Below are 57,671 nucleotides of genomic sequence, written 5' to 3'. Positions count from 1 at the left end.
GCTGGCGAGCAACCGCTGATTGCTTTGCACGCCCAGCAACACACTGTCCTGAACTGCGCACAGCAATTTGCGCCGGGCCTCTTCACGGGTTGCGCCATGAGCGATCAGTTTGCCGAGCATCGGGTCGTAGAACGGTGAGACCAACTGCCCTTCGATCAGCCCGTGATCAATCCGTGAACCGCGATCCAGTGCCGGCGCCCAGGCTTCGACACGCCCGGTCTGCGGAAGAAATCCCTGGGCCGGATCTTCGGCATAGAGGCGCACTTCCATGGCGTGGCCATTGAGTTTCACCTGCGCCTGGGTCAGCGGCAGCGGCTGACCTTCGGCGACCGACAGCTGCCACGCCACCAGATCCAGCCCGGTAATCAGTTCAGTCACCGGGTGTTCGACCTGCAACCGGGTGTTCATCTCCAGAAAGTAGAACCGGCCATCGGCATCGAGCAGAAACTCCACGGTGCCGGCACCGACATAATTCACCGCACGCCCGGCCTTGAGTGCCGCTTCACCCATCGCCTGACGCAGTTCTTCGGTCATCACCGGGCACGGTGCCTCTTCGATGACTTTCTGGTGACGGCGCTGAATCGAGCAGTCGCGCTCACCGAGGTAGATCAGGTTGCCGTGATGATCGCCGAACAGCTGCACTTCGACATGGCGCGGCTCGATCAGCGCCTGTTCGAGGATCAGTTCATCGCTGCCGAAACCGTTCAAGGCTTCGGAGCGCGCCGTGCGCAATTGCGCCGGCAATTCTTCGGCGCTGTGCACCAGCCGCATGCCGCGCCCGCCACCGCCGGCGCTGGCCTTGATCATCAATGGATAACCGATGCGTTCAGCTTCGCGTGTCAAGGTGGCGTCGTCCTGCTCGGCACCTTGATAGCCGGCGATACATGGCACACCGGCGGCGAGCATGGCGATTTTCGATTGGCGTTTGCTGCCCATCAGTTCGATGGCTTCGACGCTGGGGCCGATGAAGGTCAGGCCGGCCTGTTCGCAAGCCCGTGCGAATTCGGCATTTTCCGAAAGAAAACCATAGCCGGGATGGATCGCGTCGGCGCCGCTGCGGCGGGCTGCATCGAGGATGGCCGGGATGTTCAGGTAGGACTGCTGCACCGGCGCCGGGCCGATGTTCACCGCTTGATCGGCCATCTGCACGTGCAGTGCATCGGCGTCCGCGTCGCTGAAAACCGCGACCGTGCGATAACCGAGGGACTGGGCGGTGCGCTGGATGCGGCAGGCGATTTCACCGCGGTTGGCGATCAGGATTTTATGGATGACGGGCATGGTGATTTTTCCTGAATGTTGGCGGTGGATTGAAGGGCCTCATCGCGGGCAAGCCCGCTCCCACAGAGTCAGGTGCTCCATCCGGGTTTGCGCTTCTGCACAAACGCCATCGTGCCTTCGATGCCTTCGGCGCCGGTCACCGCTTCGCTGAACCACCGCGCGGCTTCGTCCAGCAGTTCACTCGACGGCTGGCCGGCACTGGCCAGCAGCAGTTTTTTCGTCACGGCATTCGCTTCGGGGGCGCAGCACAGGACATGGTCGAGCACTTCATCCAGTCGCTCGGCGAGCGCCTGTGGATCCTGCTCGACAAAATGCACCAGTCCCAGGCGCCGGGCCTGATGGCCGTCGAAACGGGCGGCGGTCAGGGCCAGGCGTCGGGTCTCGGTCAGGCCGATGCGCTGCACCACAAACGGCGCGATCTGCGCCGGCAGCAGGCCGAGGCTGGTTTCCGGCAAACCGAATTGCGCCTGATGATCGGCGATGGCGATATCGCTGACACACGCCAGCCCGAAGCCGCCCCCGAGCACCGCGCCCTGCAACACCGTGATCAGCACTTGCGGCGCGTGCTGCGCTTCCTCCAGCAACGACCCGAAGGCTCGGTTCAATTCGCGATAGGCATCGCTGCCCTGGGCGCGGGCGTTGGCCATGTCCTTGATGTCGCCGCCGGCACAGAAATGCCCGCCGGCACCGCTGAGCACCAGTGCGCGAACGCTGCGGTCATCACGCACGCTGGCCAGCACGGCGCGCAACTCGGCGACCATTTGCAGGCTCATGGCGTTGCGGCTTTCCGGGCGATTGAGGGTGATGTGCAACACGCCGTTGTGCCGTTCCAGCAGCAGCGTCTGGCAATCGGGCAGGGCGCTCATTTCTTTTTCCCCGGCAGGATGCCCATCAGTTTGCAGATGATCCCCAGCATGATTTCATCGGCGCCGCCGCCAATCGATACCAGCCGCACGTCGCGGTAGGCGCGGGCCACCGGGTTGTCCCACATGAAGCCCATGCCGCCCCAGTATTGCAGGCAACTGTCGCTGACTTCGCGGCCAAGGCGCCCGGCCTTGAGCTTGGCCATCGACGCCAGTCGGGTCACGTCCTGGCCTTTCACGTATTGCTCGGTGGCCTGATAGACCAACGCCCGCAGGCATTCGATTTCGGTCTGCAATTCGGCGAGGCGGAAGTGGATCACCTGGTTGTCGATCAGCGCATTGCCGAAGGTCTTGCGTTCCTTGCAGTACTCGATGGTGCTGTCGACGCAGTATTCCAGGCCTTTGATCATGTTGGCCGCGCCGAACAGGCGTTCCTCCTGGAACTGCAGCATCTGCATCATGAACCCGGCGCCTTCGTGGCCGATGCGATTGCGCTGGGGCACGCGCACGTTGTCGAAAAACACCTGGGCGGTTTCCGAACTGCGCATGCCGAGCTTGTCCAGGTGCGAACTGAGGCTGATCCCCGGCGTGTTCATCGGCACCATGATCAGCGATTTGTTGATGTGCGGCTTGTCGTCCGAGGTGTTGGCCAGCAGGCAGATGAAGTCGGCGCTCGGCGAGTTGGTGATCCACATCTTGCTGCCGTTGATCACATAGTCGTCGCCATCCTTGCGCGCGGTGGTCTTGAGCCCGGCGACATCGGAACCGGCGCCGACTTCCGAGACACCGATGCAGCCGACCTGCTCGCCAGTGATGGCTGGACGCAGAAACTCTTCGCGCAACTCATCGGAACCGAAGCGGGCGAGGGCCGGGGTGCACATGTCGGTCTGCACGCCAATCGACATCGGGATGCCGCCGCAATGGATGGTGCCGAACTCTTCGGCCGCGACAATCGAATAGCTGTAATCCAGGCCCATGCCGCCGAATTTTTCCGGTTTGGAAATCCCCAGCAGACCGAGGTCGCCGGCCTTGCAGAAAATCTCGTGGATCGGAAAGCGCCCGGCCTTTTCCCATTCATCGACGTGGGGGTTGATCTCGTGCTCGACGAACTGGCGGACGGTGCGGCGCAGAGCTTCGTGTTCCGGGGTGAAGATCATTGTTGTTGTTCTCCTTTGATCCGAGGCGATCAGAACCGGCTGACGCCGAAGCTGTTGGGTTGCAGCCTGCGGATGTCGGCTTCGTGGCAGATGTCCAGCAGGTAGCCGAGCAGGGTGCGGGTGTCGCGCGGATCGATCAGCCCGTCGTCCCACAGGTTGGCGCTGCCGTAGAGGGCAGTGGACTGGCTGTCGAGTTTCTGCGCGGTGACCTGCTCCAGCATGTCGAGCATTTTCGGGTCCGGCACCAGGCCGTCCTTGAGCTGTTTGGCTTCGGTGACGATGCGCAACACCTTGCCGGCCTGGGCGCCACCCATCACGGCGGTGCGGCTGTTGGGCCAGGCGAAGATGAAGCGCGGATCAAGCCCGCGTCCGCACATCGCGTAGTTGCCCGCGCCGTAGGAGCCGCCGACCACAATCGTCAGTTTCGGCACCCGCGCATTGGCCACGGCCTGGATCAGTTTCGAGCCATGCTTGATCACGCCGTGCTGTTCCGATTCGGTGCCGACCATGAACCCGGTGGTGTTGTGGAAAAACAGCAGCGGCGTCTGGCTCTGGTCGCACAGCTGAATGAACTGTGCCGCCTTGCTCGCACCATTGGGTGTGATCGGGCCGTTGTTGCCGATGAAACCGCAGGCGCTGCCCTGAATTTTCAGGTGGCCACAAACGGTCTGCTGATCGAACTCACCCTTGAACTCCAGGAAGCGCGACTCATCGGCGATTCGCGCAATGATTTCGCGCACGTCGTAGGGTTTTTTCGGGTCGTCCGGGATCAGCCCGAGCAGTTCGTCGATGGGGTACAGCGGCTCCTTGAATGGCGGTTCGGGCAGCCACGGCAATTGCTCGTTCCAGTTCAGCAGGCTGACGATTTCTCGTACCTGGCGTATGCCATCGGCATCGTTTTCGGCCAGGTATTCCGCGGTGCCGGCGACTTGCGCGTGCATCTCGGCGCCGCCCAGTTCTTCGTCGGTGGCGACTTCACCGGTCGCCGCTTTAAGCAACGGCGGGCCGGCAAGAAACAGCTTGGCCTTGCCGCGCACCACTACCACGTAATCCGACAACCCCGGCTGATAAGCGCCACCAGCCGTAGCCGAACCGTGCACCACGGTGATCTGCGGCAAACCCATGGCCGACATCCGCGCCTGATTGGCAAAGCTGCGTGCGCCTTCGACGAAAATTTCCGCCGCGTAATTGAGGTTGGCGCCGCCACTTTCGGCGAGGGTGATGACCGGCAGTTTGTTTTCCTGGGCGATCTGTTGCAGACGCAGGGATTTTTTCAGGCCCGACGGGGAAATCGTCCCGCCCTTGATTGCGCTGTTGTTCGCCACGATCAAGGCGCGCACGCCGGACACGTAACCGATGCCGGCGATCAAGCCGCCACCGGCCGAGCTGCCGTCCTTGTCGTCGTGCAGTTTGTAGCCGGCCAGGCTCGCCAGTTCGAGGAACGGCGCGCCGGGGTCGAGCAACAGATTCAGACGTTCACGGGGTAACAGTTGTCCGCGTTTGTCGAATTTCGGTTTGGCTTCGGCAGCCTTGTGCAGCAGGTTCTGTTCGAGTTGCTGGACTTGCTCGATAGCCGCGAGCATCGCTGCGCGGTTGCGAGCGAAGGCTTCGCTGTGCGGGTCAAGCTGGGACTGAATCTGCGGCATGGCTTACTCCTTGTCCTTCAAAACGTCCGGCATATAGGCCCGGTGAAAACCGTTGAACGATTCGCTGTGGGTCGCCTTGTGCAACGGCCAGGCGCGACTGCCCAGGCTGGCTGCGCCGTCGATGCGCAAGGTGCTGCCGCTGATGAACGCGGCAGCCGGGCTGAGCAGAAACACGATCGCCGCGCTGACCTCCGATTCGGTGCCGATGCGCTTGAGCGGCACGTGTTCGCGCAGGGTCGGGATCACGGCTTTGAACGCACCTTCATAGGTGTCCATGCCGCTGGAAGCGATCCAGCCCGGCGCCACCGCATTCACCCGAACGCCGGCATAACCCCATTCGAACGCCGCCGTTTTGGTGAAGTTGTCCATGCCCGACCGTGCGGCGCCGGAGTGGCCCATGCCGGGCATGCCGCCCCACATGTCGGCGAGCATGTTGACGATGTTGCCGCCGTGTTTGCTCATCGACTGGTTGAACACTTCCCGGGCCATGAGGAAACCGCCGACCAGATTGGTCCGCAGTACGGTTTCGAAGCCTTTCTGATTGATCGAGGCCAGGGGGGACGGGTATTGCCCGCCGGCATTGTTGACCAGCCCGTGGATCGGCCCGTGTTCACGGATCAGTTCGCTGACCAGCGCCTTCACGGCTTCTTCGTCACGGATGTCGCAAGCCTTCCAGTACGCCCGGCCACCGTCCTCGGCAATTTCGGCAGCGACGGTTTGCAGCTTTTCCGGCTTGCGTCCGACCAGCACCACTGTTGCCCCGAGCGCCGCCAGTTCATGGGCGGTGCAACGCCCGATGCCACTGCCGCCCCCGGTGACGATGACGGTCTGACCGCTGAACAGATCAGCCCTGAAAATCGATTCGAACGCCATGCTGCCAATCCTCTAGTCGAACTGTTCGGCGATGCTCTGCGGCACCGGGATCTGAATTTCCAGTAGTTGTTGGGCGAAGGCCTTGCCTTGCGGGTCGATGCGCAGGCTCGCCACGCCGCCGCCGCCGAGGGCGTTTTCCAGCAGGAAATTCAGGCTGTGGGTACCCGGCAGATACCAGCGTTCGACCCGGCCGTGAATCGGGTCGAGGACATGGCTCATCCAGTCCACGACCACCGCCGGGGTCAGCGCCTCGGCGATCCATGGCAGGTATTCCGGCCGGCGTGGCATGACGCCAATGTTGCTGTGATTGCCCTTGTCGCCGGAGCGCGCCACGGCCAGTTTCACCAGCGGCACACTGGCGTCGGCGCGGCCCTGGGGTTTGGGTGTTTCGTGAGGCAGGGGCAGATCCTGGCTGTCGAGGGTGGCGGGGGCGGGCAGGGTGAACAGGTGAGTTTCGCCGGCGATGTCGATCTGCAAGGTGCAGGCGCTTTTGTCGATCAGGAACGAGAACAGCCGGATCAGCGGATACACCGTCGGCCGTCCGCCGACGATGCCGGTCAGGCCCGGCGCCATGCCGGTGGCGGCCTGGGCTATTTCCCGGGAGAACAGGATCAGCGCCTGTTTGTTCGGGTGGCGCACGGCGAGTTTGATCACCACTTCGCGGCTGTCCCGGCGCTGGCCGTGAGGGCCGTAGGTGGCTTCGCTGCCGAGCAGTTCGACGTGGGTTTCGGTGTACGGCCCCAGGCCTTTCTGGTCGAGCATTTCCGAAGTCTTGTCGAGGATCGCCTGGCTGACGCGTCGGGCTTTTTCCACGGCATCAATGCCGGCGATCAGGCAACTGGCGGTGCAGCGGAAACCGTCCGGATACGTGGCGCTGACCTTGTATTGGTCGCTGGGCGGCAGGCCTTTGGCGCCGTGGACCCGGACGGCGTTTTTGCCTTGTTGCTGAAGTTTGACCTGGCTGAAATCGCAGACCACATCGGGCAACAGATAGGCCTGCGGATCACCGATTTCGTAGAGCATCTGCTCGCCGACAGTCAGTGGCGTGACCAGCCCGCCGGAGCCTTCCGGTTTGCTGACGATGAACTGGCCGTCGGCGCTGACTTCGACGATCGGAAAGCCGATGTGCTCGTAGTCCGGCACGTCGCGCCAGTCGGTGAAATTACCGCCGGTGCATTGCGCGCCACATTCGATGATGTGCCCGGCCAGGGCGGCTTGCGCGAGTTTGTCGTAGTCATGCCACGACCAGCCGAATTCATGCACCAGCGCGGCGCTGACCACCGCGCTGTCGACCACCCGGCCGGTGATCACGATGTCGGCACCCAGGCGCAGGGCTTCGACGATGCCCGGCGCGCCGAGGTAGGCGTTGGTCGACACGCACATCGGCGGCAGCGGGGCGCCGCTGAACATTTCGGTAATGCCTTGGGAGGCGAGGTGTTTGAACTGGGGTTGCAGGTCATCGCCCGACAGCACGGCGATTTTCAGCGATACGCCGGCCTTGTCGCAGGCCTTGTCGCAGGCCGCTTGCAGGGCGGCCGCACAGGCCTTGGGATTGACCCCGCCGGCATTGCTGATGACGCGAATGTTCTGTTCGGCCAATTGCGGCAGCAGGGGCGTGAGGACTTCGATGAAGTCGGCGGCAAATCCGGCTTGCGGATCCTTCATGCGCGCGCCTGCCATGATCGACATGGTTATTTCGGCCAGGTAGTCGAAGACCAGATAATCCAGCTGTCCTGCGGCCACAAGCTGCGCGGCGGCGGTCGAGGTGTCTCCCCAGAATGCGCTGGCGCATCCGATGCGAACCGTGGTGGGCATTTTGATCTCCGACTCAGGAACCTGTGACAGAAGTGCATCGAGGCTACCAAGCAAGCGCTTGGTTTGTAAACACCTGGAATTTTCTTCTGCCCAAGCGCTTGCTTGGTCGCGGGTGGCGGCTTAAATTGCCCGCGCAACCCCGCCGTTTCTGCGGCGTGCGGCACACTTGAATGATCGACTGTAGGAGACAATGGGTGGACGAGCAAAAAGCCCTGAGGGTCATGCGTGAACTGGTCGATGCCGGCCAGCTGACCGATCCGGACAGCGCTCGCGGCAAACTGCTGCAAGTGGCGGCCCACCTGTTCCGCAACAAGGGCTACGAGCGCACCACGGTGCGCGATCTGGCCGGTGCCGTGGGGATCCAGTCCGGCAGCATCTTTCATCACTTCAAGAGCAAGGATGAAATCCTGCGCGCAGTGATGGAGGAAACCATCCGCTACAACACCGCGCTGATGCGCGCAGCCCTTGCCGATGCCGCCGATGTGCGTGAGCGGGTGCTGGCGCTGATCCGCTGTGAATTGCAGTCGATCATGGGCGGCAGCGGCGAGGCGATGGCGGTGCTGGTGTATGAATGGCGCTCGCTGTCCGCAGACGGCCAGGCCAAGGTGCTGGCGCTGCGAGACATCTACGAAGACCTCTGGCTGCAAGTGCTGGGCGAGGCCAAGGAGGCGGGGTTCATCCGTGGCGACGTGTTCATTACCCGACGTTTTCTCACGGGCGCATTGTCCTGGACCACCACCTGGTTCCGTGCCGGCGGCAGTCTGAGCCTGGATCAACTGGCCGAAGAGGCGCTGATTCTGGTGCTCGAAGAGCGCTAGGCGCTTTCTATCGGGCCGGGAAACTGGCTAACTTGGCGAAACCGCCTAGCTTGAATGCATGATCGGTACTTTTTCGGGGAGTGGGGTGTTTTGAAGTCTTCGCCAATTCGGACGGCCGCCGGGCTTATGCTCGCAGCGCTGGCTGCTTTATGGGTATTGCCTGCTCCGGCGGCGCAGGTGGTTCGGGTGGGCGCAGCGCATTTTCCGCCCTACACCATTCGCCCGGAAAACGGCGCCGACACCGGCCTGTTGCCGGAACTGGTCGCCGCGTTGAACAGCGCCCAGAGCGACTATCGTTTTGAACTGGTGCCCACCTCGATTCCGCGCCGGTTCGGTGATTTCAAGGATGGCCGCACCGACATGGCAATCTTCGAAAATCCGGAGTGGGGCTGGAAGGACATCCCCCACACCACCGTCGACATGGGTCTTGAGGACGCCGAGATTTTCGTCGCGCAGAACAAGCCCGGACGCCAGCAGAATTACTTCGCCGATCTCAAGGGCAAACGGCTGGCGCTGTACAGCGGTTATCACTACGAATTCGCCAATTTCAACGCCGATCCCAAATACCTCGCAGAAACCTACAGCGCCACGCTGACCTATTCCCACGACAGCAACCTGCTGATGGTCTTGCGCGGGCGCGCGGACATTGCCTTGGTGACCCGCTCGTATCTGTTCGATTACCTGCTGCGCAACGAAAAGGTGCGTGACGAATTGCTGGTGTCCCAGCGTATCGATCAGATCTACCACCACTACGCGATTCTCAGTCCGAAGGCACCGATCACCGGCGAAGCGTTCGGCAAACTGCTGCAAGGCCTGCGCGACAACGGGCAGATGTTGAAGATCTTCGATCCGTACAAGATCGCGGTGGTGCCGGTAGCGCATCAATGACCGGCGGTTTTTGCCGAGCGGCCTAAATTTCCCGCCCCGGCTCACGTCCCATCGTTGAACTGTCGACGATTATCGTGAGCCCGACCCATGTCCAATCTGAATGACCTGACTGCCCTGGCCCTGCCTTCGGGCAGCCAACTGGTAGCCGATGCCACCGAAAGCCGTCTGAGCCTGAGCCTGGACGGGCAACCGCTGATTCGCCTGCGCCTTGATCGTGAAGGTCAGGGGCTGATCCAGATTGATGAACGCTACGCACTGCCGCCGGGCCAGGCGCTGTGGGCAGCCTGTTATTGGCTGTTTGCCCGGGATCCGGCGTGTCAGCGATTGATCTGGCAACTGGATCAGGCGCCGACCGAAGCCTTGCTCAGCGGTTTGCTGGTGGGCACTGAAGTGGCGGGTGAATATCGCTGTGAGCGCACGCTGTTCTGGCAACTGCCGCAGCCGTGGCTCGGCACCTCGCTGACCGGCAGTTATCCGCAGCAGATGGTTATCAGCAACGGCAAGCGCCATCCGTTGCGACCGGTGAAACCGCGCGGTGAGGTTTATCGGCGCTTCGATGCGCGCCTCGGTGCCTGGATTTCTCTGCGAACGGTGGAGATCGAGCAGGATCTGGCGCGTTTCAATCGCTGGCAGAACAGCCCGCGAGTGGCCAGCTTCTGGCAGGAAGAGGGCAACCTCGAACAGCATCGCGAATACCTGAGCAAACTCGACGCCGATCCGCATACGCTGACCCTGATCGGTTGTTTCGATGATCAGCCGTTTGCCTATTTCGAAGCTTACTGGGCCAAGGAGGATCGCATCGCGCCGTTCTACGATGCCGACAATTACGATCGCGGCATTCACATGCTGGTCGGCGAAGAAGATCATCGTGGCCCGCACAAGGTGGCGAGTTGGCTGTCGGCACTGGTGCATTACCTGTTTCTGGATGATCCGCGCACGCAGCGGGTGGTCGCCGAACCGCGTGCCGACAACGCGAAAATGATTGGCCACATGCACAACCAGTGCTTCCACTGCGAGAAGGAATTCGACTTCCCGCACAAGCGTGCGGCGCTGATGATTCTCGGGCGCGAACGGTTCTTCGACCGGTGCACGCTGGTGTGACATTTCGCTGACAACAAAAAAGATCGCAGCCCTTCGACGAAGGCTGCGATCTTTTTTTGCGGCCGATTTTTATCAGCGGCGGTTTGCGGTCACGGCATCAGCGCGACTGCTCGACACCTTGCGGCAATGCACCAGCGCGTCGCGAATCATGAAGTTGACCAGGGTCGGCGAAACGCCGAGTTCCTTGGCGATGTCCTTCTGCGGCACGCCGTGCAGACGGTACATCTCGAACGCATAGCGGGTGCGGACCGGCAGCTCGGTCAGCGCATCGGCGATGTGTTCCAGGGTCGAGAAGTTGATGTGCGAGGTTTCCGGCGAAGCGCCCTGAATGACCACGTTCAACCCTTCCTCCTCGGGGCCGGCGTACTTTTGCTCCAGCGCCTGTTTGCGGTAGTGATCGATCGCCAGGTTGCGCACGATCTGGAACAGATAACTCAGCTGGGCCTTGATCGACGACGTGATCGGCGGTGCCGATTGCAGTCGGAAGAACGCATCCTGCACCACGTCTTCGGCGCGTGACCGGCAGCCGGTGATGCGGGCTGCAATCTTGACCAGAATCAGTCGATTGTCGACGAATGCCTGAAGTAGCGGTGAATCGCACCTGCTTGTGGATACTTGTTCCGTCATGGAAATCACCTTGCTGCCAATAGGTTAGTGGGACGCCTGGGGGCGGGGTCGTCCTACACATCGAGCGACAAATTATGTTGAATGATAATGATTGTCAATTGAGAAAGAGAACTAATGATCCATAACAGTGCGAACTGAGAACTGCGACACGCCGCCGCACTCGCCCAAGCGCCCAGCCCCGTTGGCGATCCAGCCTGCCGACTAATTATTTCAAGACGTCATCCGTTCTCATTGGTGAATGGATCCGGGTACGCAGCCCCGGACCTACCGCATTCCAATGCCTTGCACGGTCGGCGAAGACCGTGTCCCGCATGCCTTGCATGGGCATGCCGCAGCCAACCCGATTCCACCAGCAAGCCGAATTCAGGCAGGAAACCTCATGACCGACGCGTTCGAACTCCCCAGCACCCTGGTCCAAGCCCTCCAGCGCCGCGCGGCCCTGACGCCGGATCGGCTGGCCTTGCGCTTTCTCGCCGAAACCGAGGAGCAGGCTGTGGTGCTCAGTTATCGCGAACTCGATCAACGCGCACGCGCCATTGCCGCCGCGTTGCAGGCCGAGGCCGGGTTCGGTGATCGCGCGGTGTTGCTGTTTCCGAGCGGTCCGGATTACGTAGCGGCGTTCTTCGGTTGCCTGTACGCGGGTGTGATCGCGGTGCCGGCCTATCCGCCGGAATCGGCCAAGCGTCACCATCAGGAACGCCTGCTGTCGATCATTGCCGACGCCGAACCGCGTCTGCTGCTGACCAGCGCCGACCTGCGCGACGCCTTGCAGCAAATCGATGGCGCGCCGCCGCTGTTGTGCGTCGACACTCTCGACGCTGAGCTAGCCGAGCGCTGGGTCGAACTGACCTTGCCACAAGACCACATCGCCTTCCTGCAATACACCTCCGGCTCCACCGCGCTGCCCAAGGGCGTGCAGGTCAGCCACGGCAACCTGGTGGCCAACGAATTGCTGATCCGTCACGGTTTCGGCATCGACGTAAACCCGGACGACGTGATCGTCAGCTGGCTGCCGCTGTACCACGACATGGGCCTGATCGGCGGTCTGCTGCAACCGATCTTCAGCGGCGTGCCGTGCATCCTGATGTCGCCGGCGTACTTCCTTGGCCGGCCGTTACGCTGGCTCGAAGCGATCAGCCAATACGGCGGCACCATCAGCGGCGGGCCAGACTTTGCTTATCGTCTGTGCAGCGAGCGGGTCAGCGAATCGGCGCTGGAACGCCTGGACCTGAGCCGTTGGCGCGTGGCCTATTCCGGCTCTGAGCCGATCCGTCTCGACACCCTCGAACGCTTCGCCGAGAAGTTCACCGCGTGCGGTTTCAGCGAAGACAGCTTCATGGCGTCCTACGGTCTGGCGGAAGCGACCCTGTTCGTCGCCGGCACACCGCGCGGCACCGGGATTCCTGCACTGCGCGTCGATGATCAAGCCCTCGCACAGAACCGCGCCGAAGCGGGCGAGGGCAGTCCGATCATGAGCTGCGGCATCAGCCAGCCGGAACATGCGGTGCTGATCGTCGAGCCGAACACCCTTGAAGAACTGGCCGACAACGCTGTCGGTGAAGTCTGGGCTGCCGGCCCGAGCATCGCCCTCGGCTACTGGCGCAACCCCGAGGCGACTGCCAAGACCTTCGTCCAGCACGCCAGCCAGACCTGGCTGCGCACCGGTGACCTGGGCTTCATTCGCGACGGTGAACTGTTCATCACCGGTCGCTTGAAAGACATGCTGATCGTGCGCGGTCACAACCTCTATCCGCAGGACATCGAAAAGACGGTCGAGAACGAAGTGGAGGTGGTGCGCAAGGGCCGTGTCGCCGCGTTCGCGGTCAATCAGAATGGCGAAGAAGGCATCGGCATCGCCGCGGAAATCAGCCGCAGCGTGCAGAAAATCCTCCCGCCCGAAGCGCTGATCAAAGCCATTCGCCAAGCGGTGGCCGAGGCGTATCAGGAAGCGCCGAGCGTGGTGGTGTTGCTCAATCCGGGTGCGCTGCCGAAGACCTCCAGCGGCAAGTTGCAGCGTTCGGCCTGCCGCAATCGTCTGGCCGACGGCAGCCTCGACAGCTACGCGGTGTTCCCGTCGGCCACTGCTCAAACCGCTCAGGATTCGACCGCATCCGCATCTGAGCTGGAAGGTCTGATCGGCAACATCTGGGCTGAGCACCTCAACGTCAAACAGGTCAACGCCGACGATCATTTCTTCCTGCTCGGCGGCAACTCGATCGCCGCCGCTCAGGTGATCGCCAAGGTCCGCGAAGAGCTGAGCCTGGAGCTGAATCTGCGCCTTCTGTTCGAAGCCCCGACCCTGTCCGCGTTCGCCGCCGCCGTGGCGCAGCAGCAACAGGACGGCGGCAGCGCCCAAGGCGAAATCACCGCGTTGTCGCGCAACGAAGCACTGCCGCAATCGCTGGCGCAAAACCGTTTGTGGATCACATGGCAGCTCGATCCGCAGAGCAGCGCCTACAATATTCCCGGTGCCTTGCGTCTGCGTGGCGAACTGGACGAGGACGCCCTGCGCGCCAGTTTCCAGCAACTGATCGAGCGCCACGAATCCCTGCGCACGCGCTTCTTCGAACGCGACGGTGTGGCCCTGCAACAGGTCGAAGCGGCGGGCGAGTTCAACCTGCAACTGATCGACATCAGCGACCTGCCGGCCAGCGAGCGTGAAGCCCGCGCACAACAGATCCGCGAGGACGAAGCCCGCACCCGGTTCGACCTGGAGAAAGGCCCGCTGCTGCGGGTGACGCTGGTTCGCCTCGACGATGAAGATCACCAGTTGCTGGTGACGATGCACCACATCATCGCCGACGGCTGGTCGCTGAACGTTTTCATCGACGAGTTTTCGCGCCTTTACGCCGCCGCTTCCCAAGGCCAGCGTGCCGAACTGGCGCCGCTGCCGACCCAATACGCGGACTACGGCAGCTGGCAGCGCCAATGGCTGGCGCAAGGCGAGGGTGAGCGACAACTGGCGTACTGGAAAGCACAGTTGGGGGAGGAGCATCCGACCCTGGAACTGGCGACCGACCATCCGCGCTCGGCCAAGAAAAAGCACAGCGCCGCACGCCACAGCGTTCGTCTGGGAATCAGCCTCAGCGACGCCATTCGCCAGACGGCACAGGCCTATCAATCCACACCGTTCATGCTGCTGCTCTCGGCGTTCCAGAGCCTGTTGCATCGCTACAGCGGCCAACGCGACATCCGCATCGGCGTACCCAACGCCAACCGTCCGCGCCTGGAAACTCATGGCCTGATCGGCTTCTTCATCAACACTCAGGTGCTGCGCGCCGACGTCGATTCGCGTCTGCCGTTCACCGAACTGCTGGCGCAAACCCGTCAGGCTGCGCTCGGTGCTCAGGCGAATCAGGATCTACCATTCGAACAACTGCTCGAAGCCTTCCCGCAGGCCCGCGAACAAGGTCTGTTTCAGGTCATGTTCAACCACCAGCAACGTGACCTGAGTGCGCTCAAGCGCCTGCCGGGCCTGCTCGCCGAAGAGCTGCCGTGGCACAGCCGCGAGGCCAAGTTCGATCTGCAACTGCACAGTGAAGAAGACCGCAACGGTCGCCTGACGCTGTCCTTCGACTACGCCGATGAGCTGTTCGACGCCGCGACCATCGAACGCCTCGCCGAGCATTTCAGCAACCTGCTGCGTGCAGTCTGCGAACATCCGGAACAAGCCATCGCCGATCTGCAACTGCTGACCGCCGCCGAACACTCTCAGCAAACTGCGTGGAGCGTCGCCCCGTGCACCTCGGCGCAACAATGGCTGCCGGAACTGCTCAATGAACAGGCCCGTCAGACCCCTGATCGCACCGCGCTGGTGTGGGACGGTGGTAGCCTCGACTTCGCCGAACTGCACGCCCAGGCCAACCGTCTCGCCCATTACCTGCGCGACAAGGGCGTCGGCCCGGACGTCTGCGTGGCCATCGCTGCCGAGCGTTCACCGCAACTGTTGATCGGTCTGCTGGCGATCATCAAGGCCGGTGGCGCCTACGTGCCGCTGGACCCGGATTACCCGGCCGATCGCCTGGCCTACATGCTCAGCGACAGCGGCGTCGAACTGCTGCTGACCCAGACGGCATTGCTCGACCGCTTGCCGGCCAGCGAAGGCGTCAGTGTGATCGCCATGGACACCCTGCACCTGGAAAACTGGCCGAGCCAGGCACCGGGCCTGCACCTGCACGGCGACAACCTCGCCTACGTGATTTACACCTCGGGCTCCACCGGCCAGCCGAAAGGCGTGGGCAACACTCACGCGGCGCTGGCCGAACGTCTGCAATGGATGCAGAACACCTATCGCCTGAACGACACCGATGTGCTGATGCAAAAGGCGCCGATCAGTTTCGACGTGTCGGTGTGGGAGTGCTTCTGGCCGCTGATTACCGGTGCGCGCCTGCTGATCGCCGGCCCCGGCGAACACCGCGATCCGCATCGCATCGCGCAGCTGGTTCAACAGTACGGCGTGACCACGTTGCACTTCGTGCCGCCGCTGCTTTCGCTGTTCATCGACGAACCGTTGAGTGCCGAATGCACCAGCCTGCGCCGCGTGTTCTCCGGCGGTGAAGCGCTGCCGGCGGAACTGCGCAACCGCGTGCTGGCGCAACTGCCAGCGGTGCAACTGCACAACCGTTACGGCCCAACCGAAACCGCGATCAACGTCACTCACTGGCATTGCACCGTGGCCGATGGCGAGCGTTCGCCGATTGGCCGTCCGCTGGGCAACGTGGTCTGCCGCGTGCTCGACAGCGATCTCAATCCAGTGCCGGCCGGTGTGCCGGGTGAACTGTGCATCAGCGGCATCGGCCTGGCCCGGGGTTATCTCGGCCGCCCGGCATTGACCGCCGAACGTTTCGTGGTCGATCCGCTGGGCGAGCAGGGTGCGCGTCTGTACCGCACCGGTGACCGCGCGCGCTGGACCAACGATGGTGTGATCGAATACCTCGGCCGTCTCGATCAGCAGGTCAAACTGCGCGGCTTCCGCGTCGAGCCGGAAGAGATCGAAGCGCGTCTGCTGGCTCAGGACGGTGTGGCCCAAGCCGCCGTGCTGGTGCGTGAAACCGTCGCCGGCCCGCAACTGATTGGTTACTTCACCACCACCGACGCCAATGAAGATCAGGACGGGCAAATCGCTCGCCTGAAATCCGCACTGGCCGCCGAACTGCCGGAATACATGGTCCCGGCGCAGTTGATGCGTCTGGACGCCATGCCCCTGAGCCCGAGCGGCAAACTCGACCGCCGCGCCTTGCCCGAGCCGCAATGGCAAGTGCGCGAACACGTCGAACCGGTCACCGAGCTGGAACAGCAGATCGCTGCGATCTGGCGTGAAGTGCTGGGCCTGAAGCAAGTCGGTCTGCGCGATGACTTCTTCGCCCTCGGCGGTCACTCGCTGCTGGCCACGCAAATCATCTCCCGCACCCGCCAAGCCTGCGACGTCGAGCTGCCGCTGCGCGCCTTGTTCGAGCACAGCGAACTCGGTGATTTCGCCGAGCAGATCGGCCAGATCCAGGCCAGCGGTCGCACCAACAAACAGCCGCCGATCGACAAGGTTGATCGCAGCAAACCGGTACCGCTGTCCTACTCACAACAGCGCATGTGGTTCCTCTGGCAGATGGAGCCGGACAGCCCGGCGTACAACGTCGGCGGCATGGCGCGCCTGCGTGGCGTCTTGCATGTCGAGCGTTTCGAAGCGGCGCTGCAAGCGTTGATCCTGCGCCACGAAACCCTGCGCACCACGTTCCCGAGTATCGACGGCGTGGCCCGTCAGCAGGTGCATGCCGAGACCAGCGTGCGCATGGACTGGAAGGATTTTTCGAAATTCGCCGCCGATGTGCGCGAGCAGAAAGTCCAGCAACTGGCCGACGACGAAGCGCACCTGCCGTTCGATCTGGAAACCGGTCCGCTGCTGCGCGCCTGCCTGGTCAAGACCGCCGAGCAGGAGCATTACTTCGTCCTGACCCTGCACCACATCGTCACCGAAGGCTGGGCAATGGACATCTTTGCCCGTGAGCTCAGCGCGCTGTACGAAGCGTTCGTCGATGACCGCGATTCGCCGCTGGAGCCGCTGCCGGTGCAGTACCTCGACTACAGCGTGTGGCAGCGCAACTGGCTGGAGTCCGGCGAGCGTCAGCGTCAGCTCGACTACTGGACTGCACAACTGGGCCGCGAACATCCACTGCTGGAATTGCCGGGCGACCGTCCGCGTCCGCCAGTGCAAAGCCACCAGGGTGAGTTGTTCCGTTTCGACCTCAGCGATGACCTTGCTGCTCGCGTCCGGGCGTTCAATGCGCAGAACGGTCTGACCCTGTTCATGACCATGACCGCCGCACTTGCAACGTTGCTCTATCGCTATAGCGGCCAGACCGATCTGCGCATCGGTGCGCCGGTGGCCAACCGTATCCGTCCGGAAAGCGAAGGGCTGATCGGTGCGTTCCTCAACACCCAGGTGCTGCGTTGCCAGCTCGACGGTCAGATGTCGGTCGGCGAATTGTTCGAGCAGGTGCGCCATACCGTGATCGAAGGGCAGTCCCATCAGGATCTGCCGTTCGATCATCTGGTTGAAGCCCTGCAACCACCGCGCAGCGCGGCGTACAACCCGCTGTTCCAGGTGATGTGCAATGTGCAGCGCTGGGAATTCCAGCAGAGCCGCACGCTCGCCGGCATGACCGTCGAGTACCTGGCCAACGATGCGCGGGCGACCAAGTTTGACCTCAACCTGGAAGTCACCGACCTCGACCATCGCCTCGGTTGCTGCCTGACGTACAGCACCGATCTGTTCGACGAGCCGACCATTGCGCGCATGGCCAGGCACTGGCGCAACCTGCTGGAAGCGCTGATCGCCGACCCGCAACAGCGCCTCAGCGAACTGCCGCTGCTCGATGCGCCTGAACAACAGCAATTGCTCGACAGCCTTGGCGTCGAGCCGGGCGAGCGTCGTCTCGATCAGTGCATTCATCATCTGTTTGCCGAGCAGGCGCTGGTGCGTAAAGATGCACCGGCCCTGACCTTCGCCGGGCAGACCCTGAGCTACGCCGAACTTGACGCCCGCGCCAATCGCCTGGCCTGGGCCCTGCGTGAACGCGGTGTCGGCCCGCAAGTGCGGGTCGGCCTGGCGCTGGAGCGTTCGCTGGAAATGGTCGTCGGCCTGTTGGCCATCCTCAAGGCCGGTGGCGCCTACGTGCCGCTGGACCCGGAATACCCGCTCGACCGCCTGCATTACATGATCGAAGACAGCGGCGTCGGCCTGCTGCTCAGCGACCGGGCGATGTTCAAGGCCCTCGGCGAACTGCCGTCGAACGTGGCGCGCTGGTGCCTGGAAGACGACAGCGCCGCACTGGCCGATTACCCGGCTACCGAGCTGCCATTTATCAGCCTGCCGCAGCATCAGGCGTACCTGATTTACACCTCGGGTTCCACTGGCAAGCCGAAAGGCGTGGTGGTGTCCCACGGTGAAATCGCCATGCATTGCCAGGCGGTGATCGAACGCTTCGGCATGCGTCCGGACGACTGCGAGCTGCATTTCTATTCGATCAACTTCGACGCCGCCACCGAGCGTCTGCTGGTGCCGCTGCTCAGCGGCGCGCAGGTGGTGCTGCGTGCGCAGGGTCAGTGGGACGCGGAACAAATCTGCGGGCTGATCCGCGAACACCGGATCAATATTCTCGGTTTCACCCCGAGCTACGGCAGCCAGTTGGCGCAGTTTCTCGCGACGCAAAACGAGGTTTTGCCGGTGCGGATGATCATCACCGGCGGCGAAGCGCTGACCGGCGAACACCTGCAACGAATTCGCGCGGCGTTCAAACCGAGCCTGTTCTTCAACGCCTACGGCCCGACCGAAACCGTGGTCATGCCGTTGGCCAGTCTTGCGCCGGAAGTATTGGAGGAGGGCGCCGGCAGTGTGCCGATCGGCAGCGTGATCGGTGATCGCGTGGCCTACATTCTCGACGCCGATCTGGCGCTGGTGCCGCAAGGCGCGACCGGTGAATTGTTTGTCGGCGGCACCGGTCTGTCCCAGGGGTATCACGAGCGTGCGAGCATCACTGCCGAACGTTTCGTCGCCGACCCGTTTGCCGCCGATGGCGGGCGCATGTACCGCACCGGCGACCTGGTGCGCCAGCGCGCCGATGGCTTGGTGGAGTATCTGGGGCGGATCGACCATCAGGTGAAGATCCGCGGTTTCCGGATCGAACTGGGCGAGATCGAAACCCGCCTGCTCGATCACGACTCGATCCGCGAAGCGGTGGTGCTGGCGCTGGATGCGCCGAGCGGCAAGCAACTGGTCGGCTATCTGGTGACCGAGATCGCTTCGCGAAGCGAAGCCGAGCAGGCCGAACTGCGCGAAGCACTGAAGGCGCACCTGAAGACGCAACTGCCGGACTACATGGTGCCGACCCATCTGATTCTGCTGGCCAGCATGCCGCTGACCGCCAACGGCAAGCTCGACCGCCGCGCGTTGCCGGCACCGGATCCGGAGCTCAATCGTCAGGATTACGTAGCGCCGAGCAACGAGCTGGAGCAGACCCTGGCGCAGATCTGGTGCGAGGTGCTCAACGTCGAGCAGGTCGGTCTGAACGACAATTTCTTCGAACTGGGCGGCGACTCGATCCTGTCGATTCAAGTGGTCAGCCGGGCACGGCAGCAGGGCATTCACTTCAGCCCGCGCGATCTGTTCCAGCACCAGACCGTGCAGACCCTGGCCGCTGTCGCCAGCCGCAGTGAAACCGTCACCGCCGAGCAAGGTCTGGTGACTGGCGAATCGCGTCTGACGCCGATCCAGCACTGGTTCTTCGACACCGATATCCCCGAGCGTCAACACTGGAACCAGGCGTTGCTGCTGGAGCCGACGGTTGCGCTGGAACCTCATCGTCTGGAGCAAGCGCTGTTGGCGGTAATCGAGCAACATGACGCCCTGCGTCTGCGCTTCAGCGAGGTCAACGGCGCATGGCAGACAACCCATCAACCGGTGACCGATGCCACCGTGCTGTGGCAAGTCCGCGTGCCGTCGATGGACAAGTGCGCCGCGCTGTTCGCCGATGCTCAGCGCAGTCTCGATCTTGCCCAGGGCCCGTTGCTGCGTGCCGTGCTGGTCGATGGGCCGGACGCTCAGCAACGGCTGTTCATCGCGATCCATCACCTGGTGGTCGACGGTGTGTCGTGGCGGGTTCTGCTCGACGATCTGCAAACCGTGTATCGCCAGCTCGACGCCGATCAGTCGGTGAAACTGCCGGCGAAAACCAGCGCCTTCAAGGACTGGGCGGCACGCTTGCAGGCTTACGCCGGCAGCGAATCCCTGCGTGAAGAATTGAGCTGGTGGCAGGGGCACCTGGCCGGCCCGAATGCCGACTTGCCGTGCGAACACCCTGAGGGCGGTCGCGAGAATCGCCATGCGCAAACCGTCAGCGTGCGTCTGGATGCCGAGCGCACGAAGCAGCTATTGCAACAGGCACCGAGCGCCTACCGCACGCAGGTCAACGACCTGTTGCTGACCGCGCTGGCCCGCGTGCTTTGCCGCTGGAGCGGTCAGCCGTCGGCGCTGATTCAACTGGAAGGCCACGGCCGCGAAACCCTGTTCGACGAGATCGACCTGACCCGCACCGTCGGATGGTTCACCAGCGCCTATCCGCTGCGCCTGACCCCACACAACATCGAAGAGGCCGCCGGGCAGGGCGCTTCGATCAAGGCGATCAAGGAACAGCTGCGCGCCGTTCCGCACAAGGGCCTCGGTTATGGTGTGCTGCGTTATCTGGCCGATGACGACAGCCGCCATAGCATGGCGGCGTTGCCGAATGCGCCGATCACGTTTAACTACCTCGGCCAGTTCGACCAGAGCTTCGGCAACGATGCGCTGTTCCGTCCGCTCGACGAGCCGGTCGGCGGGGCCCACGATCCGCACGCACCGTTGCCGAACGAGTTGAGCGTCGACAGTCAGGTGTACGGCGGTGAGTTGCTGCTGCGCTGGACCTTCAGCGCCGAACGCTACGCCGCGCAGACCATCAGCGAGCTGGCCGATGCCTACATCGGCGAGTTGCAGAGCCTGATTGAACATTGCCTGCAAGACGAGGCCGGTGGCCTGACGCCGTCGGACTTCCCGCTGGCGAAACTGACCCAGGCGCAACTTGATGCATTGCCGGTGCCGGCGGCGCACATCGAAGACGTGTACCCGCTGACCCCGATGCAGGAAGGCATGCTGCTGCACACCTTGCTCGAACCGGGCACCGGTCTGTACTACATGCAGGATCGCTACCGCATCAACAGCGAACTCGACCCCGAGCGTTTCGCCCAGGCGTGGCAAGCAGTGGTCGCCCGTCATGAAGCGCTGCGTGCGTCGTTCTGCTGGAACGTTGGCGAAGACATGCTGCAAGTGATCCACACCCCGGGTAGCACGCCAATCGAGTATCTGGACTGGAGCGCCATCGCCGACGCCGAGCAGGAGCCGAAACTGCAAGCGCTGCTCAAGGCCGAACGCGAAGCCGGGTTCGATCTGCTCAATCAGGCACCGTTCCACCTGCGTCTGATCAAGGTCGGCGCGGCGCGTTACTGGTTCATGATGAGCAACCACCACATCCTGATCGATGCCTGGTGCCGCTCGCTGCTGATGAACGATTTCTTCGAAATCTACACCGCCCTTGGCGAAGGTCGCGAAGCACAATTGGCGGTGCCGCCGCGCTACCGCGATTACATCGGCTGGCTGCAACGCCAGAGCCTGGCCGAAGCGCGCCAGTGGTGGCAGCAGAACCTGCAAGGCTTCGAGCGCACCACGCCGATTCCGAGCGACCGTCCGTTCCTGCGTGAACACGCCGGCGAAAGCGGCGGCATGATCGTCGGTGACCGCTACACCCGACTGAATGTCGAGGACGGCGCCCGTCTGCGTGAACTGGCCCAGGCCCATCAACTGACCATCAACACCTTCGCCCAGGCGGCGTGGGCACTGGTGCTGCGCCGCATGAGTGGTGATCGCGACGTGCTGTTCGGCGTGACTGTGGCCGGACGCCCGGTGGAGATGCCGGAGATGCAACGCACCGTCGGCCTGTTCATCAACAGCATTGCGCTGCGGGTGCAGATCCCGGCGGACGACCAGCGAGCCAGCGTGCGTCAGTGGCTGAGCGGTCTGCTCGACAGCAACATGCAACTGCGCGAGTACGAATACCTGCCGCTGGTGAACATCCAGGAACAAAGCGAACTGCCGAAAGGCCAGCCGCTGTTCGACAGTCTGTTCGTGTTCGAAAACGCCCCGGTAGAAGTCTCGGTGCTGAACCGCGCGCAGAGCCTCAATGCGACCTCGGATTCGGGCCGTACCCACACCAACTTCCCGCTGACCGCCGTTTGCTATCCGGGCGATGACCTCGGTCTGCATCTGTCTTACGACCAGCGTTACTTCGACGAGTCGACCATCGAGCGCATGCTCGGCGAGTTCAAGCGGCTGTTGCTGGCGCTGGTCGATGGCTTCCATGGCGACATGGCCGACCTGCCGCTGCTGGGCGATGAGGAACAGGACTTCCTGCTCCACGGCTGCAACCAGAGCGAGCACGACTATCCGCTGGAGCAGAGTTACGTCGAGCTGTTCGAAGCACAGGTCGCGCAACATCCGCAACGCATTGCCGCCAGTTGCCTTGATCAGCAGTTGAGCTACGAGCAATTGAACCAGAACGCCAACCGTCTCGGCCATGCACTGGTCGCGGCCGGGGTGCAGAGGGATCAACCGGTGGCGCTGCTGGGCGAGCGTAATCTGGATCTGCTGGGCATGATCATCGGCAGCTTCAAGGCCGGTGCCGGTTACCTGCCGCTGGATCCGGGACTGCCGAGCCAGCGTCTGCAACGCATCATCGAGCTCAGTCGTACGCCGGTGCTGGTGTGCACCGAAGCTTGCCGTGAACAGGCGACGACCTTGCTGGATGAGTTCAGCTGCGCCAACCGCCCAAGCTTGCTGGTGTGGGAAGAGGTTCAGGCGGGTGCGGTGTCGTCGGCGAATCCGGGGATCTTCAGCGGGCCGGACAACCTGGCCTACGTGATCTACACCTCGGGCTCCACCGGGTTGCCGAAAGGCGTGATGGTCGAGCAGCGCGGCATGCTCAACAACCAGTTGAGCAAGGTGCCGTACCTGAACCTGAGCGACGCCGATGTGATTGCCCAGACTGCTTCGCAAAGCTTCGACATTTCGGTCTGGCAGTTCCTCGCCGCGCCGCTGTTCGGTGCGCGGGTGGACATCGTGCCGAACACCATCGCCCACGATCCGCAAGGCTTGCTGGTGCATGTGCAGCAGCAGGGCATCACCGTGCTGGAAAGTGTGCCGTCGCTGATTCAGGGCATGCTCGCTTCGGATCGCCTGAGCCTCGACGGGCTGCGCTGGATGCTGCCGACCGGTGAAGCCATGCCGCCGGAACTGGCGCACCAGTGGCTGCTGCGTTACCCGGAGATCGGTCTGGTCAACGCCTATGGCCCGGCGGAATGCTCGGACGACGTGGCGTTCTTCCGCGTCGACCTGGCCTCGACTCGCGGCAGCTACCTGCCGATCGGTACGCCGACCGACAACAATTTGCTGTACCTGCTCGATGGCGCGCTGGATCTGGTGCCGCTGGGTGCGGTGGGTGAGTTGTGTGTGGCGGGCACCGGGGTCGGTCGCGGTTATGTCAGCGATCCGCTGCGCACCGCGCCGGTGTTCGTGCCGAATCCATTCGGTGCGCCGGGGGAGCGTCTGTACCGCACCGGAGACCTGGCGCGCCGCCGCAGTGACGGGGTGCTGGAGTACGTCGGCCGGGTCGACCATCAGGTGAAGATTCGCGGTTACCGGATCGAGCTGGGTGAAATCGAAGCGCGTCTGCACGAACAACCTGAAGTCCGCGATGGTGCGGTCGGTGTGCAGGAGGGCGTCAACGGCAAGCATCTGGTTGGCTACCTGGTGGCCGCAGATTCTGCACTGAACCAAAGCGAACGTCTGGAGCGAATCAAGCAGCGCCTGCGCGCCGAACTGCCGGAATACATGGTGCCGCTGCACTGGTTGTGGCTCGACCGGTTGCCGCTCAACGCCAACGGCAAACTCGACCGCAAGGCCCTGCCGGCGCTGGAAATCGGCCAGTTGCAGAGCCAGGATTACCTGGCACCGCGCAGCGATCTGGAGCAGACCCTGGCCGATATCTGGGCCGAGGTGCTGAAGGTCGAGAAGGTCGGGGTACGCGACAACTTCTTCGAACTCGGCGGCCATTCGTTGCTGGCCACGCAGATTGCTTCGCGGGTGCAAAAAGCCTTGCAACGGGACGTGCCGCTGCGCGCCATGTTCGAGTGCAGCACGGTGGAGGAACTGGCCGCATACATCGAAGGGCTGGCGGCCAGTGACATTACCGAGGAGAAGGTTGATCGACTGAATGACCTGATGGCGGAGTTGGAGGGGCTTTAATCTCTGGCGCCTGTACCGGCCTCTTCGCTGGCAAGTCGGTGCGTTCAACGCAATTGCGTCGGTACATGGATGTACGTTTGTATAGTTGACGATCCTGAACCGGCAGCCCAGTCTGCCGGTTCTCTTTTTTTGTCGCGGGGGTGATCGATGGCTTTCTTCGAAGTTGACGGACAGGCGCTTCACTACATTGATCAAGGCACGGGCCCGGCGGTATTGCTGGCCGGCAGCTACCTGTGGGACCAGGCCATGTGGGCGCCTCAGATCGCAGCGCTGTCGCCTCACTATCGGGTGATTGCGCTGGACCTCTGGGGCCATGGTGAATCGGGGCGCTTGCCTGAAGGCACCACATCACTGGATGACATCGCACGCCAGGCGCTGGCCTTGCTCGATCATCTGGACATCGACCGGGTGACGCTGGTCGGGCTGTCGGTCGGCGGCATGTGGGGCGTGCGCCTGGCGTTGTCGGCGCCGCAACGGCTCAACGGTCTGGTGCTGATGGACACCTACGTCGGCGTCGAGCCGGAGCCGACTCGCCAGTACTACTTCTCGCTGTTCAAACAGATCGAGGAAAGCGGCGGGATCTCCGAGCCACTGCTGGATATCGTGGTGCCGATTTTCTTCCGCCCGGGCATCGATAAAGAGTCGGCGCTGTATCAGGATTTCCGCGCAAAACTCGCCGGCTATTCAGCTGAACGCCTGCGCGAGAGCATCGTGCCGATGGGGCGCATCACCTTTGGCCGTGATGACCTGTTGCCGCGTCTGGGCGAGCTGAATGCGGCGACCACACTGGTGGTCTGCGGCGACCAGGACAAGCCACGCCCGCCGTCGGAAGCACGGGAAATGGCTGAGTTGATTGGCTGTTCGTGTGTGCTGGTGCCGGAGGCGGGGCATATCTCCAATCTGGAGAATCCAACCTTCGTGACCGACACGCTGCTGAAGTTTCTGGCTGGGCTGAAGTAACGAAAACGCCCACGCATTGCGTGGGCGTTTTTTATTTCGGACCGAGAATCTTCGCCAGTTTGTCCGGCGTCGGCGCGCCTTGCTGTTGTTGCAATTCGCCCTTGTCGTCCATGTAGAAGATCGCCGGGGTGGCCTGCAAGTCCAGGTCTTCCATCAACTGCATGTTCGCCGCGAGTCTGGTCTGCACGGCCACCGGAATGTCCTTCAAGGCCTTGAGCGTGCTGGCCTTGCCGGCTTTCTCGTGATCTTCCAGGGCTTTGCTCGGGTCTTTGGCGGCGAGCAGGGCGGCGGCTTTGGCCGGGCTGTCTTCGCGGATGATGCCGACCATGATGTGCCGCAACTGCACCTTGCCGGCCTTGACCCATGGGCGGGCCTGTTCCCAGAACATGTTGCAGTACGGGCAGTTTGGATCACTGAACAGGTACACCGTGCGTGGTGCGTCCTTGTTGCCGTCCTGAATCCAGTTGCTGGCCTCGAACTTGGCCCAGACTTCCTTGGCCATCGGCGCGTAGACCAGTTTTTGCAGCGGCGCGCTGCTCAGGTCGTTGCCGTCGGCGTCGTACAGGTTGCCCAGCAGCACGTGCTTGCCGTCCGGCGTCAGGTACAGCGCCATGCCGCGGTTCTGGTATTGCGCGGCGTAACCGCGCAAGCCGTCCGGTGCGTCGAACTGGCCGACGATTTTTGCGCCCTTGGCTTCAATCTTCTTGATCGCTTCAGGCAATTCTTCGGCGGCCTGGACCGACGGCAAGTGCAGCAGGGCTGCGCTCATGGTCAGCGTCAGCAGGTGGCGGAGGCGGGGCATGGCAGTTTCCTTGAAGAAGAGGTGGCCGGATTCGGGCTGGAAGCCGGGGTGTCGAAGTTTTCCAGGGCGCGGGCCAGGCTGGCGTTCGACAGCTCGCCCAGATGGCTGCTCAGCAGACGACCGTCCGGGCTATAGAACAGGGTAGTCGGCAGGGCCATGGAACCCACGGCCTGACCGAGGCGTCCGCTGCGGTCGAACAGCACGTTGTTCAGGCTCAGGCCCTGGGTTTCGAGAAAAGTCGCAACGCTTTGCATGCTTTCGGCCTGGTTGACGAACAGGAACGTCAGGTCCGGGCGTTGTTGCTGGGCGTTTTCCAGCACCGGCATTTCCCGTCGGCACGGCGGGCACCAGGTGGCCCACAGGTTGATCACCAGCGGCCCGCCCTGATAGTCGCTGAGTTTCACGGTTTCCCCGGCGGCGTTGCGCAAGGTGATGTCCGGCAGGCGCGTGCCTTGCTCATAGATGTTCAGCGACAGGGTCGCCAGCACCCAGAACGCCACACCGCTGACCACACCGAAACCCAGCGGTCGACGCAAACCCGGCCGGCGCCAGCCGCGATACAGCGCCGCGAGCAACAGCACGATCACCCCCGGCCAGGCGAGGAAGCCGCCGTCGCGCAAGTCGATGATCTGCCAGAGATCGTTGCGATAGTGCCCCCAGTACATGGCGACAAATGCCATGCGCGCCGCCAGCATGCCGAGCAGAAACAGGCTGAACAGCGCCGACTCGGGGTTGTCACCGCCGCGCTTGGCCACCCGCCAGCCGACGAAGGTCGCCAGCGCCAGCGCGCTGATCAGCAGCAGGTGGTTGAGGGCGATGGCAAAGGTGCCGAGGGTGAAGGTCAGCATTAACGGGCGTCTCGGGTGGTGGTCCAGCGTTGCAGGAAAGTATCGGCATCGACCTCGCCGGTGATGCGCTGGCTGCGGCGCTCTTCGCCGTCGTCGCCGATCCACACGAAACTCGGTGGCCCCGGCACTTTATAACGGCCGAGCAGTTCGCGGCTGGCGGCATTGTCGGCGGTGACGTCGAGTCGGAGCAAGCGCACATCGCTCAGGGCCTGCATCACCCGCGCCTGGCCGAACACCTGTTTCTCCATCACTTTGCACGACACGCACCAGTCGGCGTAGTAGTCGAGCAGCACCCACTGGCCCTGAGCTTTGGCGGCGTCAAGCTCACGTTGCAGGGCGGCGGGATCCTTGATCGTCGTGAAGGCTTCGTGGCCGTTCGGGGCCGCCGTGCCGACGCGGCCGGCGCTGTACACCTGCAACGGCTGATACGGGTCGTCACTGCCGCCCGCCGCACCGACCACCAACAGACTGCCCCACAAGCCCAGCAACAGCGAACCGGCACCGAACAACTGCGCCACGCGACCAAAACCCTCGGATTGTTTCCAGGCGCTGTAAGCGGCGATCAACAGCAGCGCGCCGCACAGACCCAGCCACAGCGACGGATCCAGCACCGGTCGCAGCATCAGCAGCGCGGTGGCGAGGAACAGGAAACCAAACACGCCTTTGAGCAGATTCATCCACGCGCCGGGCTTGGGCAGGAAGCGATTGCCGACCGTCACCAGCAACAGCAGCGGCACGCCGATGCCGATGCCCAGGGCAAACAGGATCAGGCCGCCGTGCAGTGCGTTGCCGCTTTGCGCGATGTAGAGCAGGGCGCCGGCCAGTGGTGCGGTCATGCACGGGCCGACCAGCAGACCGGACAGTGCGCCCAATACGCCGGCGCCGATCAGGCTGCCACCGCGCTGACTGCGCGAGGCGTGTTCCAGTCGATCCCGCAGGGCCACCGGCAATTGCAGCTCGAAGAAGCCGAACATCGGCAGCGCCAGAACAACAAACACGGCCGCGAACGTTCCGAGCAACCATGGGTTCTGCAACCACGCCTGCAAGTTGGCCCCCAGCAGCGCGGCGATGACGCCCATCGCTGCGTACACCAGCGCCATGCAAACTACATAACTGCCGGCCAGCGCGAAACCGCGACGCGGCGTGGCACCGCTGCCCACCACCATGCCCGCCAGAATCGGCAGCATCGGCAACGAGCACGGCGCAAACGCCAGCAGTAGACCGAGACCGAAGAACACCAGCAGGCTCCAGCCCAGTGAGTGCTGCTGAAGACCGCTGGCCAGTGCCTGATCCGGTGCTTCATCTGTCGTTGCTGCGGCTTTGCCGCCGAGGTCGATCACTCGCGTTTGCGGGGGATAGCAAAGACCGGCATCGGCACAGCCCTGATAAGTGACCTTGATCTGGCCTTGGGCGGATGACGGGATTTTCAGCTCGAGGCCCTGGCGATAAACCGGTTGCTCGCCGAAATACTCGTCGCTGTGGGACTCGCCTTCGGGCAGGGCCGGGACGTTCTCCGTCGCCAGCCCGTCGAACTTCAGGCGCTTCTGATACAGGTAATAACCGTCGGCAATTTGCCAGAACAGCTGGGTCTCACCGGAATCCAGACGTTCCGAGGTCAACACGAATGCCTTGTCGACCGGCAGAAACTCCGGTTTTGAAGCAAAGGGATCGTTCCCCGCCTGGGCCAGACTTGAAATCAACAGTGCAAAAAACAGAAAAAAATGACGCATGGAGAAGCCTTGTCCCTGTGCAATTGAGGGGCACAATGGCGGGCAGTGATTAACCGATGATTAACCGGGAACATCCATGCGCCAAAACCGCGAAGCACTGAAGCTTCCAGCTAAACGGGACGTCAGAGACCCCGGGTTAATCCGGCGAATCTGCCATTGATATTGTGCGCATCTCCTTCGACTCGGCCTTTTTGCATGTTGTAAATCACGAATTGCTCATTAGTCAGGAAGATGTACCACAGGTTATCGCTGAAAGTGGGGTCGATTTGCGCAGCGGTAATAAGACGATGTTTATACGGTTCAAGTCCAGGTAGTACTGAATTGGGTTGGTGGTTTATTTTTTGCGTTACAGTATCGAATGTCAGATGAGTGCCATCCTTTAACAGGAAGCGAAACAGGTACTTGTGCCCGATTGCTTCCAGCCAGGTGCCGGCAACAATTCTGTCGAAGTACGGCAGGATAGGGGTCCAGAGAGAATTGGCGAGATTGTAAAAGGCATCAGCCTTGTCAGTGTCCTGGTTATAGGCGCAAACCCATGGACGATTGCCGTTGTAAAAGAACAACCAGCTAATGTCCTTGTCGCCCGCTTGTGTTTGTGTAAATCCGAAGCGCAGGTGCTTGGCATGGGCATCGAACCCTTCCCAGTTGCCCTTGATCGGTTTTGGATAATCATTCAGTACTTTTTCGTCGCCATTGTCATAGCGGGAGAAGATATCAGCATCTTTGAAGAAAAAATAAATCCGGTCAGCACCGGAGCGCCAGTCGATAGCGACAAAGTTATTGAGTTTGGACATTGGGTTTTCCTTTGATAAGTAGTGGTTATGATTCGGTTGTATCGGCTTTGTATCTTTTGCACTTTGAGATTACCGTGGCGAATAACTTTTTCGCACTGGGTTTGTGATTGCTGTTTGTGTCAGTTGGAACTTGTTGAGTTGTTGTTTGTTAAGTTTTTAGTTGCCGTTGCGGCAGTCGGGTTTGATAAAAAACTCGCCCATGGGCGTAGCCATCGGGATCGTGCTTTTCCTTGGCGCGGGCAGTGTCCATAATTGCCGCTTAATCCTCTGCTGCTTGAATCGCGTTTTTTCTCATGGAGCTCCCATGCACGTACTGGTTTGCGAAGACGACGAGTTGATCGCCAGCGGGATTGTTGCCGGGCTGACAGCGCAAGGCCTGACCGTCGAGCACGTCAACACGGCCTCCAAGGCGCGGGCGATTCTCAAGGTCGCCGAATTTGACGTGATGGTGCTCGATCTCGGCCTGCCGGACGAAGATGGCCTCAAGTTGCTGCAACAACTGCGTCAGCAAGGGCTGGAAATTCCGGTGCTGATCCTGACTGCGCGGGATTCGGTCACGGATCGGGTCGACGGCTTGCAGTCCGGCGCCGACGACTACCTGCTCAAACCGTTCGACCTGCGCGAACTGTTCGCCCGTCTGCAAACCCTGTTGCGCCGGGTGGCCGGGCGCAGCGTCAATCTGATCGAACATGGCGCACTGACCTACGACCCGAGCAGTCGCGAAACCACGCTGGCGGGGCGCCCGGTGGATCTGTCCCGTCGCGAACAATCCCTGTTGCAAGCCTTGCTGCACAACCGTGGCCGGGTGCTGTCCACCGAGCAGTTGAAGGACAGCGTCTACGGTTTCAACGATGAACTGGAGAGCAATGCGCTCAACGTGCACATCCATCACCTGCGCAGCAAACTGGGCAAGGGCATCGTCGAAACCGTGCGCGGTTTGGGTTATCGCCTGGGCCCGGCCGATGGCGGAGAAACCGACAAGTGATGAGTCTGCGCCTGCGCCTGAGCCTGACTCTCGGCGCTGCGTTCGCGCTGATCTGGGCCCTGGCGGCCGCCTGGATGCTCAGCGACCTGCGCAACCAGATGATGTTTTCCCTCGACCAGCGCCTGGTGGCGTCGGCGCGGATGGTCGCCGGCTTGCTGGAACAATTGCCGGCCATTCCGAGCAAAGGCGAGGGTACGCATTTCAGCGCCGAGCAACTGAACATTCCCGGCGGCATGGCCTGTCAGGTCAGCTCGCTGCGCGGAGAAATCCTCGCTCGCAGCCACAATAATCCGGAACAGGCACTGGAAGCGCAGAAAATGGGCTTCCACGATCAGATGATCGATGGCGCGCCGTGGCGCAGCTTCACCCTGGCTCGGGGCGATGTGCGAATTACCACTGCCGACCGGGTGATCGAGCGCGAAGCCCTGAACATGTCGATCCTGCTGGCGGCCTCGGTGCCGGTGGGCGTGGCGTTGCTCGGCTGCCTGTGCCTGTTGTGGCTGGGGATCGGCCAGGGCCTGGCACCGCTCAACCGCTTGCGTGAAGCCTTGATGCGCCGCAACGCCGACTCGCTTGAGCCGTTGCAGTTACAGTCATTTCCCAGCGAACTGAAACCGCTGCTCGAAACCCAGAATCAGCTGTTCCAGCGCATCGGCAGGACCATCGAGCGCGAACGTCGCCTGACCGGCGATGCCGCCCATGAACTGCGTAGCCCGCTGACCGCGATCAAGACCCACCTGCAAGTGGCGCGCATGACCGATGGCAGCGCTCGCGATCAGTCCCTGGCCCGGGCCGAGGAGGGCGCCGACCGTCTGCACCGGACCCTTGAGCAATTGCTGTTGCTGGCCCGGGTCGAAGGCAGTCTGTCGTTCGACGACGGCGTGCAGTGCAGCGCCGAGCAGGTGGCGAAACTGGCGATTCAGGACTCGGCCAGCGACCAGCGCCAGCGGATCAGGCTGCACCTGCCGGAACACTTGTCCGCTGCGCCCCTGCAAATGCCGGCGGTGCTGTCGATCGCGGCGCTGCGCAACCTGCTGGATAACGCTTTGCGTCACACGCCGACGGACGGCGCGGTGGACCTGAGCCTGGAGACCACCGCCAATCGCGTGCGTTTCGTGGTACGTGATCACGGCCCGGGCATTGCCCCGGACGATCTGCAGCATCTGACCCAACGGTTCTGGCGCAACGGCCAGAGCACTGGGTGTGGATTGGGGCTGGCGATTGTCCAGGCCATCGTTCAGCGCTGCGCCTGCACCTTGCATTTCGACAGCCGCCCGGATGGTTTGCGGGTCGAGCTGACCATGCCGCTGCAACCGGTCTGACTTGATGCCGGGCACATCAAATGTAACCTCTCTCCATTAGTCATCCGTCGGCCGCGACGTTATTGTCGGCCAGCCTTTGACTCAATGGATTGAGGGAAACAGCGCCATGGAAGCACCCATCCACATCTGTCCCGCCACAGTCGCCGACGCCGGCATCATCAGCCGGATTCTCGAGCGTTCGATCCGAGTCGGTTGTGCGCTCGATCATCGCAACGACCCACAACTGGTCGACCGTTGGGTCCGCCGACAATCGGCTGAACACATCAGCGCCTGGCTCGCCGATCCGCATCTCTATCTGAATATCGCGCTTCTTTACGATAAGCCGGTCGGTGTCGGCATGGCCGCAGCCAATGGCGAGGTCACGTTCTGTCATGTGCAGCCGGAGTGGTTTCGTCGCGGTGCGGGGCGCGCACTGATGGGCGATCTCGAGGGTTGGCTGCGGATTCGTGGCCAGCCTTGCGTCACGCTCGCCAGCACGCGAACCGGCGAGGCGTTCTACCGGCGTCTGGGGTATCGCGAAGCAGCATCTGCTTTCACGCATCACGGCGTTTTGAGCCTGCCGATGCACAAGCCGCTGGGGTTGTCGGCCTGACATTCGATCAAGGGTGTAAATCCTCGACACGCTGGTGCGTTTCCAGAACAGGAAAACCAGCATGTGCGCTCCGCGACCGGAACGCGCACCTGCCCGGTGTGCAGTTTTGGTCACTATCCATAGCGTATTGAGGGGTCGAGAGATGTCAGTCGCCACCAGCCTTATCGAAGAGTCGTCGGCCCGGATCGCCTCCGCGCCGGCAGAAACGCTGTATCAGTTCAATGAATCGCCGCTGCTGGCCCGCCAGAGCCAACAGGAATCCAATGCCCGCAGCTACCCGCGCCGGATTCCCCTGGCGCTGAAGCGCGCCAAAGGCCTGTACGTCGAAGACGTCGAGGGTCGCACCTTCATCGATTGTCTGGCGGGTGCCGGCACCTTGGCGTTGGGGCATAACCACCCGGTGGTGATCGAGGCGATCCAGCAGGTGCTGGCCGATGAACTGCCGCTGCACACCCTGGACCTGACCACGCCGGTGAAAGACCAGTTCGTGCAGGACCTGTTCGGCCTGCTGCCACCTGCAATGGCCAAGGAAGCGAAAATCCAGTTCTGCGGCCCGACCGGCACCGACGCGGTGGAAGCCGCGCTGAAACTGGTGCGCACCGCCACCGGGCGCAGCACCGTGCTGTCGTTCTCCGGCGGTTACCACGGCATGAGCCAGGGCGCCTTGAGCCTGATGGGCAGCCTGGGCCCGAAAAAGCCGCTGGGTGCGCTGCTCAGCAACGGCGTGCAATTCATGCCGTTCCCGTACGACTACCGTTGCCCGTTCGGCCTCGGTGGCGCGGCGGGTGTGAAGGCTAATCTGAGCTACCTGGAAAACCTGCTCAATGATCCCGAGGCTGGTGTGCAATTGCCGGCGGCGGTGATCGTCGAAGCGGTACAGGGCGAGGGCGGTGTGATCCCGGCGGACATCGAGTGGCTGCGCGGTCTGCGCCGCATCACCGAAAAGGCCGGTGTGGCGCTGATCATCGATGAGATCCAGAGCGGCTTCGCCCGCACCGGCAAGATGTTTGCCTTCGAACACGCCGGCATTACCCCGGACGTGGTGGTGCTGTCCAAAGCCATCGGCGGCAGCCTGCCGCTGGCGGTGGTGGTTTATCGCGACTGGCTCGATACCTGGCAGCCGGGCGCTCACGCCGGGACGTTCCGTGGCAACCAGATGGCGATGGCCGCTGGCTCTGCCGTGATGCGTTACCTGGTCGAGCACAAGGTTTGCGAACACGCTGCTGCCATGGGTGAACGTCTGAGCGAGCACCTGCACATCCTGCAGCGTGACTTCCCGCAACTGGGCGACATTCGCGGTCGTGGCCTGATGCTCGGTGTCGAGTTGGTTGATCCGAACGGCACGCCGGATGCACTGGGCCATCCGCCGGCGTTTGCGCGCCTGGCGCCGCTGGTTCAGCGCGAATGCCTCAAGCGCGGGCTGATTCTGGAGCTGGGCGGGCGCCATGGTGCGGTGGTGCGGTTCCTGCCGCCGCTGGTGATCACCGCCGCCGAAATCGACCGCGTCGCCGAGATCTTCGGCCGTGCACTCAGCGCGGCGACCGCAGCCCTGTAAATTTTTCGCCGCGTCGAACGTTCTTTCTACATACCCGGCTGCACCGTCGTGCAGCCCACCCTTACAGCGATGGAGACACAGCATGACGTCAGTATTCGACCGCGAGGACATCCTCTTTCAAGTCGTGGTCAACCACGAAGAGCAGTACTCGATCTGGCCGGACTACAAGGCTATCCCGGAAGGCTGGCGCACCGTGGGCAAGAGCGGCCTGAAGAAGGAATGCCTGGCCTACATCGAAGAAGTCTGGACCGACATGCGCCCGCTGAGCCTGCGTCAGAAGATGGAAGCGCAAGCGGCTGCCCAGTAAGTCGCCGGACAAAAAGAAACCCGCTGGACTGGAAACAGTCAGCGGGTTTTTTCACGTCCGGGATTTTTGTTGACTGTGAAGGCCTCATCGCTGGCAAGCCAGCTCCCACAGGTTTCTGTTGCGTTGCGCATTACTCGCGAACACCTCAAATCACTGTGGGAGCTGGCTTGCCAGCGATGAACGATGACGTGGTCCTAATGGCCTCAGGCGCCGGCCAGACCCTTGAGCAACGCATCCACATTCCCTTCCAGCTCCGCCACCGGATCCGCCGCATCGGTGCTCAGCACCAGCAGATGACTGCCCGATTCGGCAATCGCCGCTTTCACCGCGTCCGATGGCTGCCGATGGTGCAGCACCACCGCTACGTCATTGTCTTTCAGGGTGGCGGTCAGTTTTTTCAGATCCTCCGGCGTCCATTCGGAATCCGCGCGGGCATCCTGTCCGATCAGCTCCAGGTTCAGGCTGCCGATCAGGTAACCGAAGTGATCGCTCAGGCTCATCACGCTCAGGTTGTCGGCACTGGCCAGACGCGCCTCGCTGTCGGCACTGAGTTTCAGCAGGCGCTGCTTCAGTGCTGCCAGATTGGCCTCGATTTTCGGTTTGTCCTTCGGTGCCAGGCGCACCAGATCTGCCGCCATCACGTCGGCCATACGGCCCATGTTGTTGCTGGCCAGCCACGGCTGGCTGTTCAGGCCATCGACTTTCAGCCCCGGTTGCACAGCAATGCCGGGCAGGGCGCCGTCCACCGGGCGAGCCGCGTCGACTTCGATGATGCGGATGTTGCTGCGGCGGGCAATCGGGTACAGCGGATCATCGGCCCACAGCGAGCGCACGCCGATCACCGCATCGGCGCCAGTGGCCAGTTTGCTCAGCGCCGGGGCGCCGCGACCGGTGAAGTAGGCGGTCTGACGGCTGCCCGGCAGATTCGCCGGCGCAGCGCGTTCGAGGCTGATGTCGGTGCCCTTGAGCAGGACTTCGCCCAGACCATAAGTGATCGGCAGCGAGGCCAGCACCCGCAACGGTTTCTCGGCAGCCAGCAGAGGGCTCGAAACCGCGCCGCTGAGGGCGATGGCCAGGGTCAGTTGTCGCAATGTAAAAGCCATTTATCCAAGGTTCCCTTTCAGACTGGGGACGACGCCCCGGGCAATCGCGGCGAGGGCGAAGGCGATACCGGCGACCAGAATGATCGCGGCGCCGGACGGAATCGGCAGATCGAACACGATCGGCGCAAGAATCCCGCACAGGGTGCTGACCGTGGCGATCAGCACCGAGCACCAGAAAAAGCCCTTGAGCGACTGGCTGAGCAGACGCGCAGCCGCCGCCGGAATCACCAGCAGCGCACCGACCAGAATCGCGCCGATGACTTTCACGGCGGCGACGGTGATCAGCGTCACCAGAATCACGAACAGGTAATCCAGGGTTTTCACCGCGACGCCACGCACCGCCGCCAGCTGCGGGTTGAAGCTGGCCAGCATGATCCGGTTGTACAACGGCAGGGCCAGCGCCATGACCAGTGAGCCGACAATCGCCAGCACCAGCAGGTCATTGCCGTTGACCGTCAGCACCGAGCCGAACAGCACGTTTTCCAGAATGTGCACGTTGATCTTGCCCGCCAGAATCAGCAGCAGGCTGGCGCCCAGGGCGAGGGACACCGACAGGAACACGCCGATCAGCGTGTCCGGGGCCAGGCCGGTACGGTTGCGCAAGTAGTTGAGCAGAATGCCGAACAGCAGGCAGTAGCCGAACAGGCTGCCGTACGGCCCGGTGTAGGGCTCGCCGAGCAGAATGCCGATGGCCACGCCGGTCAGTGCCGCGTGGCCGACCGCCTCGGAGAAAAACGCGAAGCGCTTGACCACCACCAGCGTGCCGAGGCCGCCGAGCACCGGGCCGATCAGCAGGCCGGCAAGCAGCGCATTGACCACAAACCCGTAGGCCAGGGCTTCCGGCAGGTAGCCGGAGGAGGCCCAGCCTTGCACCATCAAACGAAAGGCTTCGTAACTCATCAGGCAGCGCTCCGTGGATGGGTCGAGAACAGGGTCAGCAGGCGTTCCGGGGTCAGGGCCTGTTGCGGCGTGGCGTCGAACAGTACCCGGCGGTTGAGACCGGTGACGCGATTGGCCAGACGCCCGACTGCTTCCAGATCGTGCTCGATCCACAGCACCGTGATGCCCGCCGCGCGCCAGTCGCCCAGCAAACGCTCGAACACCTGGATCCCGGCTTCGTCGAGGGCGGACATCGGTTCATCCAGCACCAGCAATTGCGGCGCCGGAATCAGGCCCTGGGCGAGAAGCACCCGCTGGCGTTCACCACCGGACAGTGCGCCCATCCGCCGCTTGCGCTTGTCCTGCATGCCGACCCGCTCCAGCGCATCACCGATAGCGCCGGCGTAGCGTTTGCTCAGACCGAGAAAGGCCGGGCGGCGCTGGCACATGGCGGCCATGAAATCATCGACGGTCATCGGCAGGCCCCGATCAAACTCCAGCGCCTGCGGCACGTAGCCGATGGTGCCGGGCTCGCCTGGCCATTGCAGGCTGAGCCGGCCCTGATGGGGCATCTGCCCGAGCAGGGTCTTGATCAGCGAACTCTTGCCGCCGCCATTGGGGCCGACCAGCGCATGCACGCTGCCGGGTTGCACCTGGAAGGTGACCTTGTCCAGAATCGTCGTGCGGCCGAGGGTCAGGCTGACGTCGGCGAAATCCAGGGTCGGGCCGCTGCTGGCAATCGACAGGTTTTCCTGAGCTGTCATGCGCCGGACTCCTGAATCGCCCGAACCACGGTGTTGAGGTTGCCGGTCATTTCCTTTTCGTACTTGTCGGCGGTGTATTCACCGTAGGAAATGTGCGACAGCGGGTACAACTTCACACCGGATTCGCGCTGAATGGTGTCGACGTAGGTGGACGGGAAATCCATCTCGGAGAAGATCACTTTCACGTCCAGTTCCCGCAGTTGATCGATGGTTTTCTTCAACTGGCTCGGGCTTGGCTCGATGCCGTGGGCCGGCTCGACCACGGCGGTGACTTCCAGACCGAACTCGCGCAGCAGGTAGTCGTAAGCGGCGTGCACCGTGGCCACCCGCAGTTCGGCATTTGGCGCCTGGGTCAGCTTGGCCAGGGCATCGGCGCGCATCTGCCGCAGGCGTTTGCCGTAGGCGCGGGCATTCTGGGTATAGGTCTTGGCGTTGTCCGGGTCGAGCTTGCCCAGTTCCCGGGCGATGTTGTTGACCTGGGCAATCGAGGCGCTGATCGACAGGAACGTGTGCGGGTTCACCACTTTGCCGGCACCGCGCGCGGCAACCCCGGTGGCGGCCAGCAACGGCACGTTTTCGTTGGCTTCGATGGTCTTGATGTCTGGCGTTTCGCTGGCGGCGATCATGCGGTCGGCGAAGTCGTCATGGCCGACCCCGTTGAGCACGATCACATCCAGCCCGCTGATGCGCTTGATGTCTTCGGCGCGCGGCTCGTAGGCGTGCGGGTTGAAGCCGGCGGGAATCAGCGGCACGACTTCGGCCTTGTCGCCGACGATGTTCGCCACATAGCTGTAATACGGGTGCAGGGTGATGCCGATGCGCAGGCGCTTGGCCTGATCGGCGCTGGCCAGCGGGCTCAGCAGGCAGGCGCACAGACCGATCAGCAGCAGGCGCAGGAAAGGACGGCGTTGAGATGAACTAGGCATGGGCAAGCGGTCTTCTCTCGGATGAAGGCGAGGGTTCAATGGCGATGCTCGCGGGTTACCCCGGCATCGAATTGCGCGACGATCTGTTTCCATCCGGCAGCAGTCAGTGCCGTGTCGGACAGGTCTTGCGGCGCTTCGAGATCTGCGGCGCGGTTGAGCCAGATATCCGGCGCGGCGTCGTTCAGGCGCATCAGAAACGAACCGGCCACAGCCGGGGCCTGGCTGTGGCCGAAGTAGGCGCGGTCTGCCAGCAAGTGCCAGGCGTGACCGCCACGACTGATCGAACTGGCGTCCTGGGCAAACGGAGCGAAGCCTTCATCGGCCAGGTTCTGCGGGGTCGGCAGCGCTTGCTGTTCTTCGCGCATCAGGTGGATTTCGTCGAGGGTCACGCGCAGATCGGCGTAGATACCTTGCTCGCTGGCGCCCAGGTCACGGCGGGCATCCAGTTGGTGGCTGGAGACTGGCTCCGGTTCGTGGGAGACACCGCGCCATGCGACTACCGATCCGGCGACCGCGAGGATCAACAGGCACATCAGCAGCACATTGAGGGTTTCGTGCCCGGCACCGGCCGGGCGTACAACCTGGGTGGTCGGTGTGATCATGGGGCTTCGATATCCGCTTGGTCGATTTCGACCACATGACCGGGGCCGGCGTCGAACAGCACGTAGAACTCGGCGCCGGGCTTCTTGAAGGTCAGGGTCGAGTCGGCACCGAGCTTGCCCGGCACCAGAATGGTTTCGTCATAGCCGATCACATCGAGGGTCACCCCCGGTGCGCCGCTGCCGTCGGAGAAGCCGCCGGTGCATTTGATTTGCTCGGCGTCGATGGCCTTGCACTCGCACATCGGGTTATGGGCCAGGGCGCTGGCGCTGAAACCGGCACACAGCGCCAGCATCAGGCTGTTAAGGCGCAGGCGGGAAAAGCGTCGGGCGAGAGTCATGGTTTGGCTCCTTGTTTGTTCAGCCAGGCGATGGTGGCGGGGGAGGCCTGGCTCAGGGGGATCGAGGCCTGATGCATGCTGCCGTCCCAGCCTTCCATGGTGATCCACAGATCGGCGTCGGTTTTGGTCTTTTCCGGAATCGGCAACTGGGTGCCCATGCGATACGGCGTGCCGAAGAAGATCACCCCGGCGGCTCGCAGGCTGCGGGGTTTACCGATACGCAGGTAGGTGGCCTTGACCTGATCGATACAGGCATCGCAGAGCGCGACATTGAAGCTTTTCATGTACCCGGCCGGCCCGGCGGGGCGGGGCGCCTCGTCACGGAATTCGGCCATTCTCAGGCTCCAGGGGCCGACCTGGATTTCGCCGACTTCGCGTTCGCCCAGGCCGGTGTCGCCGCGAAACAGCGCCTGATCAGCGAAGTAGCGGGGCATGAAGCCCAACGGGATCAACAACAGCAGCACGTTGATGTGGAAGCGCCACTTGTGCCAGAACAGGCTCAGGCGTGAAGGGCGTGTCGCAACATTGGACTGGCTCACAGGTTGACCTCCGACGGTTCACGGCTCAGGGCCGGTTGCGCCTTGACGCGTTGCTTCTTGTGCTCGCGCTTGAGGGCGTTGGCAGTGGCCAGTGCGGTGCGTTTGGTCCAGATCAGCAGCCCGCTGAGCACCATCATGCTCAGCAACAGCCCGAAGAAGAACCAGATCAGCTTGATCCACAGCCCGCCGAAGTCGCCGGTGTGCAACGGCCGCATGGACTCTGTGACGAACTCCAGGGACGTGCGGTCGGACAACAGGCGCGATGCCGCGATTTCACCGTTGTACGGGTTGATCGTCGCGCGCTGATACATCAGCGGATACCAGCCGCGCCCGCCGATATCGAGGTGGCTGTAGGCATTGCCCGGCAGGCTGACGTAGCTGGTTTCCAGCCCGGGGATTTTCTGCTGGGCGATCTCGATCGCGCGATCAAGGCTGATTTGCGGCGCTGGCGAGCCGTCTGCCGAGAGGGGCACGCTCTCACGGGACATGGCCGGGATCACCGGTTCGCTCGAGATGGAAATGTGATTGTCGGCCAGCAGCGCCTGAATCAGGAACCAGGTGCCGGTGATGGAAATCACCGCGATGAACCAGATGGACCAGATGCCGCTGAGGCGGTGAAAGTCGCCCCAGAAAATCCGCGCGCCGTGGCGGAAACGCAAGGTCGGACTGAAAAATCCTTTCCAGAAACGCTTGTACACCACCAGCCCGGTGACCAGCGAGGCGAGCATGGGCAGGCCGAGGATCGATACCAGGTACCAGCCCCAGCTGTAGCCATTGGTGAAGGGCACCAGCCACCAGCCGTGCAGAGCGCGGGTGAAACCCTTGAAGTTGAACGCCGGGGCCTCACCCTGAATGACGCCCGTGTACGGATTGACGTAGACCGTCAGCGAGCGCCCGTCGGGATAGCTGACGCGGACATCGAGGGCGAAGTGCGATTCATCGGGGCGGTCGATCTCTTGCACGACCGTTTGCGGTTCGGCTTTCTTGATGGCCTCGATGATCTGGTCGTAGCTGAGCAGCGCTGAATCGTCCGACGGCGCGCTGGCGCGCATTTGCGGGTTGGCCAGCCAGACGATTTCCTGGCTGACCACCGCCAGGGTGCCGGTGACGCAGACGATCAGAACAAAAAACCAGATCGGCAACGCCAGCCAGCTGTGTACCAGGAACCACAGTTTCGAGCGGGATTTCTTCGACATGATGACGGATCTTGATTCAGTGAGAGGGCGCGGTACTACGGGCTTCGCAGCACGGGGGCCCTGAAAGGCCGGTCGTGGCTTTTGCCTACGCGAACGGCCGCATCTCTATAAGACGGATGACCGAAGCAAATCCCGATAAACGATATGAAAGTAAATGTTTCGCGATTGCAGGTGGCTGCCGCTCGGGCGGATTTCTGTGGGGGGAGGCGAAGCAATCCGACGGCGCGTGCCGCCGGATTGAAGGAGGAGATCAGCGGAGAAAGTCGAGCGCTTCGGTCAGCAACAGTTCAGGGACTTCTTCGGCGAGGTAATGCCCCGCAGGCAGGGCCTTGCCCCTTACATCGGTGGCAACCCGTCGCCATTCGCCGAGCGGATCGAAGCAGCGACCGACAGTGCCCTCGGCGCCCCACAGCACCAGCAATGGCAGACTCAGGTGACGACCGGCCATGATGTCGGCGCGATCATGTTCCAGGTCGATGCCGGCACTGGCGCGGTAATCCTCGCAGATCCCTCGGGCGCTACCGGGACGTTCCAGGCAACGCCGATATTCGCTGAACGCCTCGTCGGTGAAGGGTGCAAGCCCGGCGCTGCGGCTGCCCATGACACTGCGCAGGTAACCTTCGGGATCGGCTTCGATCAGGGTTTCCGGCAACGGCGCCGGACGAATCAGGAAAAACCAGTGCCAATAGGCCCGTGCAAAAGCTTCGTTGGTCTGGCTGTACATCGCCAGCGTCGGCGCGATGTCGAGCAGAACCATGCGCTGCACGACGGCGGGATGATCGAGCGCCAGACGATGGGCGACCCGCGCGCCACGGTCGTGGGCAAGGATCGAGAACTGCTCGAAACCCAACGCCTTCATCAATTCCACGCCGTCGCGGGCCATCTCGCGCTTGGAATAGTTGAGGTGAGCTTCATCCGCCGGCGGACGACTGCTGTCGCCGTAACCACGCAGGTCGGCAGCGACCACCGTGAAGTGTTCGGCCAGTTGCTCGGCGATCTTGTGCCAGATCACGTGGGTCTGCGGGTGCCCGTGCAACAGCAGCAGGCCCGGGCCGCTGCCTTTGATGCGGTGGGTGATGTCCACACCGTTGACGTGGCGCTGGTCTTTGACGAATCCGGCAAACATCGGGTGATCCTTTATTCAGGCGCGTGGCCTGCATCCTGAAATCACCGGGGATTAATGACAAGACGTGAAGCGTGGTTTGGCGGTTCATGAATCGTGTTCGCCCATCCCCGCGCGTTGCGCGGGAATGGATATTCGGCGTGGCTAACCTTGCTGAAACATATCTTTTGCCCGTTGCTCGATCTGCTCTTGGGTCAGGTCCTCCTTGCGCGTGGCGAGGAACCACAGATGCCCGTACGGATCCTTCAACGTCCCGCTGCGGTCGCCGTAGAACTGATCCTTGACCTCGGACACCGAGGTCGCGCCGGCCTCCAGCGCACGCTGAAAGGATTTGTCGACATCGGTCACGTACAGATGCAAACCGACCGACACTGTTTTGTCCGGATTGCTCAACGGCCCTTGATCGCATGGCGAGCCGAGCATGATCGCACTGTCTCCGATGCGCAGTTCGGCGTGGCCGATGCCGCCGTCGGGCATGCTCAGGCGCATGACTTCGGTGGCACCGAACGCCTTTTTATAAAAGTCGATGGCTTCGGCAGCTTTGTGAATGCCGAGGTACGGGGTAATGCTGTGATACCCCTCGGGAATGGGTTTGACGCTCATGGCGGTGCTCCCTGTTATTTGTTGCCTGGTTTTTATTAGAGGTTGAAGGTGTGCCTTCGCCGGGGTTGCCGGTCGCTCAACTATAGATCCGTGCCGCCGCCATGGCCGAGCAGCCGACGAGCAGCCCTCGCGATGCCGGAGCGGAGCGAGTCCTCAGTCGGGAACGTCGAGAAAGTGCGCCCCCGGCCCTTGCTCGCCCAGCACGTCGCCCTGATTGCGCAGCGGGCAGGCCTCCATCGACAGACACCCACAACCGATGCAACCGGTCAGTCGATCCCGCAGCAGCATCAACTGATTGATTCGTTCGTCCAGCTCACGCCGCCACTGTTCCGACAACATTTTCCAGTCCGCTGCCGTTGGTGCGCGGTTGTCCGGTAGCTGTTTCAACGCCTCGCCGATTTCCGCCAGTGGAATGCCCAGGCGTTGCGCCACTTTGATCAGCGCCACGCGCCGCAGAACTTCCCGTGGATAGCGCCGCTGGTTGCCGGCGTTGCGCTGGCTCCTGATCAACCCTTTGGATTCATAAAAGTGCAGGGCGGTGACCGCCACGCCGCTGCGGGCCGCGACTTCGCCGACGGTCAGTTGCTTGTGCAGATTTTGCGCAGTGATCATTTGAACATTGCCCCTTGACCTCTAGTTAACTCGAGGTTTTACCCTGCAGGCCTTCGAATCGCAAGATTCGCCTGACCGAGTGGGGATCTCATGCAAGCACCAGCGAAAAACCGCAGCTTTACCCAATTGATCGAATTTGAAATCGAACCCGGCCAGCAACCGGCGCTGGTGTCGGCGCTGGCGGTGCAGACCGAACGTCTGGCACAGCGTTACGCCGGTTTCGTCAGCGCCAGCGTCCAGGCCAGCGACGATGGCCGGCGAGTGTTGAGCTTTCTGCAATGGCAGTCCCGCGAGGCGGGGGAGGCGGCGTTCCAGAGTTTCGAAACCGGCGAGCAGGATTTCTGGCAACTGATCCGCACCCATCAGGCGCGCACCGTGACCTTCGGTTCATTCCAGGTGCTGAGCAGCATCGCCCGCAGTCACGACGACGGCTTGCACTGCCAACTGGTCGGCTAGATCGACAGCTGGATCAAGCGCTCGCCTTGCAGGTTTTCCGTGGGCCGCCGCTTGTTCACTGCCAGCTCGCCGATCTTGATCAGCCGCGTGCGGGTCACGTTGCGGCTCAGGCCGAGCAGGGACGCGGTGTGCACCTGGTTGTAATGGCAGAAGCGATAGGCCGCGCGCAGCAATGCGTCTTCGACTTTTTCATGCAGGGCGCCGGCCTGTTGTTCGAAGAGTTTCTGGAAGGCGCGTTCCAGCAGCGCTTCCGGTGAGTCGTCGGCGGTTGCGTGCTGATCGTCGGGACGGTCGATGCGCAGGCTCGACAGGCGCAGATCGTCGCGTTCGATCACGCCGTTACGGCAGATCAGCAGCGTATGATGGATAACGTTTTCCAGTTCGCGGATATTGCCCGGCCAACTGTAGCCGCGCAGCTTGTGTTCGGCGCCGGGACTGATGGTGACGCGTCCGTAACCCAGGCGCTGACTGTAGGCTTCGATGAAATGCCGGGTCAGTGGCAGGATGTCGCCGGGTCGCTCGCGCAACGGGCTCAGCTCCAGATTCACTACGTTCAGCCGGTAATACAGATCTTCGCGGAAATGCCCGGCGTTGATGGCTTTCTCCAGTTGCACATTGGTTGCCGCCAGCACCCGCACATCGATGGGAATACTCTTGCGCGATCCGAGGCGCACCACTTCGCGTTCCTGCAACACCCGCAGCAATTTGACCTGAATCGCCATCGGCAGATCGCCGATTTCATCGAGGAACAAGGTGCCGCCATCCGCCTCTTCAAACCATCCGGCCTTGGCGCTGAGGGCGCCGGTGAAGGCGCCTTTTTCGTGGCCGAACAGTTCGGCTTCCACCAGCGATTCGGAAAACGCCCCGCAGTTGACCGCGATGAACGGCCGGTTACGCCGGTTGCTCAGGTTATGGATATGCCGCGCCACCAATTCCTTGCCGGTGCCGGTTTCGCCGATGATCAGTACACTGGCTTCGCTCGGTGCGACCTGTTGCAGATGCGCGAGCAGGGCCTGGGATTTCGGATCTTCGAAGACCTGGGCGGTGGCGCGAATCGACGTGGCCAGGGCGGGTGAGGGCGGCAGGGTCAGCAGTTGCATGGGTCTCGCTCCACGAAAGGAAATCAGGAATAGAACGTCGGCACCGGCAGGGACTGGTTCAGCGCCCAGTCGCCCAGCTCGTGGAGTTTGTAATCCAGCGGGTCGTGCAGGGTTTGCGTGCGCAGGTTGCGCCAGTGCCGGTCGAGGCGCAGCGACGCGTGGGTCGAACGGGCGCCGGTCACTTCGAACAGTCGGCTACAAATCTCCAGGCCCTGTCGACTGGCGGCGACCTTGGCCGTGGCAATCGCCGTGGCCAGATGCCCGCGTTCTTCGGCACTGAGGTTCGGGCCTTTGGCCCAGGCCTCGTCGAGCAGTGCAGCGGCGCGTTCCACCAGCAGACGGGTGCCTTCGAGAGCGACCCAGAACTCGCCGTAATGGGCCAGCACATAAGGATCTTCACGCACCTCGCGCACCGATGATTTGTGCCAGACACGGGTTTCGCTCAGGGTGTATTGCCGCGCCTCTTCAAAGGCACCTTCGGCGATGCCGAGAAACATATGCGTGAACGTCAGTTGCGCGATCAGAGGGCGCAGGCAGGCGAACGGGGTACTCAGCGGGCCCGGATCCAGCAGCAGTTCCGATTCCTCGACCCGCACCCGTTCGAACGTGGCGCTGCCGCTGTCGGTCTGGCGCTGGCCGATGTTGTTCCAGTCGTTGTGCAGGGTGATGCCGCTGCGCCCACTAGGGATCGCCGCGATCAGCAGTTTGCCGCCGTTGCTTTCGTCCACCGCCGAGGCGATCAGCATCTGCGAATCGCTGGCGCCTGAGCAGAAACTTTTCTTGCCGGAAAACTCGCGCCAGCCGCCCAGGTCCTTGACCACGGTGCGGGTGTCCAGCGGATTGAGCGCGTTGCCCCAGAACCAGTTCTGCCGCGCGGTCTGTTCGAACCACGGTTGCCATTGTTCCGGGCGTGAAAACAGCCGCACGGTGGCGAGCATCAAATGATGAAAACCGAAGACGTGGGCGATCGAGCTGTCGACCTTGGCGAACTCGCGCACGACTTCCAGGGTTTCGCTCCAGCGCGCGCCGAGGCCGCCGTAACGGGTGGGAATGCTCAGGGCCAGCAGACCGCTGTCGCGCAGGGCGTCGCGTTCGGCTTTCGGTGTGCCGCCGCGCTCGTCGCGCTCGACGGCGGTCAGGGCGAATTCGGCGGCCAGTTGGCGGGCGGTCTGCAACGGGGAGAGCAGGGTGCTTTGCGGTTTGGCAGTCACTCGGTCTTCCTCAGGCGTTGGCTTTGGCGGGCAGTACATCGTTGGCGATCATTTCGCCGAACGGCCCGGTGAGGTTGGTGACACCGCGTCCGGCCAGGCTCGCGTACGGCTCGGGCAACAGCGGGAAGACCAGTTCGGCAAAGCGGTAGGCTTCTTCGAGATGCGGATAACCGGAGAAGATGAAGCTCTCGATGCCCAGATCCGCGTACTCCTTGATCCGCGCCGCCACTTGCTGCGGATCGCCGACCAGAGCGGTGCCAGCGCCACCGCGCACCAGACCGACGCCGGCCCACAGGTTGCGGGCGATTTCCAGGTTGTCGCGGCGCCCGTCATGCAGGGCGGCCATGCGCCGCTGGCCTTCGGAGTCGAAACGGGAAAAGGATTTCTGCGCAGCCTCGATGGTTTCGTCGCTGATGTGCTCGATCAGTTTGTCGGCGGCTTTCCAGGCTTCCTCGGCGGTCTCGCGCACGATCACGTGCAGGCGGATGCCGAACTTCACTTTGCGCCCGTGACGGGCGGCGCGTTCGCGCACGTCGGCGAGTTTCTCGGCGACGGCGGCCGGTGGTTCGCCCCACGTCAGATACACGTCGACCTGCTCGGCGGCCAGATCGTGAGCCGCGTCGGAGGAGCCGCCGAAATACAGCGGCGGATAAGGTTTCTGCACCGGTGGATACAGGGCTTTGGCGTTCTGCACCTTCAGGTGTTTGCCTTCGAAATCCACCGCCTCGCCTTGCAACACGCGGCGCCAGATCTTGAGGAATTCGTCGGTGACTTCGTAGCGTTCGCTGTGGCTGAGGAAACTGCCGTCGCCACGGTTTTCGTCCGGGTCGCCGCCGGTCACGACGTTGATCAGCAGGCGGCCGTTGGACAGTCGATCCAGGGTCGCGGCCATGCGCGCCGAAACGGTTGGCGAGATGATCCCCGGACGGATCGCCACCAGATAACGCAGGCGTTCGGTCAGCGGCACCAGGGCCGATGCGATCACCCACGAATCCTCGCAGGACCGCCCGGTGGGAATCAGTACGCCGTGGTAGCCGAGGCTGTCCGCAGCTTGCGCCACCTGTTTCAGGTAATTGAGGGTGACCGGGCGTGCGCCTTGGGTGGTGCCCAGATAGTGACCGTCGCCGTGGGTCGGCAGGAACCAGAAAACATCCATGAACAGCTCCTCAGGCGATTTTCAGCAACGGTTTGAGGTGAGCACCGAACAGCGGCGCGGCGCGTTCGGCGGCCAGGCGGATGCGCGCCTTGAGCGGCTCGCTGGTGATCTGGTAGTCGGCGAAATCGGCTTCAGTGGCGTACACGCCGATCGGCAGGGTCACGGCCTGGAAGAAGCTGAACAGCGGGCGCAACTGGTGATCGAGGACCAGCGCATGGCGTTCGCTGCCACCGGTGGCGGCGAGCAGCACAGGGGTGTCGATCAGTGCATTCAGATCAATGAGGTCGAATAGGTGTTTGAGCAAACCCGGATAGGAGCCGCGATACACCGGCGCCGCGACGATCAGCAGATCAGCCTGTTCGATGGCTTGCAGTTCGGCTTCGATCTCGGCCGGCAGTTCTTGACGGGACAGCGCGGCGCCCAGCGGGCGGGCGATGTCACCGAGTTCGATCAGGTGACTCTCGACCGGCAGGTGCCCGGACAATTCGGCCAGCAGGGCCTGGGTCAGCACCAGGGTGCGGGACGGACGCCAGGTTCCGCCGGACAGGGCGACGACTTTCAGTGGACGCGACATGGTCAGTTCCTTTTTTCAACAGTTGCTCGACGAGCAGTGAGTAGTCACCGGAGCAGAGCAAGCGCTGTACCAATACCTGTAAGGCCCGTATTCCGGGGCTTCGAGCGTTGTCGGCGGCTGTGCTCATGTGACTTTCAGGCCGGTTTGTTGAACTGCTGTTGCCTGGGAAACAGTTGCTGGAGCAACAGTGCCGAACGCAATGAAGGATTTATAAAGGCTGACTGTTATTCCGCAAAAGACTGTTAATTGATATTGATAGGTCTTTTGAGAATATGAGAGTGAATCCTGCCCGAATTCTGATAGCCACTATTGAGAGCGTTGATTTCTGCCAAAGCGTGCCCGGGCGTAGCCTTTCTCCATCGACCCCACACTGCTCGCCAGGACGCTCCCATGAATCGTTTACTGACTGTTTCGCTGATGCTCGCTGTCTCCGTTCTCGCTGGTTGCGCGAGTCATGTTTCCCCGGAACTGCGCCCTTACACGGCGGAGGAAACCCGCGAACTGGCGCTTGAATCGCTGAACCGTCGCGGTCTGTCCTTCGAGGAATATCACGCGAAAAAAGCCGAATTGCTCGGCCAGCCACAGAAGACATTCGGTTTCGATACCAAAGGTGAAATGAGCGCCGAACGGGCCGTACAGCTGCACGGTCGTCCAAGCTGATTGGGAACTGTACTGCTCGAAGTTTTGCCCAACTGTCCGTGGGTTTGCGCGGCGCCGTGGGATAGGGTCAACACCTGAATGACCCTGACGGACTGCCTGCCATGACCCTCTCGCTCGACCTGTTGCTGGGCTTTGCCCTGTTTGCCCTTGTCACCTCAATCACACCGGGGCCGAACAACACCATGTTGTTGGCATCGGGGGTGAACTTCGGCTTTAACCGCACCATCCCCCATATGCTCGGCATCACCTGCGGCTTCTTCATACTGGTGGTGGCGGTGGGATTTGGCCTGGGCGCGGTATTCCAGACCTATCCGCTGCTTTATACGATCCTGCGTTATGTCGGCGCGGCGTACTTGCTTTATCTGGCGTGGAAAATCGCTCACTCCGGCCCGGTCGGCGACAGTGAGCAGGGCGAGGCGAAACCGATCAGCTATCTCGGTGCGGCCGCTTTTCAGTGGGTCAATCCCAAGGCCTGGATCATGGCCATCGGTGCCATCAGTACCTACACGCCGATGCAGGGTTACTTCACCAATGTAATCGTGATTGCGGCAGTGTTCGCCATCATCAATCTGCCGAGCGTCGGTGTCTGGGCGGCGTGCGGGACTCTGTTGCGCAACGTACTGAAGGATCGCCGCTGGTTGCGGGTGTTCAACTGGGGCATGGCGGCGCTGCTGGTGATTTCGCTGTATCCGTTACTCCTTGAAAGCTTTGGCTGACGCAGTGCTACAACCGCCGGCCCGATGCCTGTTAAAGTCGCGTTCAGGAGCGTTCCTACGCACTTTTAAATGAAGTTGTTCTTCTTTAACGGCCTCCGATCAGGTATTGATGACGCTCTCGAACCCGGACGCAGCTCACAAGGCTGCGTCGTGCCGTTTGCAGACACGAGCATCCTGATCCCGGAACACGCTCTGCGAGTCTTTTTATGAACACACGTCCGCTGTATTTCGATTACGCCGCCACCACCCCGGTGGACGAGCGGGTCATCCAGGTGATGATCGAGTGTCTGGGTTTCAACGGTAATTTCGGCAACCCGGCTTCCAGCTCCCACGCCTTTGGTCAGCAGGCCCGGCAAACGGTCGAGAACGCTCGCCGGCAAGTCGCCGAACTGGTTGGCGCCCAGGCGCAGCAGATCGTCTGGACCTCCGGCGCCACCGAATCCAACAACCTTGCCCTTAAAGGTGTGGCCCAGGCCCGTGGAGTTTCCGGCGGGCACATCATCACCAGCCAGATTGAACATAAAGCCATCCTCGACACCGCCCGGCAATTGCAGGACGCCGGTGTCGCCGTGACCTACCTGGTGCCGGACGCCGAAGGCCTGATCGCCCCGCAAGCGGTCAGCGAAGCGATGCGCGATGACACCTTTCTGGTGTCGCTGATGCTGGTCAACAACGAACTCGGCACCGTCAACGACATCCCGGCCATCGGCGAAGTGGTGCGTGGGCGTGGGGCGTTGTTCCATGTCGATGCGGCGCAAGGCGCCGGCAAGGTCGCGATCGATCTGGCGCAATGGCCGGTGGATCTGATGTCGTTCTCGGCGCACAAGCTCTACGGCCCCAAAGGCATCGGTGCGCTGTACGTCGGACCCCGTGCGCAGCTGCGTTTGCAGGCGCAGATTCATGGCGGTGGGCACGAGGGCGGCTTGCGCTCCGGTACGCTGGCGACTCACCAGATTGCTGCCATGGGCTCGGCGTTTGCCCTGGCTGCCGAGGCCTTCGATGACGAGAAGAAAACCATTGTCGCGCTGCGCGAGCGACTGCTCGAACAACTCTTGAGCCTGCCCGGCGTACGCCTCAACGGCAGCAGCACCCAACGTATTCCGCACACCTTGAGCCTGACCTTCAGTGAAGGCGAGTTCAACCCGGCGGCGCTGAGCCATTCGATCGCGTTTTCCGCGACCTCGGCCTGCAATTCCGCGAGCAATACACCGTCCCACGTTTTGCTGGCATTGGGGCACGACGCGCACCTGGCGGGACGCACGATTCGCCTGAGTCTCGGCCGTTTCACCACCGCCGAAGACATCGACAAGGCTGTAGAACTGATCAAGACCGCCTGCGCCAGTGCTCCGGCATTCTGGGCGACAGGGCTTTAACGAGCCGGCTTCGAACGGCACCAAACAATAACGATGAAGTGATTGGCAGGAGACATGATGAGTACCCAGACCTTGACCGAAGGAACGGTTCCCCAGCGCCTCGCGCACACCCGTGAACTGATGCGTCGCGAAGGTATCCACGCGTTGCTGGTGCCGTCCGCCGACCCGCACCTGTCGGAATACCTGCCGGGTTACTGGCAGGGTCGGCAATGGCTGTCGGGTTTCCATGGCTCGGTCGGCACCTTGATTGTCACCCCCGATTTCGCCGGGGTCTGGGCCGACAGCCGTTACTGGGAACAGGCGACCAAGGAACTCAAGGGCAGCGGCATCGAACTGGTGAAACTGCAACCGGGTCAGCCGAGCCCGCTGGACTGGCTGGCCGAGCAGACGCCGGAAGGTGGCGTGGTTGCGGTTGACGGTGCGGTGATGGCCGTTGCGTCGGCGCGCACGCTGGGCAGCAAGCTCGAAGCCCGGGGTGCCAGCCTGCGGACCGACATCGACTTGTTGAAAGAAGTCTGGAGCGACCGTCCGGCGTTGCCGAACGCGCCGATCTACCAGCACCTGCCGCCGCAGGCGACTGTCAGCCGTGGCGAAAAACTCGCCAAACTGCGCGAAACCTTGCAGGAACGCGGCGCCGATTGGCACTTCATCGCCACCCTTGACGACATCGCCTGGCTGTTCAACCTGCGCGGCGGTGATGTGTCGTTCAACCCGGTATTCGTTTCCTTCGCGCTGATCAGCCAGCACCAAGCCACGTTGTTTGTGGCCTTGAGCAAGGTTGATGCTGAGCTGCGTGCCGTGCTGGAAAAGGATGGCGTGACCCTGCGCGACTACAGCGAAGTCGCCGATGCCTTGCGTGCGATTCCGAACGGCGCGAGCCTGCTGGTGGATCCGGCGCGGGTTACCAGTGGCCTGCTGGATAACCTCGACAGTGGCGTGAAGCTGGTCGAAGGCTTGAACCCGACCACTCTGGCCAAGTCGCAGAAGAGCCTGGCGGATGCCGGGCATATACGTCAGGCGATGGAGCAGGATGGCGCGGCGTTGTGTGAATTCTTCGCCTGGCTGGAATCGGCCTGGGGCCGCGAGCGCATTACCGAGCTGACCATTGACGAAAAACTCACCGCTGCCCGTGAGCGTCGTCCGGATTACGTTTCGCTGAGTTTCAACACCATCGCTGCATTCAACGCCAATGGCGCGATGCCGCACTACCACGCCACCCCGGAAGAGCACGCGGTGATCGAAGGTGATGGCTTGTTGCTGATCGATTCCGGTGGTCAATACCTGGGCGGCACTACCGACATCACGCGCATGGTGGCTGTTGGTACGCCGAGCGAAGAACAGAAACGTGACTGCACCCGAGTGTTGAAGGGCGTGATTGCGTTGTCCCGCGCACATTTCCCGAAAGGCATTCTGTCGCCACTGCTGGACGCGATTGCCCGTGCGCCGATCTGGGCCGAGAACGTGGACTACGGTCACGGCACCGGTCACGGCGTGGGCTACTTCCTCAATGTGCACGAAGGGCCGCAGGTGATTGCCTATCAGGCGGCGCCAGCGCCACAGACTGCCATGCAGCCGGGCATGATCACCTCCATCGAGCCGGGCACTTATCGTCCGGGCCGTTGGGGTGTGCGGATCGAGAACCTGGCGATGAACGTTGAAGCGGGAAGCAGCGAGTTCGGCGAGTTCCTCAAGTTCGAAACCCTGACCCTGTGCCCGATCGACACCCGTTGCCTGGAACCGTCGCTGCTGACGCAGGAAGAGAAGCAATGGTTCAATGCCTATCACGCCGAAGTGCGCGAGCGTCTGAGCCCGCTGCTTGAAGGCGCGGCACTGGAATGGCTGAACACGCGTACTGCCGCTATCTGATCGGTTGAAGCTCGGGCGCTGCTGCCAGCGCCTGGGTCATGAAATCGACAAACGCGTTGACCCTGGCGGACTGGCGACGGTTCGCCGGTGACACGGCGTGAATCGGCAGCGGTAATGTCTGGTAGTCCTGCAACAGGGCGACCACTCGCCCCACCTTCAAATCTTCGCTGAACAGCCAGACCGGTGACAGCGAAATCCCCAGTCCTCCCAAGACCATTTCGCGGATCGCTTCCGAGTTGTTGCTCTGGGCGTTGCCATGGATGCGTATGTTGTGGTGTTGGCCATCCTGCTCGTAGGTCCACAGGTTCTGAGTGCTGAGCAGGTTGAATTGCAGGCAGTTGTGCTGCGCAAGATCCTGAGGTGATTGTGGGTGACCGTGGCGTTTCAAGTAGTCGGGCGTCGCCACCGTGAGCCGGTGGGTGGTGCCGATGCGCCGGGCGATCATGCCGCTGTCGTTCAACTCGCCGATGCGCAGGCTGACGTCCAGCCCTTCACTGACCAGATCCAGATTCTGATCGCTCAGTTGCAGGTCGATCTGCACCTGAGGATAACGCTGCAGAAATTCCGCCAGCCGCGAGGCGATCTGCAAACGGCCGAAACTGACGGAGGAGCCGATCCGCAAAGTTCCGGCCACGGTTTCCCTGCCGGATTGGAAACTGTGCTCGGCGGCATCCACCGCCGCGAGGATATTTCGACATTCGTTGTAGTACCGCTGACCTTCATCGGTCAGTGACAGCTTGCGTGTGCTGCGGGCAATCAGCTTGCCGCCCAATTCATTTTCAAGGGCGCGCAGCACTTTGCTGATGGTCGGCTGGGTGGTGTGCACTTCCCGGGCAACGGCGGAGAAACTGCCGCGTTCGACCACCCGAACGAAAATGGCCATTGCGTTGAGCTTGTCCATGAAGCGCCTCATTCATGCCGATCTGGCATGCTCACTATAGTCATTTGGCTTCTTATCGGCATGGATCTGTTGCGGGAACATGGCTTCACTTTCTCCCACAGGAATGACCGAAATGACTGACTCACTGCATATGAATGCCCTGATAGTGGACACCGCTAACGGGCCGTTACGCTTGGTTTCCCTTGAGCGCCCCGTGGCTGGGGCTGGACAGGTATTGGTGCGGATCAAGGCCAGCGGTGTGAATCCGCTCGATCTGAAGATCCGTGCGGGGCAGGCCGCCCATGCCCGGCAACCGTTGCCGGCGGTGTTGGGGCTGGATCTGGCGGGTGTGGTCGAAGCAGTGGGTGAGGGCGTGCAGAATTGGGCGCCGGGCGATGAGGTGTATGCGTTGGCCACGGGCATTGGTGGCGCGCAAGGTTCGTTGGCCGAGTTTGCAGTGGTGGACGCACGACTGCTGGCGCGTAAGCCTTCGAACCTGAGCCAGCGTGAGGCCGCGAGCCTGCCATTGATATTGATCACGGCGTGGGAAGGCCTGGTGGATCGGGCTCGGGTGAGTGCGGGGCACAAAGTGTTGATTCACGGCGGCGCAGGTGGCGTCGGGCATGTGGCCGTGCAACTGGCCCGTGCATTCGGTGCCGAGGTTTTTGCAACGGGTTCTGCGGGACAGCGATCGATTATCGAAGGTTATGGTGCGACGTTCATTGATTATCGAGAAAGGTCCGTGGAGGACTATGTCGCCGAGTTCACGGCGGGGGAGGGGTTCGACATTGTCTATGACACGGTCGGCGGCGAGACGCTGGACGCCTCTTTCAAAGCCGCACGGATCTACAGTGGGCATGTGCTCAGCTGCCTCGGTTGGGGGCAGCATAGTCTTGCGCCGTTGTCGTTTCGTGGGGCGACATATTCGGGAGTGTTCACCTTGCTGCCATTACTGACCGGCAGTAGGCGTGAGCATCATGGCGAGATTTTGCGCCAGGCTGCCGCGTTGATTGAGTCCGGGCAGCTGCGACCGCTGCTCGATCCGCATCGGTTCACGCTGGAAACCGCAGCAGAAGCCCATGAGCTGCTTGCAACGAAAGCAGCTCAGGGGCGTTTGGTTGTGGAGATTTAGCGAAGGGCTTCCAGCACGAAGTCGAGCCGGTCCTGACCGAAGAACAACTGGTTGTCGATGAACATGCTCGGTGCACCGAAGACGCCACGCTTCACGGCGGTTTCGGTGTTGCCCTTGAGTGCTGTCTTGATCGCTTCATCGTTGGTCAATGCCAGTACTTCTTCAGGATTGAAGCCATGTTCCGTCAGCACGACGGCAACTGTTGCCGGTTCATCTAGGGCGCGGCCTTCAACCCAAAGCGCTTTGAACAGGCAATCGATGAAAGCCAGGAAGCGATCCGGATGACGCAGTTGAATACCGGTGACCGCGCGCATCAGCATCAGGGTATTGATCGGGAAATGCGGGTTGAATTTCAAGGGGACGTCGTAACGTTTGGCGTAACGGTCCAGGTCCTGAAACATGTAACGACCCTTGGCCGGGATCATTGCCGGAGACGCGTTACCGGTGGCTTTGAAGACGCCGCCCAGCAACATCGGAATGTAGATCAACTGGCTGCCGGTCTCGGCGCAGATTTTCGGCAGTTGGGTGTACGCCAGGTAAGTGGCGGGGCTGCCGAGATCGAAATAGAACTCCACGGTTTTGCTCATATTCGCTGCTCTCTGTTTTTGTTATTGGGGGATTACCAGCGTTCGTTCCAAGGCCGCAGGTCCAGTTCGAACGTCCAGGCGTCCCGTGGCTGACTATGCAGATACCAGTAGTTCTCGGCGATATGCTCTGGATTGAGAATGCCGTCCTGGTCCTTGGTGGCGTACTTGTCAGGGAAATTGTCGCGGATGAAATCGGTATCGATGGCGCCGTCGACCACGACGTGGGCGACGTGAATGTTCATCGGGCCAAGCTCTCTGGCCATGCTCTGTGCCAGAGCCCGGATACCGTGCTTGGCTCCGGCAAACGCGGCGAAACCGGAGGCACCGCGCAATCCGGCAGTCGCGCCGGTGAACAGGATAGTGCCGCGGCTACGGGTCACCATCCGTTTGGCGACTTCACGGGCGTTGAGAAAACCGGAGAAGCAGGCCATTTCCCAGATCTTGAAATACTTGCGTGCAGTTTCTTCGAGGATGCTGCAGGGCACGTTGGCGCCGATATTGAAAACGAATGCTTCAATCGGACCGAGGCGGGTTTCGATATCTTCGATCAGCGCAATGACGTCTTCTTCCTTGCGCGCGTCGCAGGCAAAACCGTGGGCTTCACCGCCGTCCGCCTGAATCGCTTCCACCAACGGCTGCAATTTGTCGGCGCTACGCCGCGTTACGCACGCGACGAAACCTTCCCTGGCGAACCGCTTGGCGATGGCACCGCCCGTGGCATCACCTGCACCGACAACCAATACGACCTTCTTGTTATTCATGGGTGGATCCCTTTAGTAAACGATCGTTAAGTGAACGAACGTTATGCTAGGGTTTGCTCAGCGTCAAGGCACTCAATTGTGAGGACAAATACATGCGGTACTCCGCCGGTCACAAGCTGGAAACCAAAGAAAAGCTTCTGCAAAGCAGCTCGCTGTCTGCGAAAAAGACCGGGTTTTCATCAATAGGCGTCGATGGCCTGATGAAGGCGATCGGCCTGAGTGGGGCGGCGTTCTACAGTCACTTCTCGTCCAAGGATGCCTTGTTCGCGGCTATCGTCGAACGCGAGTTGTGCCAGAGTCTTGAGCGCTTGGGCGGGCAGGGTACGCAGGATCGCGAGCGGCTGGAGCGGTGCCTGAAACTTTATCTGAGCATGGCTCATGTCGAGCAGCCTGAGTTGGGCTGCGCATTGCCTGCGTTGGGCGCCGAGATTGCGCGGTCGGATAATGTTCTGCGGGAACAGGCCGAGCTGTGGATTTGCAAGCTTCAGGAAAGTTGGGCGCAGATTCTGGAAAGCGACAGCCTGGCTTGGGCGATTCTGTCGCAGTGTGTCGGGGCGCTGGTAGTGGCACGAATGCTGGCGTCCCCGCAGGTTCAGCAGCGGGTGCTGAAGTCCTGCCAGGAAGAAATCGGACACCAGCTCGCTGCATCTCGACAATAGCGGCGATGGTTTATTTGCAGATGACGATCATGCTGCGGCTGGTATAGCCGGCAGGGTTGAGGCCAAAGGGGTAATCACCCGGCTCTTCCACCGTATCGCCTGATTTTGCAATGACTTTGTAGCCCTTTGGTGCGCAAGAGTTGGCGGCGCTGGTGTAGCACTTGTCCCAAGAAGAGGACAGCCCCGAACAGTTGATGTGCAACCCTTTCTTGCCATGTTTGACGTGGGTCTTCGACGTCGCCGCGCAGCCTGCAACAGCCAGTATGGCGATCAGTATCAAAATTCGTTTCATTACCGTCCTTATGGCGGCCTCGAGTCTGGCGCTCGGGTCTGCCTGTATGCGCTCTCGCTTGAAGCGTTCTGATGTCCCTATCCGAAAAAATCCATGTCTGGCATTGGGTTGCGAGGCTAAACATGGCCTAAAAGAGCGCCAATTGCCAGACCTTCGTAAAATCCTCTTTCAATCTGCCGCGATGGCGGGTTTAGAGGTGCTGCCCATCGTCATGGTTGCTCCGACCGAGGCCAGAATAATGCACAGAATTGCCATCCATTGTGACAAGGAAAGGTATTCCTGCAGAAACAGCAGACCTGATAGCGCACCAAACGCTGGTTCGATACTCATCAATGTGCCGAAGGTGCGTGCGGGCATTCGGGTGAGCGCAACCATTTCCAGCGTGTAGGGCAGGGCCGTGGAGAGGATTGCAACGCCAATGGCGATCGGAATCAGTGCAGGTGTCAGCAGTGCGCTGCCGGCATGGACAATGCCAATGGGGGCAACGAACAGGGCGGCGATCATCACGCCAAGCGCCGCGGTGGTCACACCGTTATCCGCGCCCGCCTTTTGGCCGAACAGAATGTAGAGCGCCCAGCAAACCCCCGCTCCCAGCGCATAGCCTGCGCCGATCAGATCAATACCCGCCGTTGTAGCGCCAGTTGGTATCAGCAGCAACAATCCGATGGCAGCCAGTGCAGTCCAGAGAAAGTCGATAGCGCGACGTGAGGCATAGATGGCGACTGCCAGCGGGCCGGTGAACTCCAGAGCGACTGCGATGCCGAGCGGAACGGTACGTAACGACATATAGAAGAGGAAGTTCATACCTCCCAGCGCCATCCCGTAGACAATCACTGTGCGCAGCGACTTGGCTGTCAGCTTCGCTCTCCAGGGTTTGAGCAGTAACAGCATGATCACGCTGGCGAAGATCAGGCGAAGCGTTGTCGTGCCTTGAGCGCCAACAATGGGGAACATACTTTTAGCCAGGGATGCGCCGGACTGGATCGATGCCATGGCTATTAATAGTAGGCCAACCGGTAACAGGGTTGAGGCAAGGCTGCGAGGCTGGTCGTTCATTGCGTGGAATCATCCGGGGAGGTAGCTGTTGTGTTGAGCAATATAGTGCGCACTCGCTACGTTCCCGTCTATATAGGAGCGGTCATTTTCCCTTTCTTGATAGAAAACTCAAATTAAGGGTTGACGGCAGATTCTGAGTCTCTATAATTCGCCCCACTTCCGGCG

General features: G+C 62.1%; 48 protein-coding genes (1 of these 48 running past the window's edge). 17 read left to right on the top strand and 31 right to left on the bottom strand.

Features of this window, described 5'->3' with window-relative positions; genetic code table 11:
* The 6 genes from QLG12_RS27540 to QLG12_RS27515 all read right to left on the bottom strand — a co-directional run.
* Positions 1-1,278, bottom strand: partial view of an acetyl/propionyl/methylcrotonyl-CoA carboxylase subunit alpha gene (locus QLG12_RS27540; RefSeq protein ID WP_282475562.1) — the 5' portion only. Its footprint begins 684 nt before the window's first position; 1,278 of the gene's 1,962 nt are visible here — the first part of the coding sequence; its start codon is at positions 1,276-1,278; the stop codon falls past the left edge of the window.
* A gap of 68 nt (positions 1,279-1,346) precedes the next feature.
* Positions 1,347-2,144 (bottom strand): enoyl-CoA hydratase-related protein, encoded by a 798-nt coding sequence (locus tag QLG12_RS27535; protein WP_282475561.1) that lies wholly within the window; start codon positions 2,142-2,144, stop codon positions 1,347-1,349.
* Positions 2,141-3,298 (bottom strand): citronellyl-CoA dehydrogenase, encoded by a 1,158-nt coding sequence (atuD, locus tag QLG12_RS27530; protein WP_236194050.1) that lies wholly within the window; start codon positions 3,296-3,298, stop codon positions 2,141-2,143. The genes QLG12_RS27535 and atuD overlap by 4 nt, the downstream gene beginning before the upstream one ends.
* A 29-nt stretch (positions 3,299-3,327) precedes the next feature.
* Entirely contained in the window at positions 3,328-4,944 is a 1,617-nt protein-coding gene (gene atuC, locus QLG12_RS27525) for a geranyl-CoA carboxylase subunit beta (RefSeq protein WP_282475560.1), read from the bottom strand.
* 3 nt (positions 4,945-4,947) lie between these two features.
* On the bottom strand, positions 4,948-5,817 hold the full coding sequence (locus QLG12_RS27520) for an SDR family oxidoreductase (protein ID WP_197869079.1): 870 nt from the start codon (positions 5,815-5,817) through the stop codon (positions 4,948-4,950).
* Positions 5,818-5,829: 12 nt separating this feature from the next.
* Complete coding sequence (locus QLG12_RS27515; RefSeq protein WP_282475559.1) at positions 5,830-7,632, bottom strand: acyclic terpene utilization AtuA family protein; 1,803 nt, start codon at positions 7,630-7,632, stop codon at positions 5,830-5,832.
* Positions 7,633-7,826: 194 nt separating this feature from the next.
* Here QLG12_RS27515 and QLG12_RS27510 point away from each other — a divergent pair, with 194 nt between their 5' ends.
* The 3 genes from QLG12_RS27510 to QLG12_RS27500 all read left to right on the top strand — a co-directional run bounded on the left by QLG12_RS27510 (position 7,827) and on the right by QLG12_RS27500 (position 10,439).
* Positions 7,827-8,450: a TetR/AcrR family transcriptional regulator gene (locus tag QLG12_RS27510; RefSeq protein WP_197869077.1), complete on the top strand. Its 624-nt coding sequence runs from the start codon at positions 7,827-7,829 to the stop codon at positions 8,448-8,450.
* A gap of 90 nt (positions 8,451-8,540) precedes the next feature.
* On the top strand, positions 8,541-9,338 hold the full coding sequence (locus tag QLG12_RS27505; protein WP_064384020.1) for a transporter substrate-binding domain-containing protein: 798 nt from the start codon (positions 8,541-8,543) through the stop codon (positions 9,336-9,338).
* Between the two features lie 87 nt (positions 9,339-9,425).
* A complete protein-coding gene (locus QLG12_RS27500) occupies positions 9,426-10,439 on the top strand; it encodes a GNAT family N-acetyltransferase (RefSeq protein WP_282475558.1) in 1,014 nt (337 codons plus the stop codon).
* A 72-nt stretch (positions 10,440-10,511) separates the two neighbouring features.
* Here QLG12_RS27500 and QLG12_RS27495 read toward each other — a convergent pair whose 3' ends face one another.
* Positions 10,512-11,066 (bottom strand): RNA polymerase factor sigma-70, encoded by a 555-nt coding sequence (locus tag QLG12_RS27495; RefSeq protein WP_011335256.1) that lies wholly within the window; start codon positions 11,064-11,066, stop codon positions 10,512-10,514.
* Positions 11,067-11,445: 379 nt separating this feature from the next.
* Between QLG12_RS27495 and QLG12_RS27490 the strand changes: the two genes are divergently transcribed.
* Positions 11,446-24,447: a non-ribosomal peptide synthetase gene (locus tag QLG12_RS27490; protein ID WP_282475557.1), complete on the top strand. Its 13,002-nt coding sequence runs from the start codon at positions 11,446-11,448 to the stop codon at positions 24,445-24,447.
* A gap of 147 nt (positions 24,448-24,594) precedes the next feature.
* Complete coding sequence (locus tag QLG12_RS27485; RefSeq protein ID WP_197869074.1) at positions 24,595-25,407, top strand: alpha/beta fold hydrolase; 813 nt, start codon at positions 24,595-24,597, stop codon at positions 25,405-25,407.
* 31 nt (positions 25,408-25,438) lie between these two features.
* Here QLG12_RS27485 and dsbG read toward each other — a convergent pair whose 3' ends face one another.
* From dsbG to QLG12_RS27465, 4 genes are all read right to left on the bottom strand, one after another.
* Positions 25,439-26,209: a thiol:disulfide interchange protein DsbG gene (gene dsbG, locus QLG12_RS27480; RefSeq protein WP_197869073.1), complete on the bottom strand. Its 771-nt coding sequence runs from the start codon at positions 26,207-26,209 to the stop codon at positions 25,439-25,441.
* The gene (locus QLG12_RS27475; RefSeq protein WP_282475556.1) at positions 26,185-27,057 is read right to left on the bottom strand and encodes a TlpA disulfide reductase family protein; all 873 of its coding nucleotides are present in this window, start codon (positions 27,055-27,057) and stop codon (positions 26,185-26,187) included. Before QLG12_RS27475 ends, dsbG begins: the two co-directional genes overlap by 25 nt.
* A complete protein-coding gene (gene dsbD / locus QLG12_RS27470; RefSeq protein ID WP_197869071.1) occupies positions 27,057-28,787 on the bottom strand; it encodes a protein-disulfide reductase DsbD in 1,731 nt (576 codons plus the stop codon). The genes QLG12_RS27475 and dsbD overlap by 1 nt, the downstream gene beginning before the upstream one ends.
* 122 nt (positions 28,788-28,909) lie before the next feature.
* Entirely contained in the window at positions 28,910-29,581 is a 672-nt protein-coding gene (locus tag QLG12_RS27465) for a hypothetical protein (RefSeq protein WP_197869070.1), read from the bottom strand.
* A gap of 304 nt (positions 29,582-29,885) precedes the next feature.
* On the opposite strand from QLG12_RS27465, the gene QLG12_RS27460 reads away from it, so the two are divergent.
* From QLG12_RS27460 to QLG12_RS27440, 5 genes are all read left to right on the top strand, one after another.
* Positions 29,886-30,566 carry a response regulator gene (locus QLG12_RS27460; protein WP_064378569.1) on the top strand — a complete coding sequence of 227 codons (681 nt, stop codon included), beginning with the start codon at positions 29,886-29,888 and terminating at the stop codon, positions 30,564-30,566.
* Positions 30,566-31,888 (top strand): ATP-binding protein, encoded by a 1,323-nt coding sequence (locus QLG12_RS27455; RefSeq protein WP_197869069.1) that lies wholly within the window; start codon positions 30,566-30,568, stop codon positions 31,886-31,888. Before QLG12_RS27460 ends, QLG12_RS27455 begins: the two co-directional genes overlap by 1 nt.
* A 106-nt stretch (positions 31,889-31,994) precedes the next feature.
* Positions 31,995-32,480 (top strand): GNAT family N-acetyltransferase, encoded by a 486-nt coding sequence (locus tag QLG12_RS27450; protein WP_282475555.1) that lies wholly within the window; start codon positions 31,995-31,997, stop codon positions 32,478-32,480.
* Between the two features lie 142 nt (positions 32,481-32,622).
* Positions 32,623-34,035 carry an aspartate aminotransferase family protein gene (locus tag QLG12_RS27445; RefSeq protein WP_197869067.1) on the top strand — a complete coding sequence of 471 codons (1,413 nt, stop codon included), beginning with the start codon at positions 32,623-32,625 and terminating at the stop codon, positions 34,033-34,035.
* Between the two features lie 82 nt (positions 34,036-34,117).
* The gene (locus QLG12_RS27440) at positions 34,118-34,342 is read left to right on the top strand and encodes an MbtH family protein (RefSeq protein ID WP_011335246.1); all 225 of its coding nucleotides are present in this window, start codon (positions 34,118-34,120) and stop codon (positions 34,340-34,342) included.
* 203 nt (positions 34,343-34,545) lie between these two features.
* On the opposite strand, the gene QLG12_RS27435 is transcribed toward QLG12_RS27440, so the two are convergent.
* From QLG12_RS27435 to soxR, 11 genes are all read right to left on the bottom strand, one after another.
* On the bottom strand, positions 34,546-35,445 hold the full coding sequence (locus QLG12_RS27435) for a zinc ABC transporter substrate-binding protein (RefSeq protein ID WP_282475554.1): 900 nt from the start codon (positions 35,443-35,445) through the stop codon (positions 34,546-34,548).
* On the bottom strand, positions 35,446-36,345 hold the full coding sequence (locus tag QLG12_RS27430) for a metal ABC transporter permease (protein ID WP_003226663.1): 900 nt from the start codon (positions 36,343-36,345) through the stop codon (positions 35,446-35,448). It lies immediately after the preceding gene.
* A complete protein-coding gene (locus QLG12_RS27425; RefSeq protein WP_064598222.1) occupies positions 36,345-37,088 on the bottom strand; it encodes a metal ABC transporter ATP-binding protein in 744 nt (247 codons plus the stop codon). Before QLG12_RS27425 ends, QLG12_RS27430 begins: the two co-directional genes overlap by 1 nt.
* Complete coding sequence (locus tag QLG12_RS27420; protein WP_197869065.1) at positions 37,085-38,014, bottom strand: metal ABC transporter substrate-binding protein; 930 nt, start codon at positions 38,012-38,014, stop codon at positions 37,085-37,087. Before QLG12_RS27420 ends, QLG12_RS27425 begins: the two co-directional genes overlap by 4 nt.
* A 35-nt stretch (positions 38,015-38,049) precedes the next feature.
* Positions 38,050-38,616: a DUF6162 family protein gene (locus QLG12_RS27415; protein ID WP_282475553.1), complete on the bottom strand. Its 567-nt coding sequence runs from the start codon at positions 38,614-38,616 to the stop codon at positions 38,050-38,052.
* Positions 38,613-38,954, bottom strand: coding sequence for a hypothetical protein (locus tag QLG12_RS27410; RefSeq protein WP_197869063.1), 342 nt, complete (start codon positions 38,952-38,954; stop codon positions 38,613-38,615). Before QLG12_RS27410 ends, QLG12_RS27415 begins: the two co-directional genes overlap by 4 nt.
* A complete protein-coding gene (locus QLG12_RS27405; protein WP_197869062.1) occupies positions 38,951-39,493 on the bottom strand; it encodes a thiamine pyrophosphate-binding protein in 543 nt (180 codons plus the stop codon). Before QLG12_RS27405 ends, QLG12_RS27410 begins: the two co-directional genes overlap by 4 nt.
* Positions 39,490-40,689 carry a PepSY domain-containing protein gene (locus QLG12_RS27400; protein ID WP_197869061.1) on the bottom strand — a complete coding sequence of 400 codons (1,200 nt, stop codon included), beginning with the start codon at positions 40,687-40,689 and terminating at the stop codon, positions 39,490-39,492. The genes QLG12_RS27405 and QLG12_RS27400 overlap by 4 nt, the downstream gene beginning before the upstream one ends.
* A 250-nt stretch (positions 40,690-40,939) precedes the next feature.
* Positions 40,940-41,815, bottom strand: a complete 876-nt coding sequence (locus QLG12_RS27395; RefSeq protein WP_197869060.1) for an alpha/beta hydrolase — start codon at positions 41,813-41,815, stop codon at positions 40,940-40,942.
* A 141-nt stretch (positions 41,816-41,956) separates the two neighbouring features.
* The gene (locus QLG12_RS27390; RefSeq protein WP_197869059.1) at positions 41,957-42,415 is read right to left on the bottom strand and encodes a VOC family protein; all 459 of its coding nucleotides are present in this window, start codon (positions 42,413-42,415) and stop codon (positions 41,957-41,959) included.
* Positions 42,416-42,568: 153 nt separating this feature from the next.
* Entirely contained in the window at positions 42,569-43,027 is a 459-nt protein-coding gene (soxR, locus tag QLG12_RS27385; protein ID WP_197869058.1) for a redox-sensitive transcriptional activator SoxR, read from the bottom strand.
* A gap of 90 nt (positions 43,028-43,117) precedes the next feature.
* Here soxR and QLG12_RS27380 point away from each other — a divergent pair, with 90 nt between their 5' ends.
* Entirely contained in the window at positions 43,118-43,483 is a 366-nt protein-coding gene (locus QLG12_RS27380; RefSeq protein ID WP_007955823.1) for an antibiotic biosynthesis monooxygenase, read from the top strand.
* Here QLG12_RS27380 and QLG12_RS27375 read toward each other — a convergent pair.
* Genes QLG12_RS27375 through msuE form a run of 4 tightly spaced genes read right to left on the bottom strand, consistent with a single transcriptional unit; the run spans position 43,480 to position 47,524 of the window.
* Positions 43,480-44,583 (bottom strand): sigma-54 dependent transcriptional regulator, encoded by a 1,104-nt coding sequence (locus QLG12_RS27375; RefSeq protein WP_197869056.1) that lies wholly within the window; start codon positions 44,581-44,583, stop codon positions 43,480-43,482. The two genes, QLG12_RS27380 and QLG12_RS27375, sit on opposite strands and share 4 nt — an antisense overlap.
* A 23-nt stretch (positions 44,584-44,606) precedes the next feature.
* Positions 44,607-45,794, bottom strand: coding sequence for an acyl-CoA dehydrogenase family protein (locus QLG12_RS27370; RefSeq protein WP_282475552.1), 1,188 nt, complete (start codon positions 45,792-45,794; stop codon positions 44,607-44,609).
* Between the two features lie 10 nt (positions 45,795-45,804).
* Positions 45,805-46,950, bottom strand: a complete 1,146-nt coding sequence (gene ssuD / locus QLG12_RS27365; RefSeq protein ID WP_282475551.1) for an FMNH2-dependent alkanesulfonate monooxygenase — start codon at positions 46,948-46,950, stop codon at positions 45,805-45,807.
* A 10-nt stretch (positions 46,951-46,960) separates the two neighbouring features.
* On the bottom strand, positions 46,961-47,524 hold the full coding sequence (msuE, locus tag QLG12_RS27360; RefSeq protein ID WP_197869054.1) for an FMN reductase: 564 nt from the start codon (positions 47,522-47,524) through the stop codon (positions 46,961-46,963).
* Positions 47,525-47,914: 390 nt separating this feature from the next.
* Between msuE and QLG12_RS27355 the strand changes: the two genes are divergently transcribed.
* The 4 genes from QLG12_RS27355 to QLG12_RS27340 all read left to right on the top strand — a co-directional run bounded on the left by QLG12_RS27355 (position 47,915) and on the right by QLG12_RS27340 (position 52,139).
* Positions 47,915-48,184 (top strand): hypothetical protein, encoded by a 270-nt coding sequence (locus QLG12_RS27355; protein ID WP_011335229.1) that lies wholly within the window; start codon positions 47,915-47,917, stop codon positions 48,182-48,184.
* Between the two features lie 101 nt (positions 48,185-48,285).
* Complete coding sequence (locus QLG12_RS27350; RefSeq protein ID WP_197869053.1) at positions 48,286-48,900, top strand: LysE family translocator; 615 nt, start codon at positions 48,286-48,288, stop codon at positions 48,898-48,900.
* A 206-nt stretch (positions 48,901-49,106) separates the two neighbouring features.
* The gene (locus QLG12_RS27345; RefSeq protein ID WP_197869052.1) at positions 49,107-50,273 is read left to right on the top strand and encodes an aminotransferase class V-fold PLP-dependent enzyme; all 1,167 of its coding nucleotides are present in this window, start codon (positions 49,107-49,109) and stop codon (positions 50,271-50,273) included.
* Between the two features lie 57 nt (positions 50,274-50,330).
* Positions 50,331-52,139 (top strand): aminopeptidase P family protein, encoded by a 1,809-nt coding sequence (locus tag QLG12_RS27340; RefSeq protein WP_197869051.1) that lies wholly within the window; start codon positions 50,331-50,333, stop codon positions 52,137-52,139.
* On the opposite strand, the gene QLG12_RS27335 is transcribed toward QLG12_RS27340, so the two are convergent.
* The gene (locus tag QLG12_RS27335) at positions 52,132-53,040 is read right to left on the bottom strand and encodes a LysR family transcriptional regulator (RefSeq protein ID WP_282475550.1); all 909 of its coding nucleotides are present in this window, start codon (positions 53,038-53,040) and stop codon (positions 52,132-52,134) included. The two genes, QLG12_RS27340 and QLG12_RS27335, sit on opposite strands and share 8 nt — an antisense overlap.
* A 112-nt stretch (positions 53,041-53,152) precedes the next feature.
* Between QLG12_RS27335 and QLG12_RS27330 the strand changes: the two genes are divergently transcribed.
* Positions 53,153-54,151 carry a zinc-dependent alcohol dehydrogenase family protein gene (locus tag QLG12_RS27330; protein WP_197869049.1) on the top strand — a complete coding sequence of 333 codons (999 nt, stop codon included), beginning with the start codon at positions 53,153-53,155 and terminating at the stop codon, positions 54,149-54,151.
* Here QLG12_RS27330 and QLG12_RS27325 read toward each other — a convergent pair.
* Positions 54,148-54,738, bottom strand: coding sequence for a 2-hydroxychromene-2-carboxylate isomerase (locus QLG12_RS27325; RefSeq protein WP_282475549.1), 591 nt, complete (start codon positions 54,736-54,738; stop codon positions 54,148-54,150). The two genes, QLG12_RS27330 and QLG12_RS27325, sit on opposite strands and share 4 nt — an antisense overlap.
* Before the next feature lie 32 nt (positions 54,739-54,770).
* Positions 54,771-55,499, bottom strand: coding sequence for an SDR family oxidoreductase (locus QLG12_RS27320; RefSeq protein ID WP_197869047.1), 729 nt, complete (start codon positions 55,497-55,499; stop codon positions 54,771-54,773).
* 92 nt (positions 55,500-55,591) lie between these two features.
* On the opposite strand from QLG12_RS27320, the gene QLG12_RS27315 reads away from it, so the two are divergent.
* Positions 55,592-56,158: a TetR/AcrR family transcriptional regulator gene (locus QLG12_RS27315; RefSeq protein ID WP_197869046.1), complete on the top strand. Its 567-nt coding sequence runs from the start codon at positions 55,592-55,594 to the stop codon at positions 56,156-56,158.
* Positions 56,159-56,168: 10 nt separating this feature from the next.
* Here QLG12_RS27315 and QLG12_RS27310 read toward each other — a convergent pair whose 3' ends face one another.
* Together QLG12_RS27310 and rhtA are read right to left on the bottom strand one after the other, a co-directional pair.
* On the bottom strand, positions 56,169-56,450 hold the full coding sequence (locus QLG12_RS27310) for a hypothetical protein (protein WP_064378543.1): 282 nt from the start codon (positions 56,448-56,450) through the stop codon (positions 56,169-56,171).
* A 168-nt stretch (positions 56,451-56,618) separates the two neighbouring features.
* Positions 56,619-57,506 (bottom strand): threonine/homoserine exporter RhtA, encoded by an 888-nt coding sequence (rhtA, locus tag QLG12_RS27305; protein WP_282475548.1) that lies wholly within the window; start codon positions 57,504-57,506, stop codon positions 56,619-56,621.
* Positions 57,507-57,671: the final 165 nt, after the last annotated feature.

Source organism: Pseudomonas sp. V88_4 (genome assembly GCF_029967985.1).
GTDB classification, from domain to species: domain Bacteria; phylum Pseudomonadota; class Gammaproteobacteria; order Pseudomonadales; family Pseudomonadaceae; genus Aquipseudomonas; species Aquipseudomonas glycinae.
This window is presented reverse-complemented; position numbering and strand designations above follow the sequence as displayed.

Excerpts from the sequence above, each read along its gene's own strand:
- QLG12_RS27445 (WP_197869067.1), top strand. The coding sequence starts at position 32,623 with ATGTCAGTCGCCACCAGCCTTATCGAAGAGTCGTCGGCCCGGATCGCC.
- QLG12_RS27460 (WP_064378569.1), top strand. The coding sequence starts at position 29,886 with ATGCACGTACTGGTTTGCGAAGACGACGAGTTGATCGCCAGCGGGATT.
- soxR (WP_197869058.1), bottom strand. The coding sequence starts at position 43,027 with ATGATCACTGCGCAAAATCTGCACAAGCAACTGACCGTCGGCGAAGTC.
- QLG12_RS27375 (WP_197869056.1), bottom strand. The coding sequence starts at position 44,583 with ATGCAACTGCTGACCCTGCCGCCCTCACCCGCCCTGGCCACGTCGATT.
- atuC (WP_282475560.1), bottom strand. The coding sequence starts at position 4,944 with ATGCCGCAGATTCAGTCCCAGCTTGACCCGCACAGCGAAGCCTTCGCT.
- QLG12_RS27535 (WP_282475561.1), bottom strand. The coding sequence starts at position 2,144 with ATGAGCGCCCTGCCCGATTGCCAGACGCTGCTGCTGGAACGGCACAAC.
- atuD (WP_236194050.1), bottom strand. The coding sequence starts at position 3,298 with ATGATCTTCACCCCGGAACACGAAGCTCTGCGCCGCACCGTCCGCCAG.
- msuE (WP_197869054.1), bottom strand. The coding sequence starts at position 47,524 with ATGTCGCGTCCACTGAAAGTCGTCGCCCTGTCCGGCGGAACCTGGCGT.
- QLG12_RS27425 (WP_064598222.1), bottom strand. The coding sequence starts at position 37,088 with ATGACAGCTCAGGAAAACCTGTCGATTGCCAGCAGCGGCCCGACCCTG.
- QLG12_RS27520 (WP_197869079.1), bottom strand. The coding sequence starts at position 5,817 with ATGGCGTTCGAATCGATTTTCAGGGCTGATCTGTTCAGCGGTCAGACC.
- QLG12_RS27490 (WP_282475557.1), top strand. The coding sequence starts at position 11,446 with ATGACCGACGCGTTCGAACTCCCCAGCACCCTGGTCCAAGCCCTCCAG.
- QLG12_RS27455 (WP_197869069.1), top strand. The coding sequence starts at position 30,566 with ATGAGTCTGCGCCTGCGCCTGAGCCTGACTCTCGGCGCTGCGTTCGCG.
- QLG12_RS27440 (WP_011335246.1), top strand. The coding sequence starts at position 34,118 with ATGACGTCAGTATTCGACCGCGAGGACATCCTCTTTCAAGTCGTGGTC.
- QLG12_RS27355 (WP_011335229.1), top strand. The coding sequence starts at position 47,915 with ATGAATCGTTTACTGACTGTTTCGCTGATGCTCGCTGTCTCCGTTCTC.
- QLG12_RS27310 (WP_064378543.1), bottom strand. The coding sequence starts at position 56,450 with ATGAAACGAATTTTGATACTGATCGCCATACTGGCTGTTGCAGGCTGC.
- QLG12_RS27450 (WP_282475555.1), top strand. The coding sequence starts at position 31,995 with ATGGAAGCACCCATCCACATCTGTCCCGCCACAGTCGCCGACGCCGGC.
- QLG12_RS27325 (WP_282475549.1), bottom strand. The coding sequence starts at position 54,738 with ATGAGCAAAACCGTGGAGTTCTATTTCGATCTCGGCAGCCCCGCCACT.
- QLG12_RS27380 (WP_007955823.1), top strand. The coding sequence starts at position 43,118 with ATGCAAGCACCAGCGAAAAACCGCAGCTTTACCCAATTGATCGAATTT.
- dsbD (WP_197869071.1), bottom strand. The coding sequence starts at position 28,787 with ATGCGTCATTTTTTTCTGTTTTTTGCACTGTTGATTTCAAGTCTGGCC.
- QLG12_RS27330 (WP_197869049.1), top strand. The coding sequence starts at position 53,153 with ATGACTGACTCACTGCATATGAATGCCCTGATAGTGGACACCGCTAAC.
- QLG12_RS27315 (WP_197869046.1), top strand. The coding sequence starts at position 55,592 with ATGCGGTACTCCGCCGGTCACAAGCTGGAAACCAAAGAAAAGCTTCTG.
- QLG12_RS27320 (WP_197869047.1), bottom strand. The coding sequence starts at position 55,499 with ATGAATAACAAGAAGGTCGTATTGGTTGTCGGTGCAGGTGATGCCACG.
- ssuD (WP_282475551.1), bottom strand. The coding sequence starts at position 46,950 with ATGGATGTTTTCTGGTTCCTGCCGACCCACGGCGACGGTCACTATCTG.
- QLG12_RS27495 (WP_011335256.1), bottom strand. The coding sequence starts at position 11,066 with ATGACGGAACAAGTATCCACAAGCAGGTGCGATTCACCGCTACTTCAG.
- QLG12_RS27410 (WP_197869063.1), bottom strand. The coding sequence starts at position 38,954 with ATGACTCTCGCCCGACGCTTTTCCCGCCTGCGCCTTAACAGCCTGATG.
- QLG12_RS27435 (WP_282475554.1), bottom strand. The coding sequence starts at position 35,445 with ATGGCTTTTACATTGCGACAACTGACCCTGGCCATCGCCCTCAGCGGC.
- QLG12_RS27420 (WP_197869065.1), bottom strand. The coding sequence starts at position 38,014 with ATGCCTAGTTCATCTCAACGCCGTCCTTTCCTGCGCCTGCTGCTGATC.
- QLG12_RS27415 (WP_282475553.1), bottom strand. The coding sequence starts at position 38,616 with ATGATCACACCGACCACCCAGGTTGTACGCCCGGCCGGTGCCGGGCAC.
- QLG12_RS27465 (WP_197869070.1), bottom strand. The coding sequence starts at position 29,581 with ATGTCCAAACTCAATAACTTTGTCGCTATCGACTGGCGCTCCGGTGCT.
- QLG12_RS27485 (WP_197869074.1), top strand. The coding sequence starts at position 24,595 with ATGGCTTTCTTCGAAGTTGACGGACAGGCGCTTCACTACATTGATCAA.
- QLG12_RS27475 (WP_282475556.1), bottom strand. The coding sequence starts at position 27,057 with ATGCTGACCTTCACCCTCGGCACCTTTGCCATCGCCCTCAACCACCTG.
- QLG12_RS27395 (WP_197869060.1), bottom strand. The coding sequence starts at position 41,815 with ATGTTTGCCGGATTCGTCAAAGACCAGCGCCACGTCAACGGTGTGGAC.
- QLG12_RS27390 (WP_197869059.1), bottom strand. The coding sequence starts at position 42,415 with ATGAGCGTCAAACCCATTCCCGAGGGGTATCACAGCATTACCCCGTAC.
- QLG12_RS27340 (WP_197869051.1), top strand. The coding sequence starts at position 50,331 with ATGAGTACCCAGACCTTGACCGAAGGAACGGTTCCCCAGCGCCTCGCG.
- QLG12_RS27500 (WP_282475558.1), top strand. The coding sequence starts at position 9,426 with ATGTCCAATCTGAATGACCTGACTGCCCTGGCCCTGCCTTCGGGCAGC.
- QLG12_RS27515 (WP_282475559.1), bottom strand. The coding sequence starts at position 7,632 with ATGCCCACCACGGTTCGCATCGGATGCGCCAGCGCATTCTGGGGAGAC.
- QLG12_RS27400 (WP_197869061.1), bottom strand. The coding sequence starts at position 40,689 with ATGTCGAAGAAATCCCGCTCGAAACTGTGGTTCCTGGTACACAGCTGG.
- QLG12_RS27335 (WP_282475550.1), bottom strand. The coding sequence starts at position 53,040 with ATGGACAAGCTCAACGCAATGGCCATTTTCGTTCGGGTGGTCGAACGC.
- QLG12_RS27350 (WP_197869053.1), top strand. The coding sequence starts at position 48,286 with ATGACCCTCTCGCTCGACCTGTTGCTGGGCTTTGCCCTGTTTGCCCTT.
- rhtA (WP_282475548.1), bottom strand. The coding sequence starts at position 57,506 with ATGAACGACCAGCCTCGCAGCCTTGCCTCAACCCTGTTACCGGTTGGC.
- QLG12_RS27345 (WP_197869052.1), top strand. The coding sequence starts at position 49,107 with ATGAACACACGTCCGCTGTATTTCGATTACGCCGCCACCACCCCGGTG.
- QLG12_RS27430 (WP_003226663.1), bottom strand. The coding sequence starts at position 36,345 with ATGAGTTACGAAGCCTTTCGTTTGATGGTGCAAGGCTGGGCCTCCTCC.
- dsbG (WP_197869073.1), bottom strand. The coding sequence starts at position 26,209 with ATGCCCCGCCTCCGCCACCTGCTGACGCTGACCATGAGCGCAGCCCTG.